This is a genomic window from Marinobacterium lutimaris (genome assembly GCF_900108065.1).
In the GTDB taxonomy this organism is placed as follows: Bacteria; Pseudomonadota; Gammaproteobacteria; order Pseudomonadales; family Balneatricaceae; genus Marinobacterium_D; species Marinobacterium_D lutimaris.
On the sequence record NZ_FNVQ01000001.1, the window covers coordinates 510,259 to 565,843 of the forward strand.

Below are 55,585 nucleotides of genomic sequence, written 5' to 3' on the forward strand. Positions count from 1 at the left end.
AACAGTTTTGGTCCGAGGATATGCGCTGGTATCGCTACGGGGTTCAGAGAGTAGGCGGGTGGCTGATAGCGCGAGGCTAGATCTGTTTGCTGAGCGACCAGGTTTGATGAGAGCCGGGTTCAGATAGCGCTCGGCTTGATCTGTATCAGTCGCTGTCCTGTGAAGGCTCGCAGGGGTATGGTGTTGGTGGGTGGCTTCTATAGGTACATGTTTTTATAATCGACCGATAGAAATCAGATCATCCACCGGATCACCGCATAGAGTTTCTGAATGAATATTTCCTCGGACAAGTTGGCTCCACCCCTTATCTTTGGCTATTTTGCGCTTCTGTTTGGGGGGCTTTGGCTGGTGGACTGGTCCCAGTTTACCTGGTTTTCTGGGTTGATAACCTTTTACGCGGCGCTGTTTCTGGCGGATTTTATCAGTGGACTTGTGCATCTGTTCATTGACTATCAGCCGCTTAACTACGCTAAGGGGTATGGCGAGCTCTATGACTACAAGGGCAAGCGCAACTCCGATGATTTCAATACAAAGAAAAATCGCGTGTTTTCAAGATCAACGGTCTTTGATCGGGAGGTGTATTTTTTCAAGATACATCATCGCAACGCCGGACCCTGTGTGAATCGCCCGTACCGTGACTTTTTCTATATGACCTGCGTGCCCGCCACGGTTTTTATTCTCATCTCAATCGCGCTGTCAGTCTTCGAAGCACCGATTCCGGGCAGTGCCTATCTTGCGTTTGCGCTGCTGGTATTTTCCATTGGCGTGCTGCATACCGATCATATCCATGCTTGGGTGCATGGTTCCAAAACCATGCCCTGGGGTGTTTCCATCGCTCGGCGTGTGCAGAAATTAAAGCTGATGTATTCGATGAAAACCCATATTCGCCACCATCAGGAGGGCGAAAGCGGATTCTGCTTTATCATCGGACACGCGAATTTTCTGGTGGATGCGATCTGCCGCGTGCTGCTTCGCATGGGGATGATCGAGAAAAGGCACTGGCTGGGCCAGCGTTGATCGGCTTATCCCCATAAAAAAACCGCGCCTTGAAGCGCGGTTTTTTATGGGGCTGGAAAGCCTGTTTAGCTTTGGATCTCAATGCGGCGAGATTTCATTGCTTCCGGGATTTCGCGTACCAGATCGACGTGGAGAAGCCCGTTTTCAACGGATGCCTTGACTACACGGACGTGGTCGGCCAGCTGGAAGCGGCGCTCAAAGTTGCGTGCGGCAATGCCCTGATACAGATATTTGTGCTCCTGATCGTCCGGTTCTTTCTGGCCGGTGATCGTCAGGTTGCCGTTCTCTGTCTGGATGTCCAGTTCACTGCTGTTGAATCCCGCTACCGCCATGGTGATGCGGTATTCGTTCTCACCCAGTAATTCGATGTTGTAGGGCGGGTAGCTGGGCTGCTGTTCGTTGCTGCGGTTGGCAGCATCGAGCATGGATGCAAGGCGGTCAAAACCGATAGCAGAACGGTAAAGCGGAGAAAGATCAAAATTACGCATGTGCATATCCTCATAAAGCAATATGGGTTAAATCTGCCAGCTCTCAGGCCTGGCGGTCGGCGGGGCCTCAATCGAGCACCTCCGCCTACTTACTTTTATGAGGATACGTCTCGGGTTTTCAATACCCGAATCGAAATTTTATTCGTCCCGGTTCTTGTTGAAGATATCGATGTCGTTGGTGATTTCTACATCGACTCTCGGTGCGGGGATCTTGAAGTCGTGGACACGTTCCCAGCCTTCGGCGTCGGGAGTGCGCTCCCAGACGGTGCCCGCGTTGTAGGTCACCAGCTCTTCCAGGGATGCGTCCAGTTCCACCATTCGCTCGATGGGCATGGGAACCAGATTGATCTGCTCGTTCTCAAGAAACTCTTCGGTTTCGTAGCCGGTGAACATACGCCAGCCGGTGTCGTTCAGATGCTCGGGGACGGTTTTGTACATGAATCGCACGGGGAGTGTCTCATCGAACACCAGGCGTGAAACCAGGGCCAGAAAGCCGTTCTTGGTCTGGTTGGTTTCGTCGTCTGCAGTCATTGTGGTGTCGGCGTTGGGTCCGCGCATGAAAAGCTCCTCGCTGGTTTATCTGTGAGCGCAATTGTAACTTCAAACGGCCGTTGACCGAAGTGGGTTGGGTCAAGCCGTGGTGTAAACGGCGCATAAAGAAAAGCCCCGGCGCTAGGCCGGGGCTTTCATCTCGACTGATCTATCGATCAGATCGTGGATCAGGCTTCAACAGTCGGGATCACTGTAGAGGCTTTAGCCACGTAAGTGTCCATCTGATCGAAGTTCATGTAACGGTAGATCTCACCGGACATGCTGTCGATCTTGCTGGCGTATTCCATGTACTCCGCCGGAGTCGGCAGTTTGCCTTCCAGCGCCGCAACAGCTGCCAGCTCAGCGGACGCCAGGTATACGTTGGCGCCGTCACCGAGACGGTTCGGGAAGTTACGGGTAGAGGTGGAAACCACGGTAGACTTGGACGCTACACGTGCCTGGTTACCCATGCACAGTGAGCAGCCCGGCATTTCCATACGCGCACCGGCCTTGCCGAAGATGCTGTAGAAGCCCTCTTCGGTGAGCTGAGCCTGGTCCATCTTGGTCGGCGGAGACACCCACAGACGAGTCGGGATAGTCTTGCCGGAGGCTTCCAGCAGCTTACCAGCGGCGCGGAAGTGGCCGATGTTGGTCATGCAGGAACCGATGAACACTTCGTCGATCTTGTCGCCGGCAACGTCGGACAGCAGACGGGCATCGTCCGGGTCGTTCGGTGCGCAGAGGATCGGCTGGTCGATTTCAGACAGGTCGATCTCGATCACTTCGGCGTACTCAGCGTCAGCGTCAGCGCGCATCAGGCTCGGGTTGGCCAGCCACTCTTCCATGCCCTTGATGCGGCGCTCGATGGTACGAACATCGCCGTAACCTTCAGAGATCATCCACTTCAGCATGACGATGTTGGAGCGCAGGTACTCGGCAACGGAGTCTTCAGACAGGTTGATGGTACAGCCTGCAGCTGAACGCTCGGCAGAGGCGTCGGACAGCTCGAATGCCTGTTCAACAGTCAGGTCTTCCAGACCTTCGATCTCCAGAACGCGACCAGAGAAGGCGTTTTTCTTACCGGCTTTCTCAACGGTCAGCAGGCCCTGCTTGATGCCGTACAGCGGGATCGCGTGAACCAGGTCGCGCAGAGTGATGCCCGGGTTACGCTTGCCTTTGAAGCGAACCAGAACAGATTCCGGCATATCCAGCGGCATAACGCCGGTAGCAGCGGCGAAAGCAACCAGACCAGAACCGGCCGGGAAGGAGATGCCCAGCGGGAAGCGGGTGTGGGAGTCACCACCGGTACCCACGGTGTCCGGCAGCAGCATGCGGTTCAGCCAGGAGTGGATGATACCGTCGCCCGGGCGCAGAGCTACACCGCCGCGGTTCATGATGAAGTCCGGCAGGGTGTGGTGAGTCTGAACGTCTACTGGTTTCGGGTAAGCCGCGGTGTGGCAGAAAGACTGCATGGTCAGGTCGGCAGAGAAGCCGAGGCAGGCCAGGTCTTTCAGTTCGTCACGGGTCATGGGACCAGTGGTGTCCTGGGAACCGACGGTGGTCATCTTCGGCTCGCAGTACATGCCAGGACGGACGCCGTCCATGCCGCAGGCCTTACCGACCATTTTCTGCGCCAGGGTATAACCCTTGCCGCTGTCAGCCGGCTGTTCCGGCTTACGGAACAGGTCGGAGCCTTCCAGGCCCAGTGCTTCACGCGCTTTTTCGGTCAGGCCGCGACCGATGATCAGCGGGATACGACCGCCAGCACGGACTTCGTCCAGCAGTACCTGGGTTTTCAGGCCGAAAGTGCTGATCACTTCGTCGCTGTCGTGCTTGCAGACTTTGCCTTCGTACGGGTAAACGTCGATGACGTCGCCCATGTTCAGGTTTTCAACCGGCATTTCGATCGGCAGGGCGCCTGCATCTTCCATGGTGTTATAGAAGATCGGAGCGATCTTGCCACCGAAGCAGTAGCCGCCAGCGCGCTTGTTCGGTACGTTCGGGATGTCATCGCCGAAGAACCAAAGTACGGAGTTGGTAGCGGACTTACGGGAAGAACCGGTACCGACTACGTCACCAACGTAAGCAACCGGGAAGCCTTTGGCTTTGACTTCTTCGATCTGCGCGAGAGGGCCTTTAACACCCGGTTCTTCCGGGTTGATGCCTTCACGTTCCATCTTCAGCATCGCGTTGGCATGCAGCGGGATGTCAGGACGTGACCAGGCGTCAGGAGCCGGAGACAGGTCGTCGGTGTTGGTTTCGCCCGGTACCTTGAACACGGTAACGGTGATTTTGTCTTCCAGTTTCGGCTTGCTGGTGAACCATTCGCCGTTGGCCCAGGACTCTACGACCTGTTTTGCGAAGGCGTTACCGGCGTCCATTTTTTCCTTCACGTCATGGAAGGCATCGAACATCAGCAGGGTGTGAGACAGTGCCTTGGCGGCAGTCGGTGCCAGGTCGGCATCGTCAAGCGCTTCAACCAGCGGGGCGATGTTGTAACCGCCTAGCATGGTGCCGAGCAGTTCGACAGCCTTGACCTTGTCAACCAGCGGTGAGGATGCCTCACCTTTGGCGATTGCTGCCAGGAAACCGGCTTTTACGTAAGCGGCCTGGTCAACACCGGCGGGAACGCGGTTAGTAAGAAGCTCCAGCAGGAACTCTTCTTCACCGGCCGGCGGGTTCTTCAGCAGTTCGACCAGATCGGCGGTCTGTTCAGGTTCCAGGGGTTTCGGCGGCACGCCTTCAGCGGCGCGTTCTTCTACATGTTTACGGTAAGCTTCTAGCACGACAAGGCCCTCATCTGTTGTCACCACACACAGACAGCTGAACACCCCGGCAGGGATGTCTATACTTCTGCAGTGGGTTATCGATTAGGTATCGATTAGTGTTTGGCGACGCGAATTTTATAGGAAGGGGTTGCCAAAGTTAAGTTTGTCGACAATCTTGGGCGTTAGACTTTGGCCTATTAGCCAACGCGTCGCCGCGTTGATACGCATCAAGCTATGCGCCCCTCGGGGTTGCGCAGGCCTTTGATAGACCGGTATAAAGTGTTCATACGCCCGTTCGGTTAATTGGAGTTATTCCGTGACCTTACCATTAACGGTGGAGTCATCCGGAGTGGATGCCTCGCGCCAGTACCAAATAGTTCGGCAGCTAGAGCTGTTCCGTATCCAGGAGGACCCCCATCTTATCTACAGGGGGCAGGAGCATCTGATCGTGCTGCGATACCTGCAGCGCAGGGTTGCCGCGCGGCCAATTCAGCTGCGTAATCATATTCGCCGCGTTTATCTGGCTATTCAAAGCCGGGAAGTGGCGCATCTGACCGGCGCTCTGGTTGATCTCATGCTGATCCTCAAAGGCAAGGGGCGTTACCTGGTTGAGCGCATGCTTGATCAATCGCGTCCGTTGCTTAAACCCGAGTATCACCAATTGATGAAAAAGGTTTGCGATACAGGGCAAACCGACAGACTCCGTGCGATTCCCGTGGGGGAATCGGTGCTTAGTAACGGCGGGATGCCATCAGTGGCCAGGATGCAATGAGTAAAACCGGTTCTATTGGGCTAATCGGTTTTGATGATCGAGAAAGGAACCAGCTGGAAGTTTTTCTCAACAGTTCTGAAAATCCCGGTTTCGTTGAAAGCGATCCGGTCAAATCAGATGCGTTGTTGGTAAACCTCGCTTCGGCAGATGATAAGAAGCGGTTTCTGCGCTGGTATGCAGGGCGTCCGGATTGCCCGGTCGTCGCTGTGGTCGATGATCAAACCGTATCTGGCGGTATGCATACCCTGAAACGTCCCATGACGCTCGCGGGCCTTAAAAAGGTGTTGCGGGAGGTCATTCGGGAGATTCAATTCAGTTCGTCAGGCAGTGGCAGTTCTAACGCAGCGGAGGGTGAAGCCCCATCGTTGCTGAAAATGTCACCGGAAGAGCTCAAGGCGCTGATTGCGGCTTCTGGAGTGACTCCGAAGAAAACCAAACCTCGTACTCCCGAGCAGGATGTCGGCCGCGATGGTCGCAAAGAAAACCTGATTCTGCGCTGGAGTGACGCTGAGTGGCAGTCGCTGGTACGCAGTGCCTGCGGCACACTCCCTGATCTCGACCTGTCCAACCCGGCAGATCGCAGGCGCCTGTCGTTCTCGGCGGCGGCGCAGGGGCGTTTCCTGGAGCAGATAAACCAGGCCGTGCTGAAAGGACGGGAAAAGGGCAAGCCGGTTCAACTGACCGGAATACCGGGAGAGTTGCTCTACTTCCCTGAGCTTGACCTGTTCAGTTATGACCTGGACCCCGATCTGCTGATCCAGATGGCGAATAGCCGTTTCGGGCCGGGAGAGCTGGGTTGCGAAGAACTTGAGGAGCAGTCGCCCAATCGCCCAACCGCGCAGCGGGATGAGCTTCTTTGGGTGTTGGCGCTGTTTACCTCTGCGGGTCGTGTTCCCGATTATCTTGATCCGGCGGCTCCGTTAATTCTTAAAGAGATGCCGGACCTTTCACGATTTTTGTTAACGCCTCACGCAGAACGGATCGCGCGGGCTTGGTATGCAGAAAAGCAGAGTGCCACGGCAATCGCTTCTGCTCTCAAGATTCCGCAGCGATATGTGTTTTCATTCATGGTCGCAGCTGATGCGGCCGGTCTGTTCGAGCGTCAATAAGGAGATTCACGCATGAGCGCTCAATCCAATAGGCCTACCGAAGCAGGCGATGAGACGCTTTATTTTCAGGTTCTGCCGGCCGGTGCGTATTACGCAACGTTCAGCGCCGAACCCGACGATATGAGGGCCTTGCTGCTTCAGTTACTCAGTTCAGACACGGCAGTGCCCTATATACCGGCGTTGCTTGGCAAGCTGACAGGCCTGAACAGCGAGGAAGCGGACAAGCTTCTAACCACCATGAGTGGTCGTAATTTTCTGGAGCTTGTCAGCGATCCGCTCGAAATTGTCAGCGGCTCTTTGCAGGATATCCTGCCCGATCTGATCGGCCCTCTGGGGGAAGGCAAGGTCTTGCTGGCTGATGAACAGGGTTTTGCACTTGCTCAAAAAGGGTTTGAGCGGGAAGAAGAGGAAGCCGTTGCCGGTCTTGCAGCTGACGTCATCATGCTCTACGAGCGTCATGAGTCACTGATTACAAACCAGCTTGGGCTGCTGGGCTGTTCCTGGGCGCTGGTAAACGCCGTGGGACAGAGTGATCTCGGGTTCTGGGTACTCACCATTGGCCGAGAAAAATTTCTATTGATCATTGAGGGGATGCCGTATCTGAACCGGCAATCCTTTGTTGACCTAACATCAGTTCTGATCCGGCGCTACCTGGATCACTAAGACCTGCAGTGGAATAAGGAGATTTTCATGCGCGCGGAAGTATTGAGTTCAATCTTGCGTGACCTGAACGGCACTTCAACCGAAATCGAGGCCTGTGCCGTGATTTCGACTGACGGCCTTGTTATCGACTCGCTTTTGCCAGCGGGTATGGATGAAGACCGCGTTGGTGCCATGAGCGCTGCGATCCTCTCCCTTGGTGAGCGCACAGCCCGTGAGCTTGCCCGTGGCGATCTGGAGCAGGTTCTGGTCAAGGGGGCGGACGGTTACATCCTGATGACCCACGCAAACTCTGAATCTGTGTTGACCGTTGTAGCCAAGCCGAATGCACGCCTTGGTCTTATCTTCCTGGACGTTAAACGGGCAGCTGAGGCGATCGGCAAGGTGCTCTAAGCGGCTGGAATCGGCATCGACCAGTCTGGTTGGTGCCGAATCTCAGTGTTTGGCTGTTCAAGGAGTGGCTCCATGTCAGAAAAGGATACCGGGTCAGTCAGTGAAGTGCTGATCAAATATTTTGGCGGCGACGAACGGCTCGCCAAAATCGTCGATGAGGAAGTACCTTATCCCGACGGTAAGCTGATTGTCTCGCGCACCGATCCCAAGGGGATCATTACCCACGTAAATCAGGCGTTTGTCGATATGTCGGCGTACACGCGCGAGGAACTGGTGGGTGCAAATCACAATATCCTCCGTCACCCTGATATGCCCGCTGTGGCGTTTAAGGGTTTGTGGGATACGGTGGAAAATGGCGAGAAGTGGCAGGGGTATGTGAAAAACCTGCGCAAAGACGGCAAGTATTACTGGGTCAAGGCTACAGTAATTCCCAATATCCGTCAGGGCAAGCTGGTAGGTTACACCTCGGTGCGCCGCAAGCCTTCCCGTAGCAAGATTCGCGAAAGCGAGGCACTGTACGAGACGTTGCAGTAAGGAGCAGGGAATGCCTTTTAATTTTACCGTTAGTCCGGACTTTGCGCCGGACCATATGTCTGGCTGGTTCTATTTCAATACCTGGTTGCAGAGAAATCTGGGTACGGATATCCATCTTGAGCTGTTCGACAGCTTCGATGCTCAGCGAGATGCGATAAAAGCGGGCCAGGTGGATCTGATCTACGCCAACCCCTATGACGCTTCCATGCTGGTGCGTGAGCTGGGCTTCAAGGCAGTGGCTCGGCCGGCGGGCAAAAAGGATGAGGCGGTTATCGTTGTCCCGGCTAATAGCCAGGCCGAGGCTGTCGAAGATCTCGAAGCGGGCGTGAGACTGGCGACCACCGATGACCCGGATGTGCATACCATCGGTATGATCATGCTGGAACCGGCGGATCTGGATGCTTCCAATATCTCGCAGAAAGATTACGACACCTACATTCTTGTCGCCAAGGCGCTGTTGCGGGGCGAGGCCGATGTCGGCTTTTTCCTGAAGCAGGGTTTTGATGAGCTCTCTGACCTCATCAAGAAACAGATGCGGGTGTTGGTGAGCAGTCAGATCAGCGTGGTTCATCATGCGCTGCTGGTTGGGCCGCAGATGCAGGACTGCATGGCGGAACTCAAGGCTCTGGTCACACAGATGCACAAGGATGAAAAAGGCATAGGTGTGCTCGAAAGCATGGGTATCAAGGAATTTGAGTCTATGTCTACAGAGCAGACGGAGTTTATGATCGATCTGATCGATACCCTCACGATTTAATTCTCTCCAGGTTCCAAGTCAGGGGCGGCAACTTTGCGTTATACTTGCCGCCCTTTATTCACTTCTTGCTTTAAAACGATTTCTCATGACCGATGCACTTGAAGAAATTCAGGCGTTTCTGGGTTGCTCAACACCCCAGGCCTGGATTGAGGTGGCCGCAAAGCCCGAATCTTTGGCCGTGCTCCTGATCGACCACGCACACTGCGAAAAGAAGGCAGCGTCCACCGCCATGAATCTGATGTTCCGCTACGTGGACCGCAGCGATCTGCTCAATAAGATGTCGCGCCTGGCGCGAGAGGAGCTGATTCACTTTGAACAGTGCCTGGCGCTGATGGAGGCGCGCGGTATCGAATACGGCCACATGTCGCCGGCGCGATATGCGGGAGGTATGCGTGAAAAGGTGAGAACGAGCGAACCGGGGCGTCTGGTTGATCTACTGATTATCGGAGCCTTTATCGAAGCGCGTTCATGTGAGCGTTTTGCGGCGCTTGCTCCATACCTGGATGCAGAGCTATCAAAGTTTTACCGTTCGCTGCTAAAGTCTGAAGGGCGGCATTATCAGGACTATCTTGGTTTGGCCGAGGCTTATGCCGGTGAGTCTATCGAGGAGAGGATTCAGGAGTTTCGCGAGCTGGAAATGCAGCTAATCCAGGCGCCGGACCCAGACTTTCGTTTTCATAGCGGTGTGCCGGATTCCCAGCAGGCCGCTTGAGCTTGTGGCGTTCACGCCGGGTTGGTCTGCCTAGACCGGCGTGAACTCGATCAGCTCAAGGTTGGTGGTGGCTTCGCTCTCAACCAGGTACCAGCCGTTCTGCCCCCAGTCTCCGAGTACGATGCGCTTGCCGATGCCTGGTGCGATCTGGTCCGGATGTATGGCAGGGCGGTGGGTATGTCCATGAATCAGAACTTCGACACCGTGCTGGCGCATCTGTCGGCTCACTTCCTCAGCGTTTACATCCATGATCGTTTCAGCTTTCATCGCGCCCTGTGCCTTGCTCTGCGCGCGCATCTGTTCGGCAATGGCGCGTCGCTGTTCTACAGGCTGGGAGAGAAACTGCTGTTGCCAGTCAGGGTTACGTACCTGGGTGCGGAATTGTTGGTAAGGCTCATCGTCAGTACACAACTGGTCGCCATGCATCAGCAGGGCGGGGCCGGAGTTTAGTTCTATCACCAGGGCTTCGGGCAGAAGCGTTGCACCGATCCGTTTGGCAAAGGCTTCACCGACCAGGAAATCACGATTACCGTGCTGGAAGAAGACCTCGGAACCGCCGTTGCTCAGTTGCTCGAGCTTGTCGAGGGCTGGCTCCATGCCATCCAGAGGTGCGTCGTCACCGATCCAGTATTCAAAGATATCGCCCAGCAGGTAGAGGCTGTCTCCCGGCTGGATGATCTCCTCAAGGAAATATAGAAACGCCCGGGTGATGTCCGGGCGTTCGGGTTGCAGATGAAGGTCTGCAATGAAATAGCGTTTCATGCTCAGGCGTCGGCTTTTTCGCTGATAACGGCGCGCTCGATGATGACGTCTTCGGCCGGCACATCCTGGTGGCCTGCACGCATGGTGGTGCGCACGCTCTTGATGCGGTTGACCACATCCATGCCATCTACCACTTCACCGAACACCGCGTAGCCCCAGCCTTCTGTGGTTTTGGCAGTGTGGTCGAGGAAGATGTTATCGGACACGTTGATGAAGAACTGTGCCGATGCGGAGTGAGGATCCATGGTGCGTGCCATGGCGATAGTGCCTGCCTTGTTGGACAGACCGTTGTCGGCTTCGTTTTCGATTGAGTCGCGGGTTTTCTTGTTGCTCATGCCCGGCTCGAAACCGCCGCCCTGGATCATGAATCCGTCGATGACGCGGTGGAAGATCACGCCGTCGTAAAAGCCGTCGCGAACGTATTGCTCGAAATTGGCTGCTGTTTTAGGCGCCTTCTCATGGTTCAGTTCAAGCGTGATGTCGCCAAAATTGGTTTGCAGGGTGATCATTGTGCTGGTCTCTGTGTTGGCATTTCATACTTATTAGTGTCCCGCCATTATACGCAAGTCGCAATTGAGTGCATCAAATTGGCGTGGCGCAGTTTTATCTCCCCGGTTTTTTCTTCTGCCGTTTCGGGCCTCTATGGACAGGCAGAAAGGTGTTCGCTGCATTCACAGTGCTTTGCGAATCGTTCTACGGTTATAATGTCGCCCTCAGGTTCCAGTCGCCTGGACGGAGTCCAGCGGCTGCGTCAATTCAGTTTCGACAAGACGCGGATATGACCAAAAACGAAAGCACCAAGCCGACCAACTTTATCCATCAGATTATCGAGGAAGATCTGAAAAACGGGGCCAATGATGGCAAAGTCATCACCCGTTTCCCGCCAGAGCCTAATGGCTACCTGCACATCGGGCACGCGAAATCGATCTGCCTCAACTTCGGTACTGCACTGAAATACGGCGGTGAGTGTAACCTGCGTTTTGATGACACCAACCCGGAAAAAGAGAGCCAGGAATACATCGATTCCATCGTCGCTGACGTGCGCTGGCTGGGTTTTGAGTGGGCTGGCGATATCCGTTACAGCTCCGATTATTTCGATACCCTGTTCGAATGGGCGCTTCACCTGATTCGCGAGGGTAAAGCCTACGTGGATAGTCTCAGCGCCCATGAAATGCGCGAGTATCGCGGTACGCTGACCGAGCCAGGCAAAGAAAGCCCGTACCGAAGCCGCAGTGTTGAGGAAAACCTGGATCTGTTCGAGAAGATGCGCCAGGGCGCTTTCGACGAAGGCGAGTGTGTGCTGCGTGCCAAGATCGATATGGCGTCGCCGAACATCAATATGCGCGATCCGGTTATCTACCGCATTCGCAAGGCTCACCATCACCAGAGCGGCGACAAGTGGTGTATCTATCCGTCATACGATTTCACGCACGGCCAGTCTGATGCACTTGAAGGTGTGACCCACTCTATCTGCACGCTGGAGTTCGAAGATCATCGCCCGCTGTATGAGTGGTTTGTCGAAAACCTGCCGGTGCCGGTTAAACCGCGTCAGTATGAGTTCGCCCGCCTCAACCTGAACTATACCGTCACCAGTAAGCGCAAGCTCAAGCTGCTGGTTGATGAAGCCAAAGTAAATGGCTGGAATGATCCCCGTATGCCGACCATCTCAGGTCTGCGTCGTCGCGGGTATACACCGGCGTCTATCCGTAATTTCTGCGACATGATCGGTGTGACCCGTTCCAACGGGGTCGTCGATATGGGCATGCTTGAGGCCGCCGTGCGCGATGATCTGGATGCCAATGCGCCGCGTGCCATGTGCGTGGTTGAGCCGATCAAACTGACCATTACCAATATGCCGGAAGGTGAAGAGGAATGGTTTGAACTGCCGGCGCATCCCAAGGACGAGTCCATGGGCGCGCGCAAGGTGCCGTTCACTCGTAACCTGCTGATCGAACGCGAAGATTTCGCCGAAGTGCCGCCGCGTAAGTGGAAACGTCTGTCTCCGGGTGAAGCGGTGCGTCTGCGTGGTGCCTACGTTATCCGTTGCGAAGAGGTGATCAAGGACGACAGCGGTGAAGTGGTCGAGATCAAAGCGACCTTCGATCCGGAAACCAAGGGCGCCAATCCGACAGATTACAAGCCCAAGGGCGTCATCCACTGGGTGTCTGCGGAAAACTCCGTTGCCTGTGAAGTACGTGCTTATGATCGTCTGTTTACCGAGGCAAATCCGGACGCAGACAAGGAACGTGACTTCCATGACTTCATTAATCCTGAGTCATTGGTGGTTTACCCTCATGCGCGTGCCGAAATCGGCCTGAAAACTGCTGCGGTCGAAAGTCGCTTCCAGTTTGAGCGTCAGGGTTACTTCTGCGTTGATCCGGATTCCACTGAAACCCACATGGTCTTCAACCGCACTGTCGGTCTGCGAGACTCCTGGGCGAAGATGCAGAGCAAGTAAGATGACGCTGCGCAGCCTGCTGGGAATAGCTCTGTTTTCTCTGGCGGGTTGCTCCTCGCTGCCGTCTCCGGATGGCAGTGAGGCCGGCGGTCAGCAAGATGGCGGCTACCTGAACATAGAGACCCTCACCGGGCTCAGTAGCAAGGTGGTGGAAACCTCCGGTCTTGCGCTGCATGCCGGTCGTATCTGGACCATTAATGACAGTGGTAACGGCCCCTGGCTCTATGAGCTGGATGAGTATCAGGGTGAGGTAGTCAAGCGTGTGCGGGTAGCGGATGCGGTCAATATCGACTGGGAATCCATGGCCGCAGATGAGCGCTATTTATATGTCGCGGACTGCGGCAACAACTCCGGACGACGTGAGTGGTTGCAGCTTTACCGCATTAACTGGCAGCAGCTGCTCAATGTCTCTGAGTCCGAGCCCGTCGCGTCGCAATACGTAGAGTTCAGTCTGGCAGACCCAGGCCCTGTGCAGGGTGTTCACAAGCATGACAATGACTGCGAGGCGGTTACCGTTGTTGGCAGCGAGCTCTGGCTCTTTATCAAGGGCTGGCTGACCGGCACGACCCGGCTCTACAAAATGCGCACCGATATCGATAATCAGGCACCTGTAAGCACTGAAACCTGGCCTGTTCAGGGGTTGATTACGGCGGCCGATTACAGTGCCGATCGCAAAGAGCTTGTGTTGCTTGGTTATACGCTTGGGCGATTTAGCAGTGATACCTTCTTGTGGCGAGTGCCTGTAGTGGAAGGGCAGCCGGACTGGTCTGCAGCGCGCTATCACGACCTCTGGCCGTCAGGGCAATGGGAAGGTATCGCCTGGCGTGGCGATGAGCTGTTGCTGACGCGTGAAAAAAGTATTCTTGGTGAGGCGCGCCTGGGACGAATCCAGCTGGCGCCGCGCTCTCGGCAAAACTGAATCACACCAAAACCGAATTTGAAACGATTGGCGAGTTTACATGTTGCAACTCTATAACACATTGACGAATTCCAAAGGCCCGTTCACCCCATTGGAGGCGGGCAAGATTCGCATGTACGTCTGTGGTGTGACGGTCTACGACTACTGCCACATAGGTCACGCGCGGGTGATGGTCTGTTTTGACCTGATTACGCGCTACCTGCGCTATCGTGGGTGGGATGTCACCTATGTGCGCAACATTACCGATGTGGACGATAAAATCATCAAGCGCGCCGCCGAAAATGGCGAAACAGTCGATGCGCTGACCGAGCGTATGATCGCAGCGATGCATGAGGATGAAGGGCGGCTGGGTGTGTTGCGTCCCGACATGGAGCCGCGTGCGACGGCGCATATCTCCGATATCATCGATCTTGTACAGACGCTGGTTGATAAGGGTTACGCCTACGCTGCGGCCAACGGAGATGTCTATTACCGGGTCGAGAAGTTCGAGCCCTATGGCCGTCTGACTAACAAGGTAATCGACGAACTCAAAGCCGGTGCGCGTATCGAAGTGGGCGAGTCCAAGGAAAGTCCCGTCGATTTCGTGCTCTGGAAAGCGGCGAAGCCTGGCGAGGTTAGCTGGGAGTCTCCCTGGGGGGCTGGACGCCCCGGCTGGCACATCGAGTGCTCAGCCATGTCCAAGTGCTGCCTGGGTGAAACTTTCGATATTCATGGCGGTGGCCCGGATCTGCCGTTCCCGCACCACGAGAACGAAATCGCCCAGTCCGAAGCGGCCAACGACTGCACCTATGTCAATTACTGGATGCACGCGGGACCGGTGCGGGTGAATCAGGAGAAGATGTCCAAATCATTGAACAACTTCTTCACCATCCGTGATGTGCTGGAAAGCTATAACCCGGAAGTGGTGCGATACTTCCTCTCCTCGGTGCATTACCGCAGCTATATCGACTACTCCGAAGACAGTCTGCGGGAAGCGCGGCAGGCCCTTGAGCGTTTCTACCAGGCGTTGAACGATGCACCGGTAGGTAGCGAAGAGGGGCTGGATAGCGATTACGAAGAGCGTTTCCAGCAGGCAATGGACGATGACTTCGGTACTCCGAGGGCGTTGGCAGTGCTGTTTGATCTGGTTACCGAACTTAACAAGGCGACCCGGGAGAATGCGCCCCAGGCGGCGGCCATGGCGGCCTTGCTGAAACGCTTGGGTGGTGTGCTCGGTCTGCTGCAGCAATCGCCGAAGGCGTTCCTGCAGGGCGAAGCTCGTGAGGGTGAGCTGTCGGCCGAAGAGATCGAGTCTGCCATCGAGGCCCGTAAGCAGGCGAAAAAGGACAGAGACTTTGCCGAGGCCGATCGCATTCGTGATTCGCTGGCGGAGCAGGGCGTTATCCTTAAGGACAGCCGCGAAGGTACCACCTGGTACCGCGAAGGCTGAGCTTTCGGAAACCAGCTGTAAATCAGGGGGTTGTGCATAAATCACACAGCTCCTTGTTTATTATGAAAAAAATGTAAAATCGCTATTGACGCCTCCGGTCTGCTCCCTTAGGATACGCACCACTTCGCAGCGGGGTCCAAGGGTCAAGCAACGAAGTTCCGGGCAGCAAGAGGCGCCCGTAGCTCAACCGGATAGAGCAACGGCCTTCTAAGCCGTAGGTTGCAGGTTCGAGCCCTGCCGGGCGCGCCACTTGTGATTGCTCTTGCGACAGTCCGGTGAGTAAAAATTAGGTTATGGTGGATGTAGCTCAGTTGGCAGAGCTCCGGATTGTGATTCCGGCGGTCGAGGGTTCAAGCCCCTTCATCCACCCCATTTCCTAATAGAAGTATGAAAATACTTCGAATGTCGCGGGAATGGTGAAATTGGTATACACGCTGGTTTTAGGTACCAGTGCCGAAAGGCGTGAGAGTTCGAGTCTCTCTTCCCGCACCATTTCCTTCGCGTTATGGTGGATGTAGCTCAGTTGGCAGAGCTCCGGATTGTGATTCCGGCGGTCGAGGGTTCAAGCCCCTTCATCCACCCCATTTCCTTCCCTTAATCTGTTTTCTTTCCCTTTATCGGCATTGCCGATTTTGTCGTTTCGTTTCCGAAGCAGCTCCCGATATGCGGGCGTTTTGCTTGACTAATCTGGCCCGTTGCCGGACAATTTTGCGCTTTATAATTTCAGGCTCTGTGTATCGGATGTCTGCATTCTTGCCCGCTTTCATGCGGTGAAAAAGGGCAGAATCAAGGCGTCAACACAGGTCGCTATAAACGCTGCAATCTATTTGTGAGGAATTTCATGCAAGTTTCTGTCGAAACGACTTCCGGCCTTGAGCGTCAGATGACCGTAACGGTCCCCGCCGAGCGAATTGATCAGGACGTGGATAAACAGGTGATGCAGCAGGCCCGGACTCGCCGCATGGATGGCTTCCGCCCAGGTAAAATCCCGGCGAAAGTGATCAAGCGCATGTACGGCGATGCGATTCGCTACGACGTCCTCAACCGCGTTGTTCAGGAAAGCTTCTACAAAGCCGTACAGCAGGAAGAACTGAAGCCTGCTGGTGGCCCGAGCATCGATCTGAAGAACGACAAGGAAGGCGAAGATCTGCAGTTCGTCGCTACTTTCGAAGTGTACCCGGAAGTTGCGCTGGCTGACTTCTCTGCTGCTGAGATCGAAAAGCAGTCTGCAGAGATCAAAGACGCCGACATCGACCAGATGATCGAAACCCTGCAGAAGCAGCAGGCTGGCTGGTCTGAAGTTGAGCGCGCTGCTGAAGACGGCGACCGCGTTAAAATCGATTTTGAAGGTTTCATCGACGGTGAAGCGTTCGAAGGTGGCAAGGCCGAAGGTCACGACCTGGTGCTGGGCTCCAACTCCATGATCCCTGGTTTCGAAAGCGGCCTGGTTGGCGTCAAAGCCGGTGATGAACTGGAGCTGGACGTTACCTTCCCTGAGGAATACCACGCTGAAAACCTGAAGGGCAAGCCGGCCAAGTTCAAGGTCAAGGTTCAGAGCGTTTCCGCTTCTGAACTGCCGGAACTGAACGCTGAGTTCTTCTCCAAGTTCGGTATCGAAGAGACCGAAGTTGACGGTTTCCGTGCCGAAGTTCGCAAGAACATGGAACGTGAACTGAAAAACTCTCTGAAGTCCAAGCTGAAAGAGCAGGTTTTCAACAAGCTTGTTGAACTGAACAGCATCGACGTTCCGGCTGCTCTGATCGATGAAGAGATCGACAACCTGCGTCGCCAGGCTGTTCAGCAGTTCGGTGGCCCGAACGCTCAGATCGATCCGAACACCCTGCCGAAGGAAATGTTCGAAGAGCAGGCCAAGCGCCGCGTTGTTGTTGGTCTGCTGGTTCAGGAAGTCGTTCAGTCCAACGAAATCAAGGCTGACGACGCCCGCGTTCAGGAAACCATCGCTGAAATGGCCGAAACCTACCAGGAACCTGCGCAGGTTATCGAGTACTACAACAGCAACGAACAGATCCTGAACCAGATCCGCAGCATGGTTCTTGAAGATCAAGTGGTTGATCACCTTCTCGCATCTGCTAAAGTCGAGGAGACAGAAGTCAGCTACGAAGAGGCGATCAAGCCGGCGCAGCAGGTAGCTCAGGAAGCTGAGACCGAAGCGGGGGAATAATCGCCAACGCGAAAGAAGCGCTCAAACGTCCACCCCGGTGGGGCGCCGAAATCTCGAAAACGGCAGTTGGCTCACGCTGGCTGTCGTTTTTGCTTTCAAAGGCTCTTAAGGAGAAGTGTATATGACGGACATCTTGAATGGGCGTTCCAGTGGCATCACCAACAGCGGCCTGGTGCCGATGGTTGTTGAACAGAGTTCTCGTGGAGAACGTGCGTACGATATCTACTCGCGACTGCTGAAAGAGCGAGTGATCTTCATGGTCGGTCAGGTCGAAGACCATATGGCCAACCTTATCGTCGCGCAGCTGCTGTTTCTCGAAGCGGAAAACCCGGATAAAGATATTCACCTTTACATCAATTCACCCGGTGGCTCCGTGACCGCGGGTCTCGCGATCTACGACACCATGCAGTTCATCAAGCCTGATGTCAGCACCATGTGCATTGGCCAGGCTGCATCCATGGGTGCGCTGCTGCTCGCCGGCGGTGCGGCAGGCAAGCGTTTCGCGCTGCCTAACTCGCGCATGATGATCCATCAGCCGCTGGGTGGTTACCAGGGTCAGGCGACGGATATCGAGATCCACACCCGTGAAATTCTCACCATTCGTAATAAACTGAATGGAATACTGGCGCATCACACCAGCCAGGACGTCGAAACCATCTCCCGCGATACCGATCGTGATAACTTCATGGATCCGGGCGCGGCAGTTGAGTACGGACTGATCGACTCGGTGCTTGAGCGTCGTACCCTGGCAGAGTAAGGAACGCTCTGTTGTTCCCGTCCCGGGTTGAAAACTTGGGGCGGGGGCCGCATATCGAGTTAAAAGGCTTTTTTGAGGTATCAGAATGTCGGATGAGATCAGCGGAAAAGGCGGAAGCGGCAGCAAGCTATTCTGTTCTTTCTGTGGCAAGAGCCAGGACGAAGTGCGAAAGCTGATCGCAGGCCCGTCTGTCTTTATCTGCGATGAATGTGTCGATCTCTGTAATGATATTATCAGTGAAGAGATTCAGGAGACCGAAGAGCAGGCGCCCAGCGAGAAGCTGCCTACGCCCGCCGAGATAAAAGGCACACTGGACGATTATGTGATTGGCCAGGAACGTGCCAAGAAGGTGCTTTCGGTCGCCGTGTATAACCATTACAAGCGTCTGCGTTTTCAGGGTAAGGGCAAGGCGGATATCGAGCTCGGCAAGAGCAATATCCTGCTGATCGGCCCTACCGGCAGCGGTAAAACCCTGCTGGCCCAGACCATGGCGCGTTTGCTGAATGTTCCCTTCACCATCGCCGATGCGACCACGCTGACCGAAGCGGGCTATGTCGGTGAAGACGTGGAGAACATCATTCAGAAGCTGCTGCAGAAATGCGACTACGATGTCGAAAAAGCGCAGCTGGGTATCGTCTACATCGACGAGATCGATAAGGTATCCCGCAAGTCGGATAACCCGTCAATCACGCGTGACGTTTCCGGTGAGGGCGTTCAGCAGGCACTGCTGAAGCTGATTGAGGGTACGGTTGCATCTGTGCCGCCTCAGGGTGGTCGTAAACATCCCCAGCAGGAGTTCCTGCAGGTTGATACGTCCAATATCCTGTTTATCTGTGGCGGTGCCTTTGCCGGTCTGGAAAAGATCATCCGTGGCCGCAGCGAGCGCAGCTCTATCGGTTTCAGTGCAACGGTTAAAAGCAAGGATGAAAGTCGTCTTGCTGAAGTGCTGCACGACGTTGAAGCGGAAGATCTGGTCAAATTCGGTCTTATCCCCGAGTTTGTTGGCCGTCTGCCGATGATAGCAACCCTGTCCGAGCTGGATGAGGAAGCTCTGATTCAGATTCTGACCGAGCCCAAACACAGTCTGGTCAAGCAGTACCAGGCGTTGTTTGAGATGGAAGGGGTCGAGGTAGATTTCCGTACCGAGGCGCTGAAGGCGGTGGCCCGCCATGCGCTGGAGCGTCGTACTGGTGCTCGTGGTCTGCGTTCAATTCTCGAGGCCACCCTGCTCGAAACCATGTACGAACTGCCTTCCCTGGAAGGTGTCAGCAAAGTGGTTATCGATGAGGGTGTTATCGAAGGAACATCCGACCCGATCCTGATTTACGAGAATCAGGAACAGGCCAAGGCTGCTCCGCAGGATTGATTGGGTGATTGCGCACAAAGAAAAAGCGACCTTCGGGTCGCTTTTTTTGTATCGGTTTGAGCTTGTTACTCGTGCATCGCCTGCATCGCTTCCTTGGCCCAGTTGAGGCTGCTGCGGTAGGCGCTTTCAAACAGGGTGATATTGAAGTCTGCCGGCAGCTTTTCCCATTCGCCGCTCTCGTAGGCCAGCGCCTGTTCCAGGGTGTTGCCGATATCGCCCTCGTAAGCGGAGATAGCGGCTTTGATATCCTCGCCCAGCGGAACCTGCTCAAGCATCGTCTCGCGATCGACGTCGAGCATTACATGCAGGCCTGACATCATGCCTGCCATGAAGTATGAGCCGGGGTTGGAGCGTTTTTCCCCTTCGGCGATCAGCTCGCACATGCGGCCACGGATCAGCAGCGTGCGCGACAGCTCTTCCGGCTTGTCCTGGTTGCTGGTCATGGAGATCAGTGTGGCCCATTTGCGCACCTGGTCTATACCGAGAAGAACCACAGCTTCGGCGACGGATTCCACTTTGCGAACCAGAGAGTAGGCGGCCGAGTTAACGATACGCAGGAGCTTATAGGTCAGTACCGGGTCGCGGATGATCATCTCTTCGAGACGTTCCGGTTTGACGTTGGCTTTCTGCAGTTCCTGTATCAGCTGCATCAGGGCGACCTGGTTAGCCCCAACCTGCTTGCCCTTGACGATTTTCGGGCGGCTCAGGAAGGTGCCTTCAAACAGCTTAAAACCGGCGCTGCTGCAGAGCTCAAGCTGCTCAATAGTCTTGATATTCGCAGCCAGTGCCGTGACCTTGAGCTTGGACAGGCTGCTGGCCTGTGCTGCCAGCTTTTCGGTCGGGATATTCTGAATATCGAGTTTGACTATTTTGACCAGTTTTATGAACGGGTCGAGTTCTGGTCTGTACTCGTGTATCGCCAGTGTCAGTCGATAGCCTTTCTTGGCCAGGTCGAGTAGCAGCTGGGCAAAAGCCCGGTCGGGTTTGGCGGGTAGAGACAGCACCAGTACCACCTGCTTTACGGGCAGGTCTGGCATGGTTTCGACCGTCTGCGCAGATACCGGCAGGAATGCGGGGACGCGCTTGATCTCGCCCTGATCCGAGATGCTGGTATAAGTGGAAAGAATGACCTCGGACCCTGAACTGGTATCAGGGTCGCGGGCCAGTATTCCATCCAGCGCTGTATCACGCTGATAGCTCAGCTCGTAGGCGATAACCCGCTGCTGGCTGTCGAAAATCGGGTGGCGTGCGACCAATGCCTGGTTGGAATCGATCTGTTGGGGCATGCAGGCAGAATCCTTCATGAGGTCCAAAAACGTATAGTTTAACGGCTGGCTGTCAGGGTGGCACCTTTTGTTGATGGCTGCTGGCCAGCGCGAAGAAGAGTATACTGTGCGGCTGATTAAAATGCTGGGTGAAGAATGACGAGAATCAACTGGTTTCCGGGCCATATGCACAAGGCGCGGAAAGAGATCGCCGAGGTGATGGATGAAGTGGATGTGGTAATCGAGGTGCTCGATGCCCGTCTGCCGCGTTCCAGTGAGAACCCTCTGGTTGATCAGCTGCGCCGTGGAAAACCGGTGATCAAACTCCTCAACAAGGAGGATCTTGCCGATCCGCAGCGTACCCGGGAGTGGCTGGATTATTTCAACGCCCAGGAGGGCACCCTGGCGCTTGCGCTGACCACCAGCGACAAAAAGCTGGTACAGAAGATACCGACCCTGTGTAAGGAGGCGGTGCCCGCACGTACCCGGGCGGGGCGTCCTGTACGTGCGATGATCATGGGGATCCCCAACGTCGGCAAGTCTACGTTGATCAACGTGCTGCTGGGGCGCAAGATCGCCAAAGTGGGGAATGAGCCCGCGGTTACCAAGGGGCAGAAAAAATACAGCGTCCATAACGGGATGGCCCTGTCTGATACGCCGGGTATTCTCTGGCCGAGGATTGAAGACGAAGACTCCGGTTACCGTCTGGCTGCCAGTGGCGCCATCAAGGATACCGCGATCGATTATGATCTTGTCGCGGAGTACGCGGCCAAGTTTTTGCTGGCAGATTACCCGGACTATCTGGTTGAGCGTTTCAAGCTCAAGGATGTGCCGGAATCGGCAGATCGTCTGATCGATCAGGTGGGGCGCAAGCGCGGATGCCTGCGCCCGGGTGGTGTTGTTGATACATACAAGGCGGCCGATATCCTGCTGACAGAGCTCAGGGCGGGCAAACTCGGGCAGGTCACCTTTGAGACCCCGCAAGAGTGGGAAAGAAAACGGATCGAGGCGGAACAGGCCGAGATGGAAGCAGCCAACGAGGAGAAACAATCATGACACGTAGTAAAAAAGAGCGTCGGCTGGGCAAATTCATGCCGGTACTGGAGCAGAAGCCGAAGAAGCAGGAACGTCTGGCTGATCCGAACAGTAAAGAAAGCCGCAGAAAGAAAGCTCAGCAGCAGGAGAAGAAAAAGGAGTCCGTCTACGCCAGGACTCAAGCCACCAAAACCCGGGCTACCAGGGACGAAGAAGCTGGGCGTCGGGGTACCCGTCATGGTGGTCCGCTGGCAGAGAAGATCCGCCGCCTGAACGAACAGCGTGAGGCTCAGGAGCAGGCCCGCAAGTCTGAAGGCGAGTCTGAAAGCGTGTCTGAAAAGGAATCTGAAGAGTCCTGAGTTTGACCACCCTCCCTCCTTGACCTAATTTTTAGCCACAGGACGGGAGGGAAGGTAATGAGCCATTCACCAGTTCATCGTGCCGGCAACGCGCCGGTCACCATCAAGCTAAAGCAGGGCGAAGTTTACGCCTGGTGCGCCTGCGGGCGCTCATCCAATCAGCCATTCTGCGATGGCAGTCATGTCGGAACCGGGCTGGACCCGCTGGTGTTCGAAGCGGAATCCGATGATGAAGTTCAGCTTTGTACCTGTAAATTCACCGCCACACCCCCAATTTGTGATGGCAGTCACTGCGATATAGAGCAGGATGGCTGAATGTCGCGACATGGGCGTCAAAGAGTCTCGATACAGGGGTTGCTGCTCGACCTCGATGGCGTGCTCTATAGTGACGACAGGCTGATTGAGGGTGCTGTGGCCAGCATCGACTGGCTGCAGTCCCACGCAGTACCTTTTCGCTATATCACCAATACCTCCACCAAAACCCCTCAAGAGCTGCAGAAACGGCTCAGGAGTCTGGGGCTGCCTGCCACATCAGAAAATATCTTCAGCGCCGTGCAGGCCACCGAGGAGTGGCTGAGACGAGAGGGAATAAAGCGTATTGCGCCGCTTGTAAGGGCTTCGGTCGAGAAGATGCTCGCAGGCGATTTCGAGATCGACAGGTTAAGGCCCGAGGCGGTGGTTATCGGCGATATTGGAGAGGCCTGGGATTACTCGCTGTTGCAGCAGGCGTTTCAGTGGCTGGTGGATGGCGCCAGGCTCGTATGTGTTCACCGAAACCGCTACAGCCGGGTTGGCGATACGCTGTCCCTGGATATAGGTGCTTTCGTGGTGGCGCTGGAGTATGCGGCGCAGGCAGAAGCCGCTGTCGTCGGTAAGCCCTCCGCCGCGTTTTTTCATGCGGCTTGTGCCAGTTTTTCGCTGCCGCCGGAGCAGGTAGCGGTAGTAGGAGATGATATCGATGCGGATGTGGGCGGAGGACGGGCAGCGGGCTGTCTCGGTATCCTGGTCGAAACCGGGAAATTCAGGTCAGACCTGGTCGCACGCAGTGGTATCCGGCCCGATTTTCAGATCGCTTCCATCGCCGACCTGCCGGAGCTGTTGTCAGGCGCTTCCGGCAGGTAACGGCGATATCAGTGGGTCTGAAGACTAGCTGCTTTTCTTGGTGCAGACGCCGATCAGGCTGTACAGCGGGCAGAAGCTGAACAGACCCGTGGCGAGGGGTATTACGCCTATCCATCCCCAGACCGGCAGGGCACCGGTGAGCGTCGCAGCAATCAGCGCAATGCCCACAATGATTCGTAAAATGCGATCGATTCCACCTACGTTAGCTTTCATATCCGTATCTCCTGTATTAGATCACTCTGCTTTAATTGTAGGCGCTTGTTATCGAAAGCTTCAGTGACTTAATCACAAAGCTGATCATAAAAGAGGTCAGAGATCAGAAAGCTCTGCCAGAGCCTTGGTGTTGATTAGTTCGATACTGCCGCGTCCCAGTTTTACCCAGCCCTGTCGTTCAAACTCTTTCAGAGTGCGGCTGATAACCTCTCGTGCGGTGCCAAGTTCGCTGGCGAGCTGCTGATGGGTGGTTTGAAGATAGGCGTTGTCTGCCTTCAGCAGGCGGGAAGCCAGGCGACAGTCCAGTCGGCCAAAGGAGATCGCATCGATCAGCATCAGCAGTTCGGTCAGTCGTTGGCCGTAGCCGTTAAAGACGAAATTACGCAGCTGCTTGCTATCATCGAGCGCCCGCTCAAACGCCGCTGCCGGGATCGCTACGGCATGCACCGTTGTCTCGGTAAACGCTTCCGCCTGGTAGGAACTGTTGCCAAGCAGACAAGCAGTGGTGAGGATGCAGGATTGGCCTGACTCAACGCGATACAAAACAATTTCCCGTCCCGAGTCAGACAGCTTCTGCACGCGTACCGAGCCCTCCAGTACCAGCAGGAACTGGTTGCAGGTATCGCCGCTATGGAAAACGGGTTGATGGGCAGGCAGGGTCAACTCGCGAGCCTGGTCACAGGCATTACGCCATCCCGGTGTATCGATATTTTGTAGCGCAGGAAAGTGTTCTAGCCAGGTCTGCATCGCATATCGCTCGTCAGCTGTTTAGTCGAGTCTAGCGATAACTGCAGAGCTGAGGTAGCGCCTGGTGTCTAACGCCTGTGTTTACCAAGGCGGCGGAGCCTTCAATGATCGATGCGGCGGGAATTAAGGACGCGCCGGAACCAAGGAAGCGTCAGAACTCATAACACGCCAGAGCTCATGATACGCCAGAGCAAGGATAGTTAGTCACGGTAAAAAGCTCGGCGAATGATCGGTTGTGGAGTTAAAATGGGCTGGGTATACATAGGTCCCTTGTTCTTTTTATGGGGATCGTGTTTTATTCAAGCGTGACAGCTTTGACTGAAACCACGCTTTCATCAAAGACAAGCTTTCACCGAAGACAGTCAACCGCAAGGAGATGCGCGATGATCGGTAAAGAACTCGAGTCAAACAGGAGGGCACCTGCTTTTGGGTCGAAATTTTCAACTGGACTCACCAAACGAGAATACATAGCCACTCAGGTGCTGAGTAGCTTCGTTGCCAGCAATGGCCACATTGACAGCGATTCAGCGGCAGAAAAGGCAGTGGAATATGCCGAAGCGCTGCTGCGTACGCTGAGTAAATAGCAGGCTCTATGCGTGAAGCTGGTCCCTATTTAAACCGCCTCCGGGCGGTTTTTTAGTGTCTGGTGCTGCAGATAGTGCCTTCCGGCTAAATCCCTCTTCCAAGCATCAGCGAGTCGTATTTTGAGTAATGGCGAAAACCGCCTGCCCCAGATCGAAAAAACGTTGGTGTCTTACGGGGAGTGTCAGTACATTTTCGGGCGCATGAACATCAATCCAAGCTTGGCTATCTTTAATTCGGTAGGAGGTTACCCCTATGTCATCTCCGATCCAGTAGCGACTGACCTTTATCCGCGCGATAGCTTGAGCCCCATCTGCGGGTCCGTGTGCTTTTAGCTTTTTAGCAGGGTTCTCTTGGATAGTCCTATTCGATCTTGAAGATTTCTACCTTGGCTACCTTCTTGCCCTCTGCCTTACCTCGATGGTTATGGAACGGGCGTCGAAAAACGAAGTCCGTAAGGGTGTTTTCTTCCACGACAGCATATGGAATCTTTGCCCTTTTAAAGGTGGCCACCCCGGCTTTCACTGCTGCCTCTCGGTCGTTGAATAGCTGATCGTCCTTATAAAGGTTTCCACTCTGACGGTAGACTCGAACAAGATACTGGCCAGGCTTGGCAAGTTCATAAATACCCGAAAGGGTATCGAGCTCGACAACAGACAAATCATCCGGATCTGCAAGCTTCTGTTGCTGATTCATAATGGCAAGTGCTGAGGCTATAACGACCACAGCCATGCCAAAGTAAGCTATGAGATCCAGAGTTTCCATTAGCACTCCTAGCTGAAAAGACCGGCGTCCTCTAAGGTTGCCGCCCATTCAGTCACATCGGGCGCTTATAGACAACGCTGCGGGAGAGTTTAGGCCGGGTCTGTGATGCAAATCACTGATCAGAAAAGCTGAAGTCCAAATCGAATACCTAACTCGTAATGAGGTGTTCTACTGTCAGACTCGTTAGCAATATACAGTACTGCTTGCATCTCAAGACGCAAAAAAGCCGCGTCACCCTGGGGAGGTAATGACGCGGCTATCAAGGTATTTCGGGACCTCAGCGGGACACGAAATGTATAGCGTTTGTAACTATCGGATTAATGGCGTTTTAATTGCCATCAACCGAACTGGTTCATGGTGTTGTCTTTACCGGAAGCCTTCAGGGCGGCGTCGCCGGAGAAGTATTCCTTGTGGTCGTCACCCATATCGGAGCCGGCCATGTTCTGGTGCTTGACGCAGGCGATGCTCTGACGGATCTCCTTGCGCTGTACGTTAGCTACGTAGCCCAGCATGCCTGCTTCACCGAAGTACTCTTTCGCCAGGTTGTCGGTAGACAGGGCGGCGGTGTGGTAAGTCGGCAGCGTGATCAGGTGGTGGAAGATACCGGCTTCGCGGGACGCATCGCGCTGGAAGGTGCGGATCTTCTCATCGGCTGCAATCGCCAGTTCGGTGTCGTCGTACTCAACGCTCATCAGGCTGGCGCGGTCGTAAGCGGAGACGTCCTGACCGGCTTCGACCATGGCATCGAATACCTGCTGGCGGAAGTTCAGCGTCCAGTTGAAGGACGGGCTGTTGTTGTAAACCAGCTTGGCATTCGGGATCACTTCACGGATGCGGTTTACCATGCCACCGATCTGGCCAACGTGCGGCTTCTCGGTTTCAATCCAAAGCAGGTCGGCGCCGTTCTGCAGAGAGGTGATGCAGTCCAGTACGCAGCGGTCTTCACCTGAGCCTTTTTTGAACTGGAACAGGCCGGATGCGAGGCGCTTCGGACGCAGCAGCTTACCGTTGGCCTTAACCACCACATCACCGTTGGCGATGTCATCGGCGCTTTCCACGTAATCACCGTCGAGGAAGGCGTTGTACTGGTCGCCCAGGTCACCCGGCTCGTTGGTCACAGCGATCTGTTTGGTCAGGCCAGCACCCAGGGAGTCGGTACGGGCAACGATAACACCGTCGTCTACACCCAGCTCCAGGAAGGCGTAGCGAACCGCGCGGATCTTGGCGAGGAAGTCGGCGTGGGGAACGGTAACCTTGCCGTCCTGGTGACCACACTGCTTCTCGTCGGATACCTGGTTTTCGATCTGGATAGCGCAGGCGCCAGCTTCGATCATCTTCTTGGCGAGCAGGTAGGTTGCTTCTTCGTTACCGAAGCCGGCGTCGATGTCTGCAATGATCGGCACAACATGGGTCTGGAAGTTGTCGATCTTGGCCTGTACTTCTGCTTCTGCGGCGGCGTCGCCAGCTTCGCGAGCGGCGTCCAGGGCGCGGAACAGGCCGCCCATTTCGCGGGCGTCAGCCTGGCGCAGGAAGGTGTAAAGCTCTTCGATCAGTGCCGGTACAGAGGTTTTCTCGTGCATGGACTGGTCAGGCAGCGGACCGAATTCAGAGCGCAATGCGGCGATCATCCAGCCGGACAGGTAGAGGTAACTCTTCTTGGTGGTACCGAAATGCTTCTTGATGGAGATCAGCTTCTGCTGACCGATAAAGCCGTGCCAGCAGCCCAGAGACTGAGTGTACTGAGAGGAGTCTGCGTCGTATTCAGCCATATCCTGGCGCATGATTTTGGCGGTGTAGCGCGCAATATCCAGACCTGTTTTAAAACGGTTCTGTACTTTCATGCGGGCCGCAAATTCCGGGTTGATACCTTCCCAGGGGGCACCGTTTACTGCTTTCAGGCTGGCTACTGCGTCAATTGCTTTTTTGTAATCTGACATGACTTTTCCTCGACAGTTTTCCTGTTGTTTGGAACAAGAGTTTGGAGCAAGTAGTTGGAGCAAAAAATCTTTAGTTATTGACTGCGCTCTGTTGGGGTGGCGCGTTGTCATGGCCCGAATAATGTGACCTTGGAGAAGGGGTGTCAAAGCGCTTTTGTGCACAGCAGCAAAGTGTGTACAAGGACTACAAACGGATCGTCGCGGGAGGTGTAGTAATACTACCCCGATAAAATCCTGCTGCAGCGCAAAATGGCCAGTTTTAACAGGGGGTTGGGGCTCTATTTCTTTGGTAGTAAATACTTTGGTCGAGGCCAAAAAATCGGTAATTTACATAAACATAAAAGAATAAAAATAGACTTTTAAATTCATTTAAAGTCTAAAAAAATCTGACTACAAAATTTGTAGTCGCTTGCTTTTTTGTCGTTGTTTTGAGGCGGGCTTTGACGAAAGTCGAAGATTTGAAGGTGAGTGGGCTGGCTGAAAATGTGGAGGGGCGGGAGGATAACCGGTCGAATTGCCTCCGACCGGTTATATGAAGGGGTTATTCTTCGCTCAGGTAGATACTGCCTGTCTGAATCAGGGCGCAGAGCAGCTTGGATTGAGCATCGGTGATAGCATCAGCGCTGAATGCCAGGCTGCGTTGCTCGCCGCAAAGCTGTTCAGCCAGTGCGAGAGTGTCGCCGTCAACCGGATAGCTGCTGCCTTCTGCAAAGAGTCTGCCGCTGGATGGGGTTTCTGCGTTACGGACAAAAGCGAATCGTGCTCCCTCGTTACGACGCAGCAGGTAACCCTCTTCAAGGCATTCGGCAAGCTCTGCAGGGTTAAGTGTTTCACCCTCTTCTTTAAGCTCCGGGTACTTGGGGTCGGTCATATATTCACCGAACCAGCGGCTCAGCTGCTCGCGGTCCTGAAGATAGCTTTGCAGTGTCTCGGCCACGCGGTCCAGGGCGGCGGGCGTAATCTCTCCGGGGTTGGTCTGGAGCGCGAGGTCCTTGTCGCTGTAGCGGATTTCGCGGCCCAGTTGTTCACCGATAAAGTCGCTGAAACTGCGCAGGATCTCGTTATGGGCCGGGGCGCGGAAACCGATGGAGTAGGTCATGCAGCCATCGCCCAGGGCATAGCCGTTATGCGCCACCTGAGGCGGCAGATAAAGCATGTCGCCGGGTTGCAGATCGAAAGTCTCTTCAGCGACCCATTCGGGCAGGATCATGACCGGGGCGTCTTCACGGCGCGGCGAGCTTTCATCGCAGATCGCGCCGATCTCCCAGCGTCGTACGCCCTCGGCCTGCAGCAGAAATACGTCGTAATTGTCGTAATGGGGGCCGACGCCACCCTGATCTGCGGCATAGCTGATCATCAGGTCGTCGACACGCCAGTTAGGGATAAAGCTGAAACGCTGCATCAGGTCGGCGGCTTCGGGTGACCAGTGGTCCACGGCCTGTACCAGCAGAGTCCAGTGGCTTTCCGGCAGGTTGGCGAAGCGCTCCTCAGGGAAGGGGCCGTGCTCCAGTGACCAGCTGTCCTCTTGGGCATTGAACTGCACCAGGCGGGATTCCACCTCCTCTTCGCAGGCAAGGCCAGCCAGTTCGTCGGCGCTGACCGGTGGTTCAAAATCGGCAATTGCCTGGCGGATTAGCAGTGGCTTTTTCTGCCAGTATTCGGCAAGAAACTGTTCGGCGGAAAGTTCGCCGAGGGGATATTGGTCGATCACTTGCTGAGAAGCTCCTGAAGTTCGTTTGCGGCCAGTTCCAGCTCTTCCATCACCTTGCGGGTGTCACGGGCTGACAGTGCGGCCGTTCTGTTGTTACCGACCTTACGCAGACAGCTGCTGATCTGGTCGGCGCAGCGCTGTATGCCTGTCAGGTTGTACTGCAGCTGTTCCATGCTGCCGGCGGTATTTGCCAGGGCTTTGTGAAGTTCGTCGGCCTGGCGCACCAGTTGGTGAAGGCTTTGGCTCATAGGGCTCTCCCATCGCTAAGGCTGGGTAATTGGTTTTACCCGTTAGCGTTTAACTTTAGCAGCCGGAAAGAGCCGTTGTAGCGTTGTAGATCAGTCTTTGCTGAGCCGTTCTGCGGTTTCTTCCACCGAATTTAGAATACCGCGCAGCATGCCCAGCTCGGTTTTTTCCGGGCGGGAACGATTGAAGTAGCGACGCAGTTTGTCCATCACCCGGCCTTCGTGCTGGGGAATAATAAAGTTGGTCAGGCGCAGCACCTTTTCCAGGTGCTCATAAAATAGCACCATCTCCTGCTGGCGCGGGTAGGGTGCGGGTTCGCTGGCCTTGGTTGCGCTCTTCTTCTCTGCACGGCGCAGTTCATAGCACACCAGCTGGATAGCCTGGGCCACGTTCAGCACCGGGTACTCCTCGTTTGCGTCGATGTAGAGGTGGCGGTTGCACAGCAGCATCTCGGCGTTGTTCAGCCCCATGGTTTCGCGGCCGAACAGAATCGCGATTTCACCAGAGTCTGATTCCTGAATCACCTGACTAGCGGCGCTTTCCAGGTCCATCAACGGCAGGTCGTAGCTGCGCTCCCGGGCGCTGGTGCCGATCACCAGCTGGCAGTCGGCGATCGCTGCTTCAACGCTGTCGACGACCACTGCGTTGTCGAGCAGATCCTTGGCGCCGGCGGCGCGGGATTCAGCCTCTTCATGCGGAAACAGACGAGGTTTGACCAGGTAGAGCTGGCTCAGACCCATATTCTTCAGGGCTCTGGCCGCTGCGCCGATATTGCCGGGGTGGAAGGTTTCAACCAGTACGATTCGGATATTGCTCAGCATGATGATGGGTCTGTTGAAATTGTTTTTAGCCCTGTTGGGCGGTGGGTTTCGGCTGCGGAGCCCTGAACGTAAAAGAGCCGGCTATCGGGCCGGCTCTTTTGCTTGGCGGTAGCAGGGATCAGATGCGACGCGCCTGAGCCTCTGCGTTACCGATGTAGCTCGCCGGAGTCATCGCCTTCAGCGCCGCTTTCGGCTCTGCCGGGATATCCAGCTTGTCGATGAACTCCATCAGCACATCCTTGGTCATCGCCTTGCCGCGGGTCAGCTCTTTCAGCTTCTCATACGGTGCTTCGATGCCGTAACGGCGCATTACGGTTTGGATCGGTTCGGCCAGCACTTCCCAGGCGTTATCCAGGTCAGCGTTGAGACGGTCGGCGTTCATTTCCAGCTTGCTGATCCCTTTCAGGCTCGCCTGGTAGGCGATCAGGCTGTAGCCGAAACCAACACCCATGTTACGCAGAACGGTGGAGTCGGTCAGGTCGCGCTGCCAGCGGGAGATCGGCAGTTTGGTCGCCAGGTGCTGCATCATGGCATTAGCCAGACCCAGGTTGCCTTCGGAGTTTTCGAAGTCGATCGGGTTGACCTTGTGCGGCATGGTGGAGGAGCCCACTTCGCCAGCGATGGTGCGCTGCTTGAAGTAGCCCATGGAGATGTAACCCCAGACGTCACGGTCAAAGTCGATCAGGATGGTGTTGAAGCGGCAGACGCAGTCGAACAGCTCGGCGATGTAATCGTGCGGCTCGATCTGAGTGGTGTACGGGTTCCAGTCAAGGCCGAGGGACTTGATGAACTCCTGGGCGTTGGCTTCCCAGTCGATCTCCGGGTAAGCGGACAGGTGGGCGTTGTAGTTACCGACGGCGCCGTTGATCTTGCCCAGGTACTCGATCTGGTCGAGCTGCTTGAGCTGGCGCTGCATGCGGTACGCTACGTTCGCCATCTCTTTACCCAGGGTGGACGGAGACGCGGTCTGGCCGTGGGTGCGTGACAGCATCGGCTGGTCGGCGTGCTTGCGGCCCAGCTCGGCGATCTCGTCAGCGACTTTCTGCATCGACTGCTTCATCACCGCGACGCCGTTTTTCAGCATCAGAGCGTGAGACAGATTGTTGATGTCTTCAGAGGTGCAGGCGAAGTGGACGAATTCGCTGATGGCGAGTAGTTCGTCGTTTTCAGCGATCTCCTGCTTGATGAAGTATTCCACCGCTTTTACGTCATGGTTGGTGGTGCGCTCGATCTCTTTGATGCGCTCGGCATCTTCGATACCGAAATTACTGACGATGCTGTTCAGGCGGGCGTTGGCGTTTTCGCTCAGGGCCGGCACTTCGGTGATCTGAGGGTGGGCGGCAAGCTGCTGGAGCCAGCGGATCTCGACTTCAACGCGAAAACGGATCAGACCGTATTCACTGAAAACGTTGCGCAGGTCGGCAGTTTTGCTGCCGTAACGTCCATCGACCGGGGAAACAGCGGTGAGGGCAGAAAGCTCCATGTCGAACAGTCTCACTAATTTGGCGGTTGGTAGAAAAGGGCGCACATTATAGCGGATATGCGCCTTAAAGGTTAGGCCGCACAGGCCTGGATGTGAAACCCCGGCGGATTAATGGCCGCTGGGGTGGATTTTTTGCAGTGATGAGCGCACCCGTGAACGGAAAAAGAACAGGTGCCAGCGCTTGCCGCCTACCTGGCGCCAAAGGATCACGGCGCGGATCCCTGCCAGCAACAATGCACGGATGCGCGCGGCGTTTTCGCTGTTCTGCAGATGGCGTGGATCGCCGCCCACCTGCACCCGGATGGTAAAGGTGCTGATGGTGTCCTGGTACAGAGCTGCGATGCCGGCGATTACGTTGGAATGGGTGTAAATGGACGGGTCAAAGGCGCTGCTGGTGGCAGCGTTATCATCAGCAGGCTGATCGCCAAAGTAGTGTGCCTTTTGCTCCAGCTGGTCTAGACGCTTGCCGATCTCCTCGAGCATATCCGGTCGGTCCGCCAGTTTGCGTTCCAGCTGAATCAGCGTGAGTGCGTAACGCATCACATCCGGGTTGATGCCGCCGGCACGTTTGTCGACCAGTTCCTGCATCTGCTTGAGGCCCAGCCCCAGATTGAACGGAAGATCATGAGTGCCGCCGTAGACATCCTCGGTCAGCTTGGGATCCGATACAAACAGGCTGGCGATGGAGGTTTCAAAACTGTTTTGGGCAATCATGCCGCGCCGGGCGATCTGTTCCACCAGGCTCACCGCCTGAAACAGACCGGCAAGCGCTATCGCCTGTTCGTCGTGTTCGCGTGCCATCAGGCGCTCTCCTCGGAAACGATACGGGATGTGGTTTCGATAACGCCGCCGCCCAGGCATAGATCATCAAGATAAAACACCACGGACTGGCCCGGGGTGACGGCACGCTGCGGCTCGTCGAACTCGACGCGGTAGCCGCTGGCTGTTTTATGGATAACGCAATCCTGATCCGGTTGGCGGTAGCGCACCTTCGCCTTGCAGCGCAGCGGCAGTTGCGGCTCCTCGCCGCTGATCCAGAAAATATCGGTGGCGGTAAGCCACTCGGCGAACAGCAGCGGGTGGTTCGTCCCCTGAACCGCGATCAGGACATTGCGGTTCAGATCCTTGCCGGCCACAAACCAGGGTTCTTCCGGGTAATCGTGGAGGCCACCGATACCCAGGCCCTGACGCTGACCGATGGTGTAGTACATCAGGCCCTGGTGGTCACCGATCACATCGCCGTCCGGCGTTTCGATCTTGCCGGGCTGAGCCGGCAGGTACTGCTTGAGGAAGTCGCTGAAGCGGCGCTCGCCAATAAAGCAGATACCGGTGCTGTCTTTCTTGTTGTGCGTGACCAGGCCGTGTTCTTCAGCCAGGGCGCGCACCGCCGGTTTTTCCAGTTCGCCGACAGGGAACAGGGTTAACGCCAGTTCGGCTTCACCCACCTGGTGCAGGAAATAGCTCTGATCCTTGTTGGCATCGAGCCCCTTGAGCAGAACAGCATGGCCGTCGCGATTCCCGCGGCGCACATAGTGCCCGGTGGCAATCAGGTCGGCGCCGAGCATCTGCGCATACTCGAGAAACGCTTTGAACTTGATCTCCCGGTTGCAGAGGATGTCCGGGTTCGGGGTGCGCCCGGCCTTGTACTCCTCCAGGAAGTGCTCAAACACATTGTCCCAGTATTCGGCGGCAAAGTTGGCCGTGTGCAGAGTGATACCGAGTTTGTCACAGACCGCCTGGGCATCCGCCAGGTCATCCTTGGCGGTGCAGTATTCGGTGCCGTCATCCTCATCCCAGTTCTTCATGAACAGGCCTTCGACCTGGTAGCCCTGCTGCATCAGCAGCAGTGCGGAGACGGATGAATCGACGCCGCCGGACATGCCGACGATCACTTTGGTGGCGCTGGGTTCGCTCATGGATTGGATATCTTTTCTCTCAGGGTTCGTGGATCAGCGAAAGTGGGTAACGGGTTCCCGCAAGATAGTCGTCGATACATTGCAGTACCAGTTTGCTGCGCAGCCTGTCGCCGCGTGCGGCGACCTCATCACGGGTCAGCCAGAGTGCCCGCTGGATACCGCTGTCGAGTTCCCGCTCCGGATCATGGGACAGGGCGTCGGCGATAAAGCAGGCGCGGTGGTAGGTCACTCCGTTGGAGGGCGCCTTGTAGACGTAAAGGCCGAGAAAGTGACTCGGCTCCACGTGCCAGCCTGTCTCTTCCAGCGTTTCACGACGGGCGGCCTCTATGAAGGATTCATTTTCCTCCAGGTGCCCCGCGGGCTGGTTGATAACAAGCTGTCCCTCGGCGGAGAGTTCCTCAACCAGGAGGAAGCGGCCTTGGTGTTCGGCAATGGTGGCGACGGTGGCGTGTGGAGTCCAGCGCATGATTGAATAACTGCTTTTGGCTCAGAACGACGGTTTGACCCGTTTAGTCTATCAGTAAGCGTAACGGGAATGTTTTCGATTACTCTGCTTTGGGCAGATAATACCAGTAAAGCGGGTTGTGAATAAGCCGAAAGCAGCCAGGCCAAACGGGAAAACCACCCGGGGCGTCGCCATAAAAGATCTGCTCGCCGATGTAGTATCTGCGAATCGCGGGGCGGACGCTGCCAGGGCAACAGGAGATACGAGTGCAGTTAAACGATATCGGGGTACAGCAGGAAGATTTCGATCTGTCGGCCTTCAACAGGATGTTACGTCAGGGTGTTAGTGAATATGGGGCTGTGGTGACTTTTTCCGGTCTGGTGCGTGACTTTGCCGATGGATCGCTGGAGGCGCTGGAACTTGAGCACTATCCGGGCATGACCGAGCGCAGCCTGGAGAAAATAGTCGAACAGGCCAGGGCGCGCTGGGAGCTGGGAAATGTAGTCGTGCGCCACCGGGTTGGACGTATGGAACCGGGTGACGAGATTGTTTTTGTCGGCGTGACCAGCGCGCATCGCCTTGAAGCGTTCGAGGCGGCGCAGTTCCTGATGGATTATCTGAAACGTGATGCGCCGTTCTGGAAAAAAGAGATATCCGCTGGTCAGGAACACTGGGTCGAACAGAAAGACACAGATCTCAAGGCCGCCGACTCCTGGGATTCTGAGAGCGATTCTTCCCAGGATTAGAGCTTCTTGAGCCTGGGTTACGGGTTCGGCTGGGTTTCGCGGCGCTGACCGGCAGGTGGATTTCATCGCGTCGGTACTGGCCGGGCGCCAGTCCCTCCAGCGTCCAGCTGCCGATGGCATAGCGGATCAGTCTTAGTGTTGGGAAGCCCACCGCTGCGGTCATACGCCTCACCTGGCGGTTTCTTCCCTCACGTATTTTTAACTCCAGCCAGGAGGTTGGCTGGTTCGCGCGCTGGCGGATCGGTGGTTGGCGCTCCCAGACGTTCGGGGCGGTCAGTCGCTCCGCCTTGGCCGGCTTGGTCGGACCGTCTTTCAGTTCAACGCCACGGCGCAGCTGCTGGAGCGCCTCGTCGGTAATAATTCCTTCCACCTGCACCCAGTAGGTTTTTTCCAGCTTGAATTTTGGGTCCGCTATACGGCGCTGCAGTGCACCGTCTGAGGTCAGCAGCAGGAGTCCTTCAGAGTCGTAATCGAGCCGACCTGCGGCATAGACGTTCTTTTCGGTCACGAATTCGGCGAGGGTAGCGCGGCCTTCGTTATCGGTGAACTGGCTAAGTACCTGGAAGGGTTTGTTGAGTAATAATATCTCTGACATGGCGCTGTTTGCTGCTTTTACGGGGGTGAGGTAGGGAAGAAACTGGTGCCTATTCTAAAACGAGGTGGGCTGGGTGCACAGGGAAGGCGCGGGAGAAATCCGCAGATTACGCGGGAATCCACGCGGGGCGGGATGTCGCCGCATTGGCTGTAAATGGGCCTGAATGATCTCGCGAGCATGTCAGAAACCATGGGATTGCATTCGCGATCCCGAACATGCCCGATACTGATGACCCGGATTGCTCCGGGAGATCGAAGATCAGTCCAGTGTGCGTATATTGACGGCGTGTATGCCTTTGGGGCCGTCCTTGGTGTCAAACTGAACAGTCTGTCCGGCTTTCAGGCTCTTGTAGCCTTCGGCCAGAATCGCAGAAAAGTGGGCAAACAGTTCCTCTTCGTATGCTTCTGAGAGGATAAAGCCATAACCTTTGGCGTTGTTAAACCACTTCACTTTCCCTGTTTGCATAATCTACTCCCGTTGATTTCGCTCTACTGAGGCCCCATCCATAGCTAAATGTGGACGGAACCGAATGCGAACCCCTACGTCCTGCGCGGCGTAGAAGGTACTCCTTTACATCATTGCAGGGACTGCAGATACTGGAGAAACACTCCTGCTTTTCGCGGCAGTATAACATCTGGTCAGTGCGACACTAGACCCAATACTCAGGAAATAGATCTCCCTATATAAGGTTAGAGAAATCAGTTGCTTATGTCGTTTTATAGGAACAGTATCAAGGGGATGGCGGACGACTCCGATGAAGAGCATCATGGTGGTCAGGGTGGCTCAATCGCCACCGAAAAAGCCAAGCCGGAACTTAAAAAACCACCGATGTATCGTGTGGTTTTGATGAACGATGACTACACCCCCATGGATTTTGTGGTTGAAGTTCTGATGATTTTTTTCAATATGAATCAGGAAAAGGCGACACAGGTAATGTTGTCGGTCCATACTCAGGGAAAGGGGGTGTGTGGCGTATTTACCAAGGATGTTGCTGAAACCAAAGCGGCTCAGGTGAATCAATATTCACGTGAGAACAAGCATCCGCTGCTTTGTGAAGTAGAGTCGGTCTGACAGGAGGCTGCAGCCATGTTGAATCGCGAGCTTGAAGAAACCCTGAGTGCGGCATTCAAATCCGCCAGGGACAAGCATCATGAATTTATGACAGTCGAACATCTGTTGCTCGCGCTGCTTGATAACCGCCAGGCGGCGGAAGTCCTGCTCGCTTGCGGCGCGGACTTCGAAAGGCTGCGTCAGCAGTTGTCCGTGTTCATTGATGAGACCACTCCACTGTTACCGCAGAATGTGCCTAATCTGGAGACCCAGCCAACCCTGGGCTTTCAGCGGGTTCTTCAGCGTGCGGTATTCCATGTCCAGTCTTCCGGCAAGTCGGAAGTCAGTGGTGCCAACGTTCTGGTCGCTATCTACAGCGAGCAGGAAAGCCACGCGGCTTATGTTCTGCAGCAGCAGGGCATAGAGCGCATCGACGTGGTTAACTTTATCTCCCACGGCATCTCCAAGGTCGGTGAGCAGGAGAGTCAGGAAAACGACTCCGTCACCGATGGTGAAGATGGCGCTGAGGCGGGTAAGAGCCAACTCAGTCAGTTTGCCGTGAATCTTAACCAGCAGGCGGCCCTGGGGCTGATCGACCCGCTGGTTGGACGCGATTCCGAAGTGGAACGCGTGGTGCAGATCCTTTCCCGGCGTCGTAAGAACAACCCGCTGCTGGTGGGTGAAGCTGGTGTCGGTAAAACGGCTATCGCGGAAGGCCTTGCCAAGCTGATTATCGAGGACAAGGTGCCTGAGATAATCTCCAAGAGCGTGGTTTACTCCTTGGATCTGGGTGCGTTGCTGGCCGGTACCAAGTACCGCGGTGATTTCGAGAAGCGTCTGAAAGGGCTGCTGGCCGAGATCAAGAAGCAGCCGCACGCCATTCTCTTTATCGACGAAATCCATACCATTATCGGTGCAGGTGCGGCCTCCGGCGGCTCCATGGACGCGTCTAACCTGCTCAAGCCTCTGCTGAGCTCTGGTGAAATTCGTTGCATAGGTTCAACGACCTTCCAGGAGTTCCGCGGCATTTTCGAGAAGGATCGTGCCCTGGCACGTCGTTTCCAGAAGGTCGATGTACTGGAGCCGAGTGTGCAGGATACCTACCAGATCCTGCGCGGCCTCAAGTCGCGTTTCGAAGAGCATCATGAGCTTGAATACACCGATGAAGCGCTGAAAGCGGCTGCCGAGCTGGCGGATCGCTACATCAATGACAAGCACATGCCGGACAAGGCAATCGATGTGATCGATGAGGCCGGCGCATACCAGCGTCTGCTGCCGGAAGATAAGCGCAAGAGCGTGGTGGATGTGCCTGAGGTGGAAACCGTGGTCGCCAAGATCGCGCGTATCCCGCCGAAAAGCGTCACGGTTTCCGACAAGGAGCAGCTGGCCAAGCTGGAGCAGAACCTCAAAATGGTGGTTCTGGGTCAGGACGAGGCGATCGGTACCCTGTCGGCCGCGATCAAGCTGTCCCGTGCAGGTCTCAAGGCGCCCAACAAGCCGGTGGGTTCGTTCCTGTTCGCAGGTCCGACCGGTGTTGGTAAGACTGAGGTTACCTCGCAGCTGGCGCGTGTACTCGGTATCGAGCTGGTTCGTTTCGATATGTCCGAGTACATGGAGCGTCATACCGTATCTCGTTTGATCGGTGCGCCTCCGGGCTACGTCGGCTTTGATCAGGGTGGTCTGCTGACCGAGGCGATCACCAAGTCACCGCATTGCGTGCTGCTGCTCGATGAGATCGAGAAGGCGCATCCGGAAGTCTTTAACCTGCTGTTGCAGGTGATGGACAACGGTACGCTGACCGACAACAACGGTCGCAAGGCGGATTTCCGTAACGTTATTCTCGTGATGACAACCAACGCGGGTGCCGAGCAGATGAGCCGGCCTTCCATTGGCTTTACTCACCAGGATCACAGTACCGATGGCATGGAGGCGATCAAGCGCCTGTTCACGCCGGAGTTCCGCAACCGTCTGGATTCCATTATCCAGTTCAAGCCGCTCAGCATCGATGTAGTGAAAGGTGTGGTCGACAAGTTCCTCACCGAACTGCAGGCGCAGCTGGATGAGAAACGAGTGGTTCTGAATGTGGATGAGGATGCCCGTACCTGGCTTGCCGAGCACGGCTACGACGAGCAGATGGGTGCACGCCCGATGCAACGCCTGATACAGGAGAAAATCAAGAAGCCGCTGGCTGAGATGATTTTGTTCGGGGATCTGGCCGATGGCGGCGGTGAAGTGGATATCCGCGTCGGCGATGGTGGAGAAATCGAGCTTGAGGTGGCCGCGGTGGCAGCGTAAAAGCGCTGCTCACCGTCTGTGTCGTTTATTGCGCTCGCGAGATTAGCGGGCGCGGTAAACGATGCGGCCTTTGCTCAGATCGTAAGGGGTCAGTTCAACTTTTACCTTGTCACCCGTAAGAATACGGATGTAGTTCTTACGCATCTTGCCTGAAATGTGGGCAGTAACCACATGACCGTTCTCCAGCTCAACACGGAACATAGTGTTGGGCAGGGTGTCGATCACGGTGCCTTCCATTTCAATTGAGTCTTCTTTGGCCATTCAATCGTTACCTCTGGGCTGTTTTTTGTACCCGGCTGGATACGCGCCGGTCGGAAAGCGCATTATTTTGCCTGAATCCCTCTGTTTTATCAAAGAGATTTGCAGTTTTAGCCTGTCTTCAGAGGTCGATCAGAGACGGATCCACTGGTCTGCAACCAGCATGTCCAGAGGTTTGTAAGCGGTCTTGTAACTCATTTTTCGGCAATCCCTGACCCAGTAGCCCAGGTAGAGATAATCGAGCCCCGCATTTTTGGCCGCCTCGATCTGCCAGAGAATGCCGTAGGTGCCAAGGCTGCGGCGCTCTTCGTCGGGATCGAAGAAGGTGTACAGCGCCGAAAGGCCCTGTTCCAGTTCGTCGGTCACGGCGATGGCGATCAGGTGGTCATCGGGGTCTCGGAACTCATAGAAACTGCTCGGTTGCTCGCCCTCAACCAGAAAGCTCATAAATTGGCTGGGAGAGGGGGGGAACATGTCGCCATCGGCATGACGCTCAGTGATGTAGCGGTCGTAAAGCCGGTAATACTCGATGGTAAGCTGGGGAGCTACTGACACCACTTTCAGATCGGCATTGCGACGCCAGATTCGGCGTTGGGTTTTGGTGGGGCTGAACTGGCGCACCGGGATACGTACCGAGACACAGGCGTTGCAGCTGTCACAGTGTGGGCGGTAGATATGGGAGCCGCTGCGGCGAAATCCCAGGTCGCTCAGTTCGCTGTAGAGTGGGCCGTTTACTTCGGCCTGAGGGTCGACGAACAGGGTTTTTGCCTTGCGCCCTGGCAGGTAGCTGCAATCGTGCGGTGGCGTCGCATAAAAACGCAGGGTTTGCAGGTCACTCATCTTAGCCGCCTTTATTCTGATACAACCTTGTGGCGTGCCACTCATGGGGTGTGCCGGCCTCAAGTAGCCGGTTGAGTAGCTGGATAAACTCGTCGCGTGGGATTTCTCTGGCCCCCAGACTGGCAAGATGGTCGTTGTAGACCTGACAGTCAATCAAATCATAGCCCCAGTTCTTCAGATGTTCGACCAGATATGCAAAGCCGATTTTGGATGCGTCCGTACGGCGGCTGAACATCGATTCACCAAAGAAAATTCTGCCCATTGCAATGCCGTAAAGACCGCCGACCAGCTCGTCCTGATCCCAAACCTCAACGGAGTGGGCTGCGCCCATGTGGTGAAGGCTGCAGTAGGCATTTTTAATATCCTGGCCGATCCAGGTGTCTTCAGAATATTGTCGCGGTGCGGCGCAGGCGTCTATGACTTGGGCAAAGTTTTTGTCAAAAGTGACTCTGAACTCTTCGCGACGCATCTTCTTGCGAAGACTGCGGGATATATGGAGTTCATCGGGGAAGAGCACGCAGCGTGGGTTCGGGCTCCACCAGAGAATGGGCTCGTCGGCGTTGTACCAGGGGAAAATGCCATGGCGGTAGGCATTGAGTATACGTTGCGGGGAAAGGTCGCCGCCGGCGGCCAGGAGCCCATTGGGAGACTCCAGTGCCTGATTGACCGGCGGAAACTCATGGCGCGTCGGGTGAAGCCAGGGGATCATCGATGCGCCTCTCCTGTTTACTGCTCAGGCTTTACTTAGCGGAGCTTATTTGCTCAGTGCATCGAGGTAACGCTCGGCGTCGAGCGCTGCCATGCAGCCGAAACCAGCAGAGGTCACCGCCTGACGGTAGATATGGTCGCACACGTCACCGGCTGCGAAAACGCCCTCAATGTTGGTCTGAGTTGCGTTGCCTTCCAGGCCGGAGCGGATCTTCAGGTAGCCGTTGTTCATCTCCAGCTGGCCTTCGAACAGTTCAGTGTTCGGACGGTGGCCGATAGCGACGAAAACGCCCTGCAGATCCAGGTCCTGGGTGGCGCCATCTTCGGTGCTCTTGATACGCATGCCGGTCACACCGGTATCGTCGCCGAGTACTTCTTCCAGCTGATGGTTCCAGATGATGTTGATATTGCCGTTTTCGGCACGATCAAATAGTTGATCCTGAAGGATCTTTTCGCTGCGGAGGCTGTCACGACGATGAACCAGAGTGACTTCTGCAGCGATGTTGGAGAGGTACAGTGCCTCTTCAACTGCGGTGTTGCCGCCACCGATCACCGCGACCTTCTGGCCGCGGTAGAAGAAGCCGTCGCAGGTTGCGCAGGCGCTGACGCCCTTGCCCTTGAACGCTTCTTCAGAATCCAGGCCCAAGTACTGGGCGGAGGCGCCGGTGGAGATGATCAGGGCATCGCAGGTGTACTCGCCCATATCGCCCTTAAGGCGGAAGGGGCGGTTCTGCAGATCTGCTTCATTGATGTGATCAAAGATCACTTCGGTGTTGAAACGTTCGGCATGGGCCTGCATGCGCTGCATCAGCTCCGGGCCCTGAACGCCTTCAGCGTCGCCCGGCCAGTTGTCTACTTCAGTGGTGGTGGTGAGCTGGCCGCCGGCCTGCATACCGGTGATAACGACCGGGTTGAGGTTGGCACGGGCTGCATAAACGGCAGCGGTGTATCCTGCCGGGCCGGAACCGAGAATGATCAGGCGGTGATGTTGGACTTCGCTCATGGTCGTGGGGATCCCGTCTAAAGGTGAATGTGTTGATCCAGAAATTGGGGGCGCCGGCCGATAAAAACAAGGCGCGCGAATGGCGGGGAATTTACCGCTCCGTGGCAATATTGTCCATTCGAGGTCGCAGGCTTAAGGCTCGGCGTCGACCTGCTAAGTATGGTATTTTTGCCACTTTACTGCAGGGTAACGCGTTAAGGATAAAAGCTTGAACGAAAAGCGTATCAATAGTTCGACAGCACTTGGATTGCAGCTGGCCCGGGTCGCCAAGGAGGCGGGGCTGGTGCTGTTGATCGGTTTAAACATTTTTTTACTGTTGGCGATACTGAGTTATGACCCCAAGGACCCGGGATGGTCACACATGGGGTATCAGGGGGAAATCTCCAACCTCACTGGCGTCACCGGCGCCTGGATTGCCGATGTGGCGGTATCTCTGCTGGGCGTAGGTGCTTATCTGCTGCCAGTTCTGTTCATCTGGCCGTCGCTGCGGTTTTTGCGCCGGCGAGGCGCTGGCCTGCTGGATGCCATCCCATTCGTCATGTTGCGTCTCAGTGGCGCGATTCTGCTGATGATCGGCCTGACGGCACTGGCATCTATGCACCTTTCCAACGATCAGCTGGACTACCCGTTTACGGCAGGTGGCTTGATTGGCCAGGCGGTATCCGACCTTTCAGTGGCCTGGCTCAGCATCGTTGGTGGTTCGGTGATGCACTGGACCCTGCTGCTGTTCGGTTTGACCCTCTACACCGAAATTTCATGGAAAACAGCATTGGAAGCCTGCGGCGGCAGCCTGTTGCGTGCCTGGGAGTTTGTTGCGGAACGGCTGAGTCGCCGTCGCAGCGCAGAGCCAGAACATGTCGATGATGAGGAATATGAGCAGGACGAACCACTGTTTAAAAAGACGCCAGCGCAGAGTTCCCGTGCTCAGGTTCAGGCGCGGTCTGCCGTGCAGCCGACCCGCGCGGACGCTCGTGCCGAGGCAACTATCCGTCAGCGTACTCAGCCTCTTAACAGCGAAGAACCGACACAGAGGGAGCGGGTTGAACCTTCATTCTCCCTTGATGGGCTCAGCGCCCGTGATAACGACGCAGATGAGCCGGTAACCGATACGCGGGTCGCACGCGAAACTCGGGATGTTGAGGAAGCCGGACTTTCGCAGACTGGCGAAACACCTGAGATCGGCCGGGCAACCGGGCCCGTTTCTCATCCCGATGTATCGCCAGCGGCTGCAGCAGTGCCTGTGAGCAGGGCTGCAGAGCCCGCCATTGAGCAGAGCGAAGAGCCCGAAATCGAGGAGGAGATGCCTCCCTGGGAAGCCCCCGCGCAGCCGAGTCCGGCAGCGGATCTGCAGGCCGGAGCCAGCCGCAAGGGCGTGAAGATTGTGCCCCTGTCGGAATCGCATAAACCACTGGTTGATGACGAGCCTCCAGGCAATCAGCCATCCGGCACCACCAGCCGCAAGGCGGTACCCGTGCTGCCATCTCTGGATCTGCTTGATCCGCCTGAGCTGCAGACCGATCACGGATATACCGAAGATGAACTCGAAGACTTCTCCCGCCTGCTGGAGGCGAAGCTGAAAGACTTCGGTGTCGTGGCGGAAGTAGTTGAAGTGAATCCGGGACCGGTGATCACCCGTTTTGAGCTTCAACCTGCTCCGGGTGTTAAGGCCAGCAAGATCTCCAACCTGGCCCGTGACCTGGCGCGCTCCATGGCGGTAGCGGCTGTTCGTGTTGTCGAGGTTATTCCCGGCAAATCGGTGATCGGGATCGAGATTCCCAACTCAACACGCCAGACCGTGCGTCTGAGCGAGGTGCTCAACGCCAAGCCCTATCTGGAAGCCAGCTCCCGCCTGACGCTGGCGCTGGGTAACGATATCGCCGGTAATCCGGTGGTGGCGAACCTGGCGAAGATGCCGCACTTGCTGGTGGCCGGTACCACCGGCTCCGGTAAGTCAGTTGGCGTTAATGCGATGTTGCTTAGTCTGCTGTTCAAGGCCACGCCCGATGAGGTGCGGCTGATGCTGGTGGACCCGAAGATGCTGGAACTGTCGATCTACGATGGCATTCCGCATCTGCTGACGCCGGTTATTACCGACATGAAAGAGGCTGCCGGCGGTCTGCGCTGGTGTGTGGCCGAGATGGAGCGTCGCTATCGCCTGATGGCGAAAATGGGCGTGCGTAATATTGCAGGCTTTAACGAAAAACTGATCAAGGCTCAGGAAGAGGGAAAACCGCTGCGTGATCCGCTGTGGAATCCGCAGGAACAGGGGCTGGATCCGTCCGAGCCCGCGCCGTTCCTGGAGAGCCTGCCGTATATCGTCGTGGTGGTCGATGAGTTCGCCGACATGATGATGATGGTCGGCAAGAAGGTGGAAGAACTGATCGCCCGTATCGCCCAGAAGGCGAGGGCGGCGGGTATTCACCTGATCCTGGCGACCCAGCGTCCGTCGGTGGACGTTATCACCGGCCTGATCAAGGCGAACGTGCCGACCCGAATCGCTTTCCAGGTATCGTCCAAGATCGACTCGCGCACCATTCTCGACCAGTCGGGTGCGGAAAACCTGCTCGGATACGGTGACATGCTCTACCTGCCGGCCGGCACAAGCCTGCCGAACCGTGTTCACGGTGCCTTCGTCAGTGACGACGAGGTGCATCGTACGGTTGAGGCATGGAAAGCGATGGGCGAGCCGGTCTATATCGACGAGATTCTCAGCGAGCCCGGCGGTGACGGCGGCGGTGGCAGCGGCAACCTGTTTGATGATGAAGCTGACCCCCTATATGACGAGGCAGTGGCATTTGTGACCGAAACACGTAAAGCCTCGATCTCGTCGGTGCAGCGCAAACTGAAGATCGGTTACAACCGCGCCGCACGAATGATTGAATCCATGGAAGCCGCTGGTGTCATTTCAGAAGCGGGTTCCAACGGCCAGCGCGAAGTGCTGGCGCCGCCTCCACCGAGAGATTAAAGCTATGCCGACCTATCTCAAGGGCGCAATGATCAGCGCTCTGTTCAGTATCAGTACCGCACTGCATGCCAGCGCAGTGGATCGACTCAGTGATCTGTTGACCCGTCATGACGGCATTCAGGCGGATTTTGAGCAATATACCGTCTCCGAAGAGGGTGGCCGCCAGGAGCACTCCAGCGGGGAGTTCGTGCTTGAGCGTCCGGCGCGCTTTGACTGGCATACCGAGCTGCCCTTTGAGCAGCGTATCGTCAGCGATGGTGAATATATCTGGATCTATGATCCGGACCTGGAGCAGGTGACGCGCAAGTCCGCCGATAACCAGGTAGGCAGCGCACCGGCGATGATCCTCAGCGGCAACATCGAAGCGCTGGAAGAGCAGTTTGATGTTCGTCAGATCGACGATGCGCCCGATCGGGAGGTGTTCGAACTGGTCCCTCAGGAGGCTGATAGCGGCTTTGTCCGTATTCGCCTGCTGTTTAGCGGCGAGCTGCTGACCGAATTGCTGCTGGAGGATTCCCTGGGGCAGCGCACATCAATCATGCTGGATGACATCAAGGTCGATCCGGCGGTCGATGAATCCAGGTTCAATTTTGTTCCGCCTGATGGGGTGGATGTCATTCTGGATCCGGGGGCCTGATGCAGGATCTGTTCTCGGACCAGGCGGGCGGTTACGAGCCGCTGGCGGCAAGAATGCGTCCCCGCACGCTGGACGAATATATCGGCCAGGAACATCTGTTCGGTCGCAGTAAACCCCTGCGCCAGGCGCTGGAACAGGGTTCGGTTCATTCGATGGTGCTTTGGGGCCCACCCGGTGTGGGTAAAACCACCCTGGCGAAGCTCATTGCGAACCTTGTCGATGCCCACTTCGTCACTATCTCGGCGGTGCTGTCCGGTGTAAAGGATATTCGCCAGGCGGTGGATCAGGCGAGCCAGGTGAAGATGCAGAGCGGTCGCAAGACCATCCTCTTCGTCGATGAGGTGCATCGGTTTAATAAGTCGCAGCAGGATGCGTTTCTGCCCTACGTGGAGGACGGCACGGTCATCTTTGTGGGCGCCACCACCGAGAACCCTTCGTTTGAGCTGAATAACGCACTGCTATCGCGGGCGCGGGTCTATCTGCTGCGCTCGCTGGAAACGCCCGCTCTGCGCCAGATTATTGAAACTGCGCTTCACGATCAGGAGCGTGGCCTGGGACGGCGCAACCTGGTGTTTGGCGAAGGGGTAATCGATCGGTTGGCGGAAGCCGCCGATGGTGATGCACGTCGTGCCCTGAACCTGCTGGAGATCGCCGCCGATCTGGCGCGCACCGACGGGGCGAGCGAAACCGTCGATGCTGAGGTGCTCAAAGAGGTGCTTCAGGCCGGAGGTCGTCGTTACGATAAGGGCGGCGATCTGTTTTACGATCAGATCTCTGCGTTTCACAAGTCGGTACGGGGCTCATCGCCGGACGGTGCGCTTTACTGGTACTGCCGTATGCTCGACGGCGGTTGCGATCCGCTTTATGTGGCCAGGCGCCTGGTGGCGATCGCCTCCGAAGATATCGGCAACGCCGACCCCCGCGCCATGCAGGTGGCGCTCTCTGCCTGGGATGCATTTGAGCGCGTGGGTCCTTCCGAGGGCGAGCGAGCCATCGCCCAGGCGGCGGTTTACTGCGCGATGGCGCCAAAGAGCAACGCGGTCTACAAGGCGTTTGCCCAGGCCATGGCCGATGTGCGCTCCGACCCGAGCTACGCGGTGCCGGAGCACCTGCGTAATGCCCCTACCTCGCTGATGAAGGATATGGGCTACGGCGCCGAGTACCGCTACGCCCACGATGAGCCGGACGCCTACGCGGCCGGTGAAAAATATCTGCCGGAAGAGATCGCCGAGCGCAGCTATTACCAGCCGGAAAATCGCGGCCTGGAGATCAAGCTGGGCGAGAAGATGGAGCGTCTGCGCGCCTGGGATGCCCAGAGTCCAAAACAGCGCTATTCGGGGCCAAAAGGGAGCGGCCGATGATTCACTGGATACTGATCGCCGTCGGCGGTGCGCTGGGGGCTCTGGGACGCTACTGGGTCAGTGGTGTATTGAACAACGCCGAGCACCGGCTGCCGTTTGGCACCCTGACGGTTAACGTGCTCGGCTCCTTCCTGATGGGCGTCTGTTTTGTCCTGATCCTTGAAAAGGTGAAGCTGTCGCCGGAGATGCGGCCGCTGCTGATGACCGGCTTTATGGGCGCGTTCACCACCTTTTCCACCTTCTCGCTGGAGACGGTGGCGATGATTCAGGAGGGGCATATAATGTCTGCCCTGATTTATATATCATTGAGCCTCATTTTATGCCTGGTGGCGCTTTATGCCGGGCTGTTGCTGACCCGGATGATTTAAACCGGGCAGATGCCTTCATTACTGATGTCGAACATTAAGGTACGTTTACTTCATGCTTGATCCGAAACTGGTCCGTGCCAACCCTGAAGCGGTGGCTGAGTCGCTGAAAAAGAAGGGTTTTGAATTCCCTGTTGCGCGTTTTGTTGAACTGGAAAACCAGCGCAAGTCGATTCAGATCGATACCGAAACGCTGCAGAACGAGCGTAACACCCGCTCGAAGAGTATCGGCAAGGCAAAGGCGGCCGGTGAAGATATTCAGCCGCTGCTGGATGAAGTGGCCTCTCTGGGCGCACGTCTGGATGCAGCTAAGTCCGAACTGGACGGCGTGCAGGCTGAGCTCGACAAGATCCTGATGGGCGTGCCTAACCTGCCGCATGAATCTGTTCCGGAAGGCGAGAGCGAAGAGGACAACGTCGAAGTGCGTCGCTGGGGCAGCATCCCGGAGTTCGCTTTTGAGCCGAAAGATCATGTCGACCTGGGCGAGAAAAACGGCGATCTGGATTTCGTTACCGCAGCCAAGCTGACCGGTTCACGCTTTGCCGTGATGAAAGGCGGTATCGCCCGTCTGCATCGCGCGCTGATTCAGCTGATGCTCGACACTCACACCGCTGAACATGGCTACAGCGAAGTTTACGTTCCTTACATGGTCAACGCCGACTCCCTGGAGGGAACCGGACAGCTGCCCAAGTTCGAGGAAGATCTGTTCAAGCTGCCGTTCGGTGATCGCTCTTACTACCTGATCCCGACTGCTGAAGTTCCGGTGACCAACTTCGTACGTGACGAGATCGTCGATGCCGCTGAGCTGCCGATGCAGTTCACTGCGCACACGCCGTGTTTCCGTTCCGAAGCGGGCTCCACCGGTCGCGATACCCGCGGTATGATCCGTCAGCACCAGTTCGAGAAGGTTGAGCTGGTACATGTCGTTGAGCCGTCCAAGTCCTGGGATGCTTTGGAAGCGCTCACCGGCCATGCCGAAGCGATCCTGCAGAAGCTGAACCTGCCGTACCGCGTTATCACCCTCTGTGGTGGTGACCTGGGCTTCAGCGCCGCTAAAACCTACGACCTCGAAGTCTGGTTGCCGGGTCAGCAGAAATACCGTGAGATCTCTTCCTGCTCCAACATGCTGGATTTCCAGGCTCGCCGCATGAAGGCGCGCTGGCGTAATCCGGAAACCGGCAAGCCTGAACTGGTACATACCTTGAACGGTTCAGGTCTGGCGGTTGGCCGTACCCTGGTGGCCGTGCTGGAAAACTACCAGAACGAAGATGGCAGCGTGACCGTACCTGAGGCGCTCAAGCCTTACATGGGCGGTATCACCCAGATCGGCTGAGGCTGAGCTGCATGAAGAGGCCCCGCTATGACGGGGCCTCTCTATTTGTGGGCCTTGACCTGTCACAAAGCATCCAAGGATCAGTTGCGTATACTGCGCAGGACAGATCCAGTTCTAAGGAAATTTCAGGATGAACCAGCGCTATGACGTGGTAATTGTTGGCGGCGGCATGGTGGGCGCTACCATTGCCTGTGCACTTGCCGACTCTGATCTCTCCATCGCGGTAATTGAGCAGCAGCATCCGCCCGCTTTTTCGCCGGAGCAGCCGCACGATCTTCGCGTTTCTGCATTAAGCCTGGCGTCGGAACGCATTCTTCGTCATGTCGGTGCCTGGCAGGGGATAGAGTCGCGCAGGCTGTGCCCCTATCGGCGTATGCGGGTCTGGGAGGCCAGCGACAAGCGTGGCGCTACCGAGTTTGATGCCGCTCGTATCGGCCATCCTTACCTGGGTAATATCGTCGAGAACCGGGTTATCCAGCTGGCGCTGCTGGATCGGGTGCGAGAGATCAAAAATGTCGATCTGATCTGTCCTGCGCGCATCACCAGCATCGATTATTCACCCGGCGCTTCCATCGTGCAGCTGGAAAACGGGCAGGAGATCGTCGGCCGCCTGTTGATAGCAGCGGATGGTGGTCGCTCCCGCGTGCGCGATGCGGTGGGAATCGGCACCCATAAATGGGATTACGATCAGTATGCGCTCGTGGCCTCGGTGAAAACCGGTTACGAGCAGCAGGATATTACCTGGCAGCAGTTTACCCCGACGGGGCCCCTGGCGTTTCTGCCGTTAAGCGGCTCCTGCGCCTCCCTGGTCTGGTACAACACGCCCAATGAGGTTCGCCGTCTGATGGAGCTGCCGGAGGCCCGCTTTATGGCGGAGCTGCGTGAAACCTTCCCGAGCCGTCTTGGGCCGATCCCGGAACTGCTGGAGCGCGGCTTTTTCCCGCTGCAGCGTCAGCATGCGCAGCGCTATGTGGCCGAAGGTGTTGCCCTGGCGGGAGATGCCGCGCACATGATTCATCCGCTGGCTGGTCAAGGCGTCAATATCGGTCTGCTGGATGCCGCGGTACTGGCGGAAGAGCTGCTCAAGGCTGTTGCCGCCGGTGAGCCGGTGGAGTCGCTGCTGGTGCTGGAGCGCTACGAGGAGAGGCGCCGTCGGCATAATCTGATGATGATGCAGACCATGGACGCGTTCTACCGCATGTTCAGTAACCAGGTCGGTCCGCTGAAGCTGGTGCGCAATCTGGGGCTTGGGTTGGCTGGCAGGCTGCCATTTGCCAAGGATCGGGTGATGCGTTTTGCCATGGGGCTCGAGGGCGATCTGCCAGCCATGGCTCAGTAGGAACGGCGCCCTCGCCGCGGTCAACCGGAGGGGGTTTGAATCACTACTCTGCCAGCTTCAATCGGTATGGAGGCGCACCACTTACAAATGTGCGCGGGTTGTTTCAAGCAGGAGTGACGACCCCGGCGCGATGGCCCGCCGCAATCTCGAGCATAAAAACAAAAACGGCAGCCCTGAGGCTGCCGTTTTTCGATTCCCGGTAAGGATCAGGCGGTTGCTGAAGCAGAAGCCGCTGTGGTTTTACGGGTAGTGGTTTTGGCTGCAGGCTTTGCCTTCGGCGCAACAGCTTCCGGCATGAACTTGGTCATGTCGAAAGCGGAAAAGTCGAACTTGCTCATATCAGCAAACTTTTCCATATCGAAGTAGGGCATTTCGCCCATTTCGGAGACGCTCTTCTCAACCAGAGTGGTCAGTTCGTCTTTGGCCTGGGTCAGAGCCGCCATTTCCTTCTCGGCAACGCCGGTCATCTTGCCTTCGAGGTCCTTGAAGTATTTGACCTGCAGGTCGAACGCTTCTTTCGGATCCTTTACTTCGGTCAGTGCTTTGACCTGAGCGAGGCTGGAGTTAACGAAGTCGGAGAAGTAATCAGACTGCAGGGAGATCAGGGTCTCTGCGGTCTTCTTGTTGATTTCGGCCATCTCAACAACCGGAGCCATCTTCTCTTTCATCTCTTTCAGCATATCGTCGTACATGTTTGCATCCTCAGATAAAATTGTTCAGTTGGCGTTGTGCAGTGCATCATTTGTATCGCACCGTATACGCCTGATTTTTATTCGTCAAGTTCTTTTTGTGCGCTGCACAACTACTTGATGCCTTGAACAGGGAGACGTTCCGGTGTCTCTACACTTACACTCATCCATGGATAGTGCAGTGCAAAAAAGATGGCCGCAGAGCGGCCATAATGGGTTTACTGCTGGGTCGAGCAGGGAACCTCAAGGCCGTTTACTTGGCCTTCATATCCATCGGCTTCATGAACTTCTGCAGTTCAGCGAAGTAAGGAGAGGAGCTCATGTCAGTGACGCTCTTCTCGATGATGCTGGTCAGCTCTTCACGAGCGCTGGTCAGCGCAGCCATCTCTTTCTCGGCTACGTCGGTCAGCTTGGCCTCAACCTCTTTCAGGTACTGAACCTGAGCTTCAAAAGCCGCTTTCGGCTCTTTGGTAGCGGTCAGCGCCTTCATCTGGGTCAGGCTGGAGTTGACGAAGTCAGACACGTACTGAGACTGCAGAGCGATCAGAGTTTCAGTGGTCTTCTTGTTGATCTCGGCCATATCCATAACCGGCTTCATTTTGTCTTTCATATCTTCGTACATAGCTATCACCTTTGAGTGTCTACCAAGGAACATCGGTTAGTTGCGTTGGTTAGTTGCGCTGCTGCTTTCGCTGAATTGTTGCGCTGCAACATTTGTGATCACTTTATGATCGCTCCCTAGCCTTGTCAAGCCTATTTTGTGCACTGCACAAAAATATTTTTAAGCGTTTTTTCATTCAGTCGAACTTCTTTTTATCCTGTAAGTATGATCATTATGTTGCAACGCAAAACGCGGTTCCGTGTTGTCTGTCTGCCGCTCCAGAGTGTCTATGCCTGATTCAGGGCAAGGTGAGTGCTGACGCAGCCAGGTGGTTCAGTCGACATAGCGGGAGCTCCGCTGTAGTCCGCGTTGGAGTTATGCGTAGATTCCCTGCCATTAGTAGTTACAATGGAGGGCAGGTAAGGGCGCAGCCATCGCGCCAAAATTCAGTTTTTCGGAGTGAAGCCCAATTTATGCAAGCTGTTAAAAGTCATCCGAGCTTTCGCTTCCTGCGTCATCAGACCATCGACTCCCTCAATGTCGAGGTGCAGGAGTTTGAACATCAGGCCACCGGCGCTCGTCATTACCATATAGCCGCCGACCGGGATGAGAACGTCTTTCTGGTAGCCTTCCGCACGGTACCGGAAGACTCCACCGGTGTTGCCCATATGCTGGAACACACTGCGCTCTGTGGTAGCAAGCGTTACCCGGTGCGTGACCCGTTTTTCATGATGACGCGTCGTTCCCTGAACACCTTCATGAATGCGTTCACCAGTTCAGACTGGACGGCTTATCCCTTTGCCAGCCAGAACCGCAAGGATTTCTTCAACCTGCTTGATGTGTATCTCGATGCGGCATTTTTCTCCCGCCTGGATCCGCTCGATTTCGCCCAGGAAGGTCATCGTGTGGAGTTCGCTGAAACCGGAAATCCTGAGTCTGACCTGGTTTACAAGGGTGTAGTGTTCAACGAGATGAAAGGCGCGATGAGCTCGCCGGTCTCAACGCTCTGGCAGACGCTGACCCGATACCTGTTCCCGACGACGACCTATCATCACAACAGCGGTGGTGAGCCGAGCTGTATCCCCGACCTCAGCTACGAAGGCCTGGTAGAGTTTTACCGCAGCCATTATCACCCCAGCAATGCGGTGTTTATGACCTTCGGCGATATTGATGCGCAAGAGCTGCAGGAGCGTTTCGATAGTCTGGCGCTGTCGCACTTCGAGCGTAACGACGAAGAGATCTCGGTACCGGACGAGAAGCGCTACTTCGCGCCTGTTCGTATTGAAGAAGCCTACGCTCTGGATCAGGAAGAGCTGGCCGACCATACCCATCATGTGATGGGCTGGCTGCTGCCAAGATCGATTGATCTGGACGAGCTGATGCAGGCGCATCTGCTTTCCCGCGTTCTGCTGGACAACTCAAGCTCACCGCTGCGCGCGGCGCTGGAATCCAGCGATATCGGCACCGCACCTTCACCGCTTTGCGGCCTTGAGGATTCCAACCGTGAAATGAGCTTCATGTGCGGCGTGGAGGGCAGCGAGCCGGAGAAAGCGGCCGAGTTCGAAAAACTGGTGCTGGATACGCTCGAGCAGGTTGCTCGTGATGGTGTGTCACAGGAGATGGTTGAAGCCCAGCTGCATCAGCTGGAGCTGAGTCAGCGTGAGATCACGGGTGACAGCTATCCATTCGGTCTGCAGCTGATTCTGGGGGCACTGTCTGCCGGTATCCATCGCGGCGACGCTCTGGCGGCGCTGAATGTTGATCCGGCGCTGGAAAAACTGCGCGATGCGATCAAAGACCCGGATTATATCCCGTCACTGGTACGTCGCTGGCTGCTGGATAATCCGCACCGCGTGCGTTTGACCCTGCGCCCGGATAACCAGCTTTCTGCCCGCCGTGATCAGGCCGAAGCGGATCACCTTGCTGCCATGAAAGCGGCAATGAGCGAAACCGAAAAAGCGGAAGTGATCTATCTGGCAGAAAAGCTCGAAGCGCGCCAGATGCAGGTGGACGACGAGTCGATTCTGCCCAAGGTTACGCTTGAGGATGTACCCACCGAGCTGAACCTGCCCCAGGGTTCATCCATGGGCCTGCCGAACCTGGACAGCGCCTGGTACTCCGCGGGCACCAACGGCTTGATCTACGAGCAGGTGATTCTGGACCTGCCAGCGCTGAGCGACGAACAGCAGGCGCTGTTGCCGCTCTACACCCACTGTCTGACCGAGTTGGGCTGCGGCGATCGCGACTACCGCGAGAACCAGGCTTACCAGAGCCAGATTACCGGCGGCTTCTCGGCTTACACTTCTGTGCGCGGCATGCCCGATGATGAACAGAAGATTTCTGCGTATCTGGTACTGTCCGGCAAGGCGCTGGCCGTTAACCGCGACCCGCTCGCCGACCTGATGGTTGAAACCCTGGATAAAGCCCGCTTCGACGAAACCCAGCGTCTGAAAGAGATCGTCTCGCACATGCGTAGCCGCCGTGAGCAGTCTATCACCGGTCAGGGTCATGGCATGGCGATGCTGGCAGCCTGCGCCGGTTTTTCACCGGCCTCCAAAATGGCTCATGTAACCCGTGGTCTTGAAGGCGTTCGTCGCCTGAAAACTCTGGACCGCTCTCTTGCTGAGCAGGAAGAGCTCAAGGCTCTGTCCGAGCGCCTGGCGGAGATCCATCGCCTGGTGGCTGGCGCGCCGCGTCGTTTCCTCAGCGTAGGCGAAGAGGAACATCGCGATGCCATGACCAAGGCGATTGAGCAGCGTTGGTCGGATGCCCCGTCCAGCGAAGGCTTTACCGGCTTCAGCCTGCCGCAGACCCGCGAAGCGGTGCAGCAGGTCTGGATGACCAGCACCCAGGTGAACTTCTGCGCCAAGGCATTTCCGACCGTCACCGTCGAGCATCCAGATGCTGCGCCGCTGACCGTGCTGGGTGAGTTCCTGCGCAATAATTACCTGCACCGCGCGATCCGTGAAAAGGGCGGCGCCTATGGCGCTGGAGCTTCTCAGGATAGCGGTGATGCCGTGTTCCGTTTCTTCTCCTACCGTGATCCGCGTATCAGCGGGACTCTGGATGACTTCGATGCGGCGGCGCGCTGGATCAGCGAGAACAGCATCGAACCGCAAAAGCTCGAAGAAGCGGTGCTCGGTGTGGTCAGCTCCATCGACAAACCGGGCTCACCGGCCGGTGAGGCGAAGCAGACTTACCACTCCACTCTGTTCGGTCGCACCCCGGAGCAGCGTCAGCGTTTCCGCAGCCAGATTCTGGCGGTTGGTATCGACGACCTGCGCCGTGTCGCACTGGAATACCTGCAGCCGGAACGCGCCGCCGTTGCCGTGGTGACCAGCACCAAGGGCGCGGAAGAGCTGCCGGAGAGCTTTGAGCGTATCGAGATCTGATCTCAGACCGGACAACGCTCAATATCGATATCGCCCCGATTCTATTCGGGGCGATTTTTTTGGGGAATTAGCAGTTTTGAATCCTTCGTTACTCAAGGCGGCCGCGCTCATTGTGCTCTCGGAGTCGATGCTGGTGGGCGCCGGGGTGATTATTCGTGTGGTCAGTGATGAACTGAGCACGCCGATGATCGTGTTTATGCGCAACCTGATGGGGCTGATACTGATGCTGCCCTTTCTGTTACGTGCCTCCCGCGCCATGGCGACAAAAAATATCCACCTGCACCTGATGCGTGCCGTGGTGGGTATTTCCGCCATGTCCTGTCTCTATTATTCCTGGTCTGTATTGCCGCTGGGGCAAGCGGCGCTGCTGAAGCAGACGGCACCCTTTTTTGTACCGGTGATCGCCTTCTGGTGGCTGGGTGAACATGTACCGGCTCGGGTTAAGCTGGCGCTGCTGGTGGGCTTTGCCGGTGTGGCGCTGATCCTTAACCCGCAGCAGGGCGCGATCAATATGGGCATCATTGTGGCGTTGTTGGGCGCATCTCTCAGTGCGCTGGCGAAAGTCACCGTAAGGCGCATGCACCTGACCGAGCCGCCGCAGCGGATCGTTTTCTACTTTGCTCTGTTTGGCTCCCTGTTTTCGGTGGTGCCAGCGGCCCTGCACTGGGTGACGCCAAGTCCGGAGGCGCTGCTGTGGCTGCTGGGTCTTGGTGCCGCGTCAACGCTGGCGCAGCTAAGCTTGAGTCGAGCCTATACCTTGGTGCCGGCGGCGCAACTGGGGCCGTTTACCTATAGCTCCGTCGTGCTGGCCGCCGCAGTGGGTTGGTTGCTCTGGGATGAGAGCATCGCGCTGCTGACCATATTTGGGATGTTGCTGGTGTTTGCCGGAGGTGTACTCACCCTCAATAGACCGGCGAAAACAGCAGCTGGGGCCAAATAGCGAACCTGAGTCCCCGTTTGGAGTCAAACCTGTCCATACGCCGTTACTCAGGATCAGGGAGGTTCGTCATGTTATGCAGGTCCATATCCCTAGCGATGGGATTGCTATTCGCTGGACAGCAGGCCGTTCAGGCGGAGATCGTTCATCACGAGGCTAGCGATAGCGGTTCAGTGGAAGTAGAGGAGCTTGCCTCCGGGTTGGGCGTTG

The 55,585-nt window shown here is 56.2% G+C and carries 57 protein-coding genes and 4 tRNA genes (2 of these 61 running past the window's edge); 36 read left to right on the plus strand and 25 right to left on the minus strand.

From position 1 onward, the window contains the following. A protein-coding gene (gene amrA / locus C4S72_RS02390; protein ID WP_104001468.1) for an AmmeMemoRadiSam system protein A crosses the window boundary here: on the plus strand, positions 1–80 show its final stretch. 484 nt of this gene lie to the left of the window's left edge; the window shows 80 of its 564 coding nt (coding positions 485–564); its start codon lies off the left edge, out of view; the stop codon is at positions 78–80. Between the two features lie 190 nt (positions 81–270). Continuing rightward, positions 271–1,017, plus strand: coding sequence for a fatty acid desaturase CarF family protein (locus C4S72_RS02395; RefSeq protein WP_104001469.1), 747 nt, complete (start codon positions 271–273; stop codon positions 1,015–1,017). A 65-nt stretch (positions 1,018–1,082) separates the two neighbouring features. Here C4S72_RS02395 and C4S72_RS02400 read toward each other — a convergent pair whose 3' ends face one another. The 3 genes from C4S72_RS02400 to acnB form a co-directional block, all read right to left on the minus strand. After that, positions 1,083–1,505, minus strand: coding sequence for an Hsp20 family protein (locus C4S72_RS02400; RefSeq protein WP_104001470.1), 423 nt, complete (start codon positions 1,503–1,505; stop codon positions 1,083–1,085). Between the two features lie 138 nt (positions 1,506–1,643). After that, positions 1,644–2,063 (minus strand): immunity protein Imm33 domain-containing protein, encoded by a 420-nt coding sequence (locus C4S72_RS02405; RefSeq protein ID WP_104001471.1) that lies wholly within the window; start codon positions 2,061–2,063, stop codon positions 1,644–1,646. A 161-nt stretch (positions 2,064–2,224) separates the two neighbouring features. Continuing rightward, complete coding sequence (gene acnB / locus C4S72_RS02410) at positions 2,225–4,822, minus strand: bifunctional aconitate hydratase 2/2-methylisocitrate dehydratase (RefSeq protein ID WP_104003019.1); 2,598 nt, start codon at positions 4,820–4,822, stop codon at positions 2,225–2,227. 298 nt (positions 4,823–5,120) lie between these two features. On the opposite strand from acnB, the gene C4S72_RS25575 reads away from it, so the two are divergent. The 7 genes from C4S72_RS25575 (at position 5,121) to miaE (ending at position 9,741) form a co-directional block, all read left to right on the plus strand. Then, positions 5,121–5,576: a hypothetical protein gene (locus C4S72_RS25575; protein ID WP_146071850.1), complete on the plus strand. Its 456-nt coding sequence runs from the start codon at positions 5,121–5,123 to the stop codon at positions 5,574–5,576. Then, positions 5,573–6,685, plus strand: a complete 1,113-nt coding sequence (locus tag C4S72_RS02420; protein ID WP_104001473.1) for a hypothetical protein — start codon at positions 5,573–5,575, stop codon at positions 6,683–6,685. Before C4S72_RS25575 ends, C4S72_RS02420 begins: the two co-directional genes overlap by 4 nt. A gap of 12 nt (positions 6,686–6,697) precedes the next feature. Continuing rightward, positions 6,698–7,348, plus strand: coding sequence for a hypothetical protein (locus C4S72_RS02425; protein WP_235009023.1), 651 nt, complete (start codon positions 6,698–6,700; stop codon positions 7,346–7,348). Positions 7,349–7,375: 27 nt separating this feature from the next. After that, positions 7,376–7,738 (plus strand): roadblock/LC7 domain-containing protein, encoded by a 363-nt coding sequence (locus tag C4S72_RS02430; RefSeq protein ID WP_104001474.1) that lies wholly within the window; start codon positions 7,376–7,378, stop codon positions 7,736–7,738. 72 nt (positions 7,739–7,810) lie between these two features. Beyond that, the gene (locus tag C4S72_RS02435; protein WP_104001475.1) at positions 7,811–8,272 is read left to right on the plus strand and encodes a PAS domain-containing protein; all 462 of its coding nucleotides are present in this window, start codon (positions 7,811–7,813) and stop codon (positions 8,270–8,272) included. A gap of 10 nt (positions 8,273–8,282) precedes the next feature. Continuing rightward, the gene (locus C4S72_RS02440; RefSeq protein WP_104001476.1) at positions 8,283–9,029 is read left to right on the plus strand and encodes a phosphate/phosphite/phosphonate ABC transporter substrate-binding protein; all 747 of its coding nucleotides are present in this window, start codon (positions 8,283–8,285) and stop codon (positions 9,027–9,029) included. A gap of 85 nt (positions 9,030–9,114) precedes the next feature. Beyond that, positions 9,115–9,741 carry a tRNA-(ms[2]io[6]A)-hydroxylase gene (gene miaE, locus C4S72_RS02445; protein ID WP_104001477.1) on the plus strand — a complete coding sequence of 209 codons (627 nt, stop codon included), beginning with the start codon at positions 9,115–9,117 and terminating at the stop codon, positions 9,739–9,741. 30 nt (positions 9,742–9,771) lie between these two features. On the opposite strand, the gene C4S72_RS02450 is transcribed toward miaE, so the two are convergent. Both C4S72_RS02450 and C4S72_RS02455 read right to left on the minus strand, forming a co-directional pair. Further along, the gene (locus tag C4S72_RS02450; RefSeq protein WP_104001478.1) at positions 9,772–10,503 is read right to left on the minus strand and encodes a UDP-2,3-diacylglucosamine diphosphatase; all 732 of its coding nucleotides are present in this window, start codon (positions 10,501–10,503) and stop codon (positions 9,772–9,774) included. A gap of 2 nt (positions 10,504–10,505) precedes the next feature. Continuing rightward, positions 10,506–11,012 (minus strand): peptidylprolyl isomerase, encoded by a 507-nt coding sequence (locus C4S72_RS02455; protein WP_104001479.1) that lies wholly within the window; start codon positions 11,010–11,012, stop codon positions 10,506–10,508. A 269-nt stretch (positions 11,013–11,281) separates the two neighbouring features. On the opposite strand from C4S72_RS02455, the gene C4S72_RS02460 reads away from it, so the two are divergent. The 10 genes from C4S72_RS02460 to clpX all read left to right on the plus strand — a co-directional run bounded on the left by C4S72_RS02460 (position 11,282) and on the right by clpX (position 19,614). Beyond that, on the plus strand, positions 11,282–12,961 hold the full coding sequence (locus C4S72_RS02460; protein WP_104001480.1) for a glutamine--tRNA ligase/YqeY domain fusion protein: 1,680 nt from the start codon (positions 11,282–11,284) through the stop codon (positions 12,959–12,961). A 1-nt stretch (position 12,962) separates the two neighbouring features. Then, positions 12,963–13,880, plus strand: a complete 918-nt coding sequence (locus C4S72_RS02465) for a hypothetical protein (RefSeq protein ID WP_104001481.1) — start codon at positions 12,963–12,965, stop codon at positions 13,878–13,880. A gap of 40 nt (positions 13,881–13,920) precedes the next feature. Next, positions 13,921–15,309, plus strand: coding sequence for a cysteine--tRNA ligase (gene cysS, locus C4S72_RS02470; RefSeq protein ID WP_104001482.1), 1,389 nt, complete (start codon positions 13,921–13,923; stop codon positions 15,307–15,309). A 172-nt stretch (positions 15,310–15,481) separates the two neighbouring features. After that, positions 15,482–15,558, plus strand: a tRNA-Arg gene (locus tag C4S72_RS02475). Positions 15,559–15,605: 47 nt separating this feature from the next. Then, positions 15,606–15,681 (plus strand) — tRNA-His (locus C4S72_RS02480). A gap of 35 nt (positions 15,682–15,716) precedes the next feature. Further along, positions 15,717–15,801, plus strand: a tRNA-Leu gene (locus C4S72_RS02485). A 16-nt stretch (positions 15,802–15,817) separates the two neighbouring features. Beyond that, positions 15,818–15,893, plus strand: a tRNA-His gene (locus tag C4S72_RS02490). Positions 15,894–16,150: 257 nt separating this feature from the next. Then, positions 16,151–17,491 carry a trigger factor gene (tig, locus tag C4S72_RS02495; protein WP_104001483.1) on the plus strand — a complete coding sequence of 447 codons (1,341 nt, stop codon included), beginning with the start codon at positions 16,151–16,153 and terminating at the stop codon, positions 17,489–17,491. A gap of 121 nt (positions 17,492–17,612) precedes the next feature. Then, positions 17,613–18,248: an ATP-dependent Clp endopeptidase proteolytic subunit ClpP gene (gene clpP / locus C4S72_RS02500; protein ID WP_104001484.1), complete on the plus strand. Its 636-nt coding sequence runs from the start codon at positions 17,613–17,615 to the stop codon at positions 18,246–18,248. Between the two features lie 85 nt (positions 18,249–18,333). Further along, positions 18,334–19,614: an ATP-dependent Clp protease ATP-binding subunit ClpX gene (gene clpX / locus C4S72_RS02505; protein WP_104001485.1), complete on the plus strand. Its 1,281-nt coding sequence runs from the start codon at positions 18,334–18,336 to the stop codon at positions 19,612–19,614. Positions 19,615–19,679: 65 nt separating this feature from the next. Here clpX and C4S72_RS02510 read toward each other — a convergent pair whose 3' ends face one another. After that, on the minus strand, positions 19,680–20,900 hold the full coding sequence (locus C4S72_RS02510) for an EAL and HDOD domain-containing protein (RefSeq protein WP_104001486.1): 1,221 nt from the start codon (positions 20,898–20,900) through the stop codon (positions 19,680–19,682). 135 nt (positions 20,901–21,035) lie between these two features. Between C4S72_RS02510 and ylqF the strand changes: the two genes are divergently transcribed. From ylqF to C4S72_RS02530, 4 genes are read left to right on the plus strand one after another with little or no spacing between them, the layout of a single operon-like run. Further along, positions 21,036–21,935, plus strand: a complete 900-nt coding sequence (gene ylqF / locus C4S72_RS02515) for a ribosome biogenesis GTPase YlqF (RefSeq protein ID WP_104001487.1) — start codon at positions 21,036–21,038, stop codon at positions 21,933–21,935. Further along, entirely contained in the window at positions 21,932–22,273 is a 342-nt protein-coding gene (locus C4S72_RS02520) for a hypothetical protein (protein ID WP_104001488.1), read from the plus strand. Before ylqF ends, C4S72_RS02520 begins: the two co-directional genes overlap by 4 nt. 57 nt (positions 22,274–22,330) lie before the next feature. Beyond that, entirely contained in the window at positions 22,331–22,588 is a 258-nt protein-coding gene (locus C4S72_RS02525; RefSeq protein ID WP_104001489.1) for a CDGSH iron-sulfur domain-containing protein, read from the plus strand. Continuing rightward, positions 22,589–23,395, plus strand: a complete 807-nt coding sequence (locus C4S72_RS02530) for a TIGR01458 family HAD-type hydrolase (protein WP_104001490.1) — start codon at positions 22,589–22,591, stop codon at positions 23,393–23,395. 24 nt (positions 23,396–23,419) lie between these two features. Here C4S72_RS02530 and C4S72_RS02535 read toward each other — a convergent pair whose 3' ends face one another. Both C4S72_RS02535 and C4S72_RS02540 read right to left on the minus strand, forming a co-directional pair. Continuing rightward, a complete protein-coding gene (locus tag C4S72_RS02535) occupies positions 23,420–23,608 on the minus strand; it encodes a YgaP family membrane protein (RefSeq protein WP_104001491.1) in 189 nt (62 codons plus the stop codon). Between the two features lie 96 nt (positions 23,609–23,704). Further along, a complete protein-coding gene (locus C4S72_RS02540) occupies positions 23,705–24,355 on the minus strand; it encodes a Crp/Fnr family transcriptional regulator (protein WP_104001492.1) in 651 nt (216 codons plus the stop codon). A 383-nt stretch (positions 24,356–24,738) separates the two neighbouring features. Here C4S72_RS02540 and C4S72_RS02545 point away from each other — a divergent pair, with 383 nt between their 5' ends. Beyond that, positions 24,739–24,939: a hypothetical protein gene (locus C4S72_RS02545; RefSeq protein ID WP_104001493.1), complete on the plus strand. Its 201-nt coding sequence runs from the start codon at positions 24,739–24,741 to the stop codon at positions 24,937–24,939. Positions 24,940–25,300: 361 nt separating this feature from the next. Here C4S72_RS02545 and C4S72_RS02550 read toward each other — a convergent pair whose 3' ends face one another. The 9 genes from C4S72_RS02550 to C4S72_RS02590 form a co-directional block, all read right to left on the minus strand. Then, a complete protein-coding gene (locus C4S72_RS02550; RefSeq protein ID WP_104001494.1) occupies positions 25,301–25,702 on the minus strand; it encodes a hypothetical protein in 402 nt (133 codons plus the stop codon). Positions 25,703–26,040: 338 nt separating this feature from the next. Continuing rightward, complete coding sequence (locus C4S72_RS02555) at positions 26,041–27,639, minus strand: isocitrate lyase (protein WP_104001495.1); 1,599 nt, start codon at positions 27,637–27,639, stop codon at positions 26,041–26,043. 541 nt (positions 27,640–28,180) lie between these two features. Then, on the minus strand, positions 28,181–29,350 hold the full coding sequence (locus C4S72_RS02560; protein WP_235009024.1) for a cupin domain-containing protein: 1,170 nt from the start codon (positions 29,348–29,350) through the stop codon (positions 28,181–28,183). Next, complete coding sequence (locus C4S72_RS02565; RefSeq protein WP_104001496.1) at positions 29,347–29,598, minus strand: hypothetical protein; 252 nt, start codon at positions 29,596–29,598, stop codon at positions 29,347–29,349. Before C4S72_RS02565 ends, C4S72_RS02560 begins: the two co-directional genes overlap by 4 nt. A 90-nt stretch (positions 29,599–29,688) precedes the next feature. Next, the gene (locus C4S72_RS02570; protein WP_104001497.1) at positions 29,689–30,417 is read right to left on the minus strand and encodes an RNA methyltransferase; all 729 of its coding nucleotides are present in this window, start codon (positions 30,415–30,417) and stop codon (positions 29,689–29,691) included. 118 nt (positions 30,418–30,535) lie between these two features. Beyond that, the gene (gene purB / locus C4S72_RS02575; RefSeq protein ID WP_104001498.1) at positions 30,536–31,900 is read right to left on the minus strand and encodes an adenylosuccinate lyase; all 1,365 of its coding nucleotides are present in this window, start codon (positions 31,898–31,900) and stop codon (positions 30,536–30,538) included. Positions 31,901–32,008: 108 nt separating this feature from the next. Then, positions 32,009–32,701: a lysogenization protein HflD gene (locus tag C4S72_RS02580; protein WP_104001499.1), complete on the minus strand. Its 693-nt coding sequence runs from the start codon at positions 32,699–32,701 to the stop codon at positions 32,009–32,011. Beyond that, positions 32,701–33,816, minus strand: a complete 1,116-nt coding sequence (gene mnmA, locus C4S72_RS02585) for a tRNA 2-thiouridine(34) synthase MnmA (RefSeq protein ID WP_104001500.1) — start codon at positions 33,814–33,816, stop codon at positions 32,701–32,703. Before mnmA ends, C4S72_RS02580 begins: the two co-directional genes overlap by 1 nt. A gap of 19 nt (positions 33,817–33,835) precedes the next feature. After that, positions 33,836–34,282 carry an NUDIX hydrolase gene (locus C4S72_RS02590; protein WP_104001501.1) on the minus strand — a complete coding sequence of 149 codons (447 nt, stop codon included), beginning with the start codon at positions 34,280–34,282 and terminating at the stop codon, positions 33,836–33,838. A 245-nt stretch (positions 34,283–34,527) separates the two neighbouring features. On the opposite strand from C4S72_RS02590, the gene moaE reads away from it, so the two are divergent. Then, positions 34,528–35,007: a molybdopterin synthase catalytic subunit MoaE gene (gene moaE / locus C4S72_RS02595; RefSeq protein WP_104001502.1), complete on the plus strand. Its 480-nt coding sequence runs from the start codon at positions 34,528–34,530 to the stop codon at positions 35,005–35,007. Here moaE and C4S72_RS02600 read toward each other — a convergent pair. Both C4S72_RS02600 and C4S72_RS02605 read right to left on the minus strand, forming a co-directional pair. Beyond that, positions 34,958–35,602, minus strand: coding sequence for a pseudouridine synthase (locus C4S72_RS02600; RefSeq protein ID WP_104001503.1), 645 nt, complete (start codon positions 35,600–35,602; stop codon positions 34,958–34,960). The two genes, moaE and C4S72_RS02600, sit on opposite strands and share 50 nt — an antisense overlap. 258 nt (positions 35,603–35,860) lie before the next feature. Continuing rightward, entirely contained in the window at positions 35,861–36,067 is a 207-nt protein-coding gene (locus tag C4S72_RS02605) for a cold shock domain-containing protein (protein WP_104001504.1), read from the minus strand. 273 nt (positions 36,068–36,340) lie between these two features. Between C4S72_RS02605 and clpS the strand changes: the two genes are divergently transcribed. Then, positions 36,341–36,673: an ATP-dependent Clp protease adapter ClpS gene (gene clpS / locus C4S72_RS02610; protein ID WP_200826646.1), complete on the plus strand. Its 333-nt coding sequence runs from the start codon at positions 36,341–36,343 to the stop codon at positions 36,671–36,673. Positions 36,674–36,688: 15 nt separating this feature from the next. After that, positions 36,689–38,947, plus strand: coding sequence for an ATP-dependent Clp protease ATP-binding subunit ClpA (gene clpA / locus C4S72_RS02615; protein WP_104001506.1), 2,259 nt, complete (start codon positions 36,689–36,691; stop codon positions 38,945–38,947). Positions 38,948–38,989: 42 nt separating this feature from the next. On the opposite strand, the gene infA is transcribed toward clpA, so the two are convergent. The 4 genes from infA to trxB all read right to left on the minus strand — a co-directional run bounded on the left by infA (position 38,990) and on the right by trxB (position 41,756). Beyond that, positions 38,990–39,208 (minus strand): translation initiation factor IF-1, encoded by a 219-nt coding sequence (gene infA, locus C4S72_RS02620; RefSeq protein WP_007019821.1) that lies wholly within the window; start codon positions 39,206–39,208, stop codon positions 38,990–38,992. Between the two features lie 129 nt (positions 39,209–39,337). Next, complete coding sequence (locus tag C4S72_RS02625; protein WP_104001507.1) at positions 39,338–40,045, minus strand: arginyltransferase; 708 nt, start codon at positions 40,043–40,045, stop codon at positions 39,338–39,340. 1 nt (position 40,046) lies between these two features. Beyond that, positions 40,047–40,754 carry a leucyl/phenylalanyl-tRNA--protein transferase gene (gene aat / locus C4S72_RS02630; RefSeq protein ID WP_104001508.1) on the minus strand — a complete coding sequence of 236 codons (708 nt, stop codon included), beginning with the start codon at positions 40,752–40,754 and terminating at the stop codon, positions 40,047–40,049. A 45-nt stretch (positions 40,755–40,799) separates the two neighbouring features. Beyond that, positions 40,800–41,756 carry a thioredoxin-disulfide reductase gene (trxB, locus tag C4S72_RS02635; RefSeq protein ID WP_104001509.1) on the minus strand — a complete coding sequence of 319 codons (957 nt, stop codon included), beginning with the start codon at positions 41,754–41,756 and terminating at the stop codon, positions 40,800–40,802. Positions 41,757–41,964: 208 nt separating this feature from the next. On the opposite strand from trxB, the gene C4S72_RS02640 reads away from it, so the two are divergent. The 6 genes from C4S72_RS02640 to C4S72_RS02665 all read left to right on the plus strand — a co-directional run bounded on the left by C4S72_RS02640 (position 41,965) and on the right by C4S72_RS02665 (position 49,756). Continuing rightward, positions 41,965–44,721, plus strand: a complete 2,757-nt coding sequence (locus C4S72_RS02640; protein ID WP_104001510.1) for a DNA translocase FtsK — start codon at positions 41,965–41,967, stop codon at positions 44,719–44,721. Between the two features lie 4 nt (positions 44,722–44,725). After that, positions 44,726–45,358, plus strand: coding sequence for an outer membrane lipoprotein chaperone LolA (gene lolA / locus C4S72_RS02645; RefSeq protein WP_104001511.1), 633 nt, complete (start codon positions 44,726–44,728; stop codon positions 45,356–45,358). Then, positions 45,358–46,719 carry a replication-associated recombination protein A gene (locus C4S72_RS02650; RefSeq protein ID WP_104001512.1) on the plus strand — a complete coding sequence of 454 codons (1,362 nt, stop codon included), beginning with the start codon at positions 45,358–45,360 and terminating at the stop codon, positions 46,717–46,719. Before lolA ends, C4S72_RS02650 begins: the two co-directional genes overlap by 1 nt. Then, positions 46,716–47,087, plus strand: coding sequence for a fluoride efflux transporter CrcB (crcB, locus tag C4S72_RS02655; RefSeq protein ID WP_104001513.1), 372 nt, complete (start codon positions 46,716–46,718; stop codon positions 47,085–47,087). Before C4S72_RS02650 ends, crcB begins: the two co-directional genes overlap by 4 nt. Before the next feature lie 52 nt (positions 47,088–47,139). Beyond that, entirely contained in the window at positions 47,140–48,417 is a 1,278-nt protein-coding gene (gene serS / locus C4S72_RS02660) for a serine--tRNA ligase (RefSeq protein WP_104001514.1), read from the plus strand. A gap of 130 nt (positions 48,418–48,547) precedes the next feature. Beyond that, on the plus strand, positions 48,548–49,756 hold the full coding sequence (locus C4S72_RS02665; protein ID WP_104001515.1) for a UbiH/UbiF/VisC/COQ6 family ubiquinone biosynthesis hydroxylase: 1,209 nt from the start codon (positions 48,548–48,550) through the stop codon (positions 49,754–49,756). 206 nt (positions 49,757–49,962) lie between these two features. Here the strand turns inward: C4S72_RS02665 and C4S72_RS02670 are convergent, their stop codons facing one another. Together C4S72_RS02670 and C4S72_RS02675 are read right to left on the minus strand one after the other, a co-directional pair. Beyond that, positions 49,963–50,448, minus strand: a complete 486-nt coding sequence (locus C4S72_RS02670) for a phasin family protein (RefSeq protein WP_104001516.1) — start codon at positions 50,446–50,448, stop codon at positions 49,963–49,965. Positions 50,449–50,698: 250 nt separating this feature from the next. Next, the gene (locus C4S72_RS02675; protein WP_104001517.1) at positions 50,699–51,067 is read right to left on the minus strand and encodes a phasin family protein; all 369 of its coding nucleotides are present in this window, start codon (positions 51,065–51,067) and stop codon (positions 50,699–50,701) included. A 452-nt stretch (positions 51,068–51,519) separates the two neighbouring features. On the opposite strand from C4S72_RS02675, the gene C4S72_RS02680 reads away from it, so the two are divergent. From C4S72_RS02680 to C4S72_RS02690, 3 genes are all read left to right on the plus strand, one after another. Further along, a complete protein-coding gene (locus C4S72_RS02680) occupies positions 51,520–54,438 on the plus strand; it encodes an insulinase family protein (protein ID WP_104001518.1) in 2,919 nt (972 codons plus the stop codon). Positions 54,439–54,514: 76 nt separating this feature from the next. Continuing rightward, entirely contained in the window at positions 54,515–55,378 is an 864-nt protein-coding gene (locus tag C4S72_RS02685; RefSeq protein WP_235009025.1) for a DMT family transporter, read from the plus strand. Between the two features lie 68 nt (positions 55,379–55,446). Then, positions 55,447–55,585 carry the beginning of a PQQ-dependent sugar dehydrogenase gene (locus C4S72_RS02690; RefSeq protein WP_104001520.1) on the plus strand. Its footprint extends 989 nt past the window's final position, so only the first 139 of its 1,128 coding nucleotides appear in the window; it begins with the start codon at positions 55,447–55,449; the stop codon falls past the right edge of the window.

Coding starts and splice junctions, on each gene's coding strand:
- C4S72_RS02530 (WP_104001490.1), top strand. CDS start 22,589: ATGTCGCGACATGGGCGTCAAAGAGTCTCGATACAGGGGTTGCTGCTC.
- serS (WP_104001514.1), top strand. CDS start 47,140: ATGCTTGATCCGAAACTGGTCCGTGCCAACCCTGAAGCGGTGGCTGAG.
- clpP (WP_104001484.1), top strand. CDS start 17,613: ATGACGGACATCTTGAATGGGCGTTCCAGTGGCATCACCAACAGCGGC.
- C4S72_RS02455 (WP_104001479.1), bottom strand. CDS start 11,012: ATGATCACCCTGCAAACCAATTTTGGCGACATCACGCTTGAACTGAAC.
- C4S72_RS02430 (WP_104001474.1), top strand. CDS start 7,376: ATGCGCGCGGAAGTATTGAGTTCAATCTTGCGTGACCTGAACGGCACT.
- mnmA (WP_104001500.1), bottom strand. CDS start 33,816: ATGAGCGAACCCAGCGCCACCAAAGTGATCGTCGGCATGTCCGGCGGC.
- C4S72_RS02680 (WP_104001518.1), top strand. CDS start 51,520: ATGCAAGCTGTTAAAAGTCATCCGAGCTTTCGCTTCCTGCGTCATCAG.
- tig (WP_104001483.1), top strand. CDS start 16,151: ATGCAAGTTTCTGTCGAAACGACTTCCGGCCTTGAGCGTCAGATGACC.
- C4S72_RS02650 (WP_104001512.1), top strand. CDS start 45,358: ATGCAGGATCTGTTCTCGGACCAGGCGGGCGGTTACGAGCCGCTGGCG.
- C4S72_RS02600 (WP_104001503.1), bottom strand. CDS start 35,602: ATGTCAGAGATATTATTACTCAACAAACCCTTCCAGGTACTTAGCCAG.
- C4S72_RS02460 (WP_104001480.1), top strand. CDS start 11,282: ATGACCAAAAACGAAAGCACCAAGCCGACCAACTTTATCCATCAGATT.
- C4S72_RS02520 (WP_104001488.1), top strand. CDS start 21,932: ATGACACGTAGTAAAAAAGAGCGTCGGCTGGGCAAATTCATGCCGGTA.
- lolA (WP_104001511.1), top strand. CDS start 44,726: ATGCCGACCTATCTCAAGGGCGCAATGATCAGCGCTCTGTTCAGTATC.
- C4S72_RS02400 (WP_104001470.1), bottom strand. CDS start 1,505: ATGCGTAATTTTGATCTTTCTCCGCTTTACCGTTCTGCTATCGGTTTT.
- cysS (WP_104001482.1), top strand. CDS start 13,921: ATGTTGCAACTCTATAACACATTGACGAATTCCAAAGGCCCGTTCACC.
- clpA (WP_104001506.1), top strand. CDS start 36,689: ATGTTGAATCGCGAGCTTGAAGAAACCCTGAGTGCGGCATTCAAATCC.
- C4S72_RS02550 (WP_104001494.1), bottom strand. CDS start 25,702: ATGGAAACTCTGGATCTCATAGCTTACTTTGGCATGGCTGTGGTCGTT.
- C4S72_RS02535 (WP_104001491.1), bottom strand. CDS start 23,608: ATGAAAGCTAACGTAGGTGGAATCGATCGCATTTTACGAATCATTGTG.
- C4S72_RS02465 (WP_104001481.1), top strand. CDS start 12,963: ATGACGCTGCGCAGCCTGCTGGGAATAGCTCTGTTTTCTCTGGCGGGT.
- C4S72_RS02450 (WP_104001478.1), bottom strand. CDS start 10,503: ATGAAACGCTATTTCATTGCAGACCTTCATCTGCAACCCGAACGCCCG.
- ylqF (WP_104001487.1), top strand. CDS start 21,036: ATGACGAGAATCAACTGGTTTCCGGGCCATATGCACAAGGCGCGGAAA.
- C4S72_RS02420 (WP_104001473.1), top strand. CDS start 5,573: ATGAGTAAAACCGGTTCTATTGGGCTAATCGGTTTTGATGATCGAGAA.
- C4S72_RS02590 (WP_104001501.1), bottom strand. CDS start 34,282: ATGCGCTGGACTCCACACGCCACCGTCGCCACCATTGCCGAACACCAA.
- clpS (WP_200826646.1), top strand. CDS start 36,341: ATGGCGGACGACTCCGATGAAGAGCATCATGGTGGTCAGGGTGGCTCA.
- C4S72_RS02580 (WP_104001499.1), bottom strand. CDS start 32,701: ATGGCACGCGAACACGACGAACAGGCGATAGCGCTTGCCGGTCTGTTT.
- C4S72_RS02405 (WP_104001471.1), bottom strand. CDS start 2,063: ATGCGCGGACCCAACGCCGACACCACAATGACTGCAGACGACGAAACC.
- trxB (WP_104001509.1), bottom strand. CDS start 41,756: ATGAGCGAAGTCCAACATCACCGCCTGATCATTCTCGGTTCCGGCCCG.
- C4S72_RS02670 (WP_104001516.1), bottom strand. CDS start 50,448: ATGTACGACGATATGCTGAAAGAGATGAAAGAGAAGATGGCTCCGGTT.
- C4S72_RS02565 (WP_104001496.1), bottom strand. CDS start 29,598: ATGAGCCAAAGCCTTCACCAACTGGTGCGCCAGGCCGACGAACTTCAC.
- C4S72_RS02440 (WP_104001476.1), top strand. CDS start 8,283: ATGCCTTTTAATTTTACCGTTAGTCCGGACTTTGCGCCGGACCATATG.
- C4S72_RS02435 (WP_104001475.1), top strand. CDS start 7,811: ATGTCAGAAAAGGATACCGGGTCAGTCAGTGAAGTGCTGATCAAATAT.
- infA (WP_007019821.1), bottom strand. CDS start 39,208: ATGGCCAAAGAAGACTCAATTGAAATGGAAGGCACCGTGATCGACACC.
- crcB (WP_104001513.1), top strand. CDS start 46,716: ATGATTCACTGGATACTGATCGCCGTCGGCGGTGCGCTGGGGGCTCTG.
- C4S72_RS02675 (WP_104001517.1), bottom strand. CDS start 51,067: ATGTACGAAGATATGAAAGACAAAATGAAGCCGGTTATGGATATGGCC.
- clpX (WP_104001485.1), top strand. CDS start 18,334: ATGTCGGATGAGATCAGCGGAAAAGGCGGAAGCGGCAGCAAGCTATTC.
- miaE (WP_104001477.1), top strand. CDS start 9,115: ATGACCGATGCACTTGAAGAAATTCAGGCGTTTCTGGGTTGCTCAACA.
- C4S72_RS02555 (WP_104001495.1), bottom strand. CDS start 27,639: ATGTCAGATTACAAAAAAGCAATTGACGCAGTAGCCAGCCTGAAAGCA.
- C4S72_RS02665 (WP_104001515.1), top strand. CDS start 48,548: ATGAACCAGCGCTATGACGTGGTAATTGTTGGCGGCGGCATGGTGGGC.
- aat (WP_104001508.1), bottom strand. CDS start 40,754: ATGATCCCCTGGCTTCACCCGACGCGCCATGAGTTTCCGCCGGTCAAT.
- purB (WP_104001498.1), bottom strand. CDS start 31,900: ATGGAGCTTTCTGCCCTCACCGCTGTTTCCCCGGTCGATGGACGTTAC.
- C4S72_RS02425 (WP_235009023.1), top strand. CDS start 6,698: ATGAGCGCTCAATCCAATAGGCCTACCGAAGCAGGCGATGAGACGCTT.
- C4S72_RS02395 (WP_104001469.1), top strand. CDS start 271: ATGAATATTTCCTCGGACAAGTTGGCTCCACCCCTTATCTTTGGCTAT.
- C4S72_RS02605 (WP_104001504.1), bottom strand. CDS start 36,067: ATGCAAACAGGGAAAGTGAAGTGGTTTAACAACGCCAAAGGTTATGGC.
- C4S72_RS02525 (WP_104001489.1), top strand. CDS start 22,331: ATGAGCCATTCACCAGTTCATCGTGCCGGCAACGCGCCGGTCACCATC.
- C4S72_RS02540 (WP_104001492.1), bottom strand. CDS start 24,355: ATGCAGACCTGGCTAGAACACTTTCCTGCGCTACAAAATATCGATACA.
- C4S72_RS02510 (WP_104001486.1), bottom strand. CDS start 20,900: ATGCCCCAACAGATCGATTCCAACCAGGCATTGGTCGCACGCCACCCG.
- C4S72_RS02625 (WP_104001507.1), bottom strand. CDS start 40,045: ATGAGTGACCTGCAAACCCTGCGTTTTTATGCGACGCCACCGCACGAT.
- C4S72_RS02545 (WP_104001493.1), top strand. CDS start 24,739: ATGATCGGTAAAGAACTCGAGTCAAACAGGAGGGCACCTGCTTTTGGG.
- C4S72_RS02570 (WP_104001497.1), bottom strand. CDS start 30,417: ATGCTGAGCAATATCCGAATCGTACTGGTTGAAACCTTCCACCCCGGC.